Origin of the sequence: Treponema sp. OMZ 855 (assembly GCF_024181145.1) — a bacterium.
Lineage (GTDB): Bacteria > Spirochaetota > Spirochaetia > Treponematales > Treponemataceae > Treponema.
This window is the reverse complement of the sequence record NZ_CP051194.1, coordinates 2,588,015-2,645,685: the sequence shown is the minus strand read 5'-3', so window position 1 is coordinate 2,645,685 and position 57,671 is coordinate 2,588,015. Positions and strand designations below refer to the sequence as shown.

44 protein-coding genes (1 of these 44 cut by a window edge) are annotated in these 57,671 nt (G+C 44.3%); 23 read left to right on the top strand and 21 right to left on the bottom strand.

Going from position 1 to position 57,671, the window contains the following annotated elements:
- Window positions 1–422: 422 nt before the first annotated feature.
- Window positions 423–1,220, top strand: a complete 798-nt coding sequence (locus E4N65_RS11985; protein WP_052185480.1) for a toll/interleukin-1 receptor domain-containing protein — start codon at window positions 423–425, stop codon at window positions 1,218–1,220.
- A 22-nt stretch (window positions 1,221–1,242) separates the two neighbouring features.
- Complete coding sequence (locus tag E4N65_RS11980) at window positions 1,243–1,629, top strand: hypothetical protein (protein ID WP_052185481.1); 387 nt, start codon at window positions 1,243–1,245, stop codon at window positions 1,627–1,629.
- A gap of 168 nt (window positions 1,630–1,797) precedes the next feature.
- Here the strand turns inward: E4N65_RS11980 and E4N65_RS11975 are convergent, their stop codons facing one another.
- Both E4N65_RS11975 and E4N65_RS11970 read right to left on the bottom strand, forming a co-directional pair.
- Window positions 1,798–2,091, bottom strand: a complete 294-nt coding sequence (locus tag E4N65_RS11975; RefSeq protein WP_044014330.1) for a UPF0175 family protein — start codon at window positions 2,089–2,091, stop codon at window positions 1,798–1,800.
- A gap of 45 nt (window positions 2,092–2,136) precedes the next feature.
- Window positions 2,137–3,423 carry a type IIL restriction-modification enzyme MmeI gene (locus E4N65_RS11970; RefSeq protein WP_052185482.1) on the bottom strand — a complete coding sequence of 429 codons (1,287 nt, stop codon included), beginning with the start codon at window positions 3,421–3,423 and terminating at the stop codon, window positions 2,137–2,139.
- Window positions 3,424–3,564: 141 nt separating this feature from the next.
- Here E4N65_RS11970 and E4N65_RS11965 point away from each other — a divergent pair, with 141 nt between their 5' ends.
- Together E4N65_RS11965 and E4N65_RS11960 are read left to right on the top strand one after the other, a co-directional pair.
- Window positions 3,565–4,473, top strand: a complete 909-nt coding sequence (locus tag E4N65_RS11965; RefSeq protein WP_044014332.1) for a helix-turn-helix transcriptional regulator — start codon at window positions 3,565–3,567, stop codon at window positions 4,471–4,473.
- Between the two features lie 84 nt (window positions 4,474–4,557).
- Window positions 4,558–5,070, top strand: a complete 513-nt coding sequence (locus E4N65_RS11960; protein WP_044014334.1) for a ClbS/DfsB family four-helix bundle protein — start codon at window positions 4,558–4,560, stop codon at window positions 5,068–5,070.
- A gap of 260 nt (window positions 5,071–5,330) precedes the next feature.
- Here E4N65_RS11960 and E4N65_RS11955 read toward each other — a convergent pair whose 3' ends face one another.
- Complete coding sequence (locus E4N65_RS11955; RefSeq protein ID WP_044017051.1) at window positions 5,331–7,115, bottom strand: ABC transporter ATP-binding protein; 1,785 nt, start codon at window positions 7,113–7,115, stop codon at window positions 5,331–5,333.
- A gap of 131 nt (window positions 7,116–7,246) precedes the next feature.
- Between E4N65_RS11955 and murI the strand changes: the two genes are divergently transcribed.
- From murI to E4N65_RS11905, 10 genes are all read left to right on the top strand, one after another.
- Window positions 7,247–8,035 carry a glutamate racemase gene (gene murI, locus E4N65_RS11950; protein ID WP_044014336.1) on the top strand — a complete coding sequence of 263 codons (789 nt, stop codon included), beginning with the start codon at window positions 7,247–7,249 and terminating at the stop codon, window positions 8,033–8,035.
- Complete coding sequence (gene rsgA, locus E4N65_RS11945; RefSeq protein WP_044014338.1) at window positions 8,035–8,985, top strand: ribosome small subunit-dependent GTPase A; 951 nt, start codon at window positions 8,035–8,037, stop codon at window positions 8,983–8,985. The genes murI and rsgA overlap by 1 nt, the downstream gene beginning before the upstream one ends.
- Window positions 8,986–9,139: 154 nt before the next feature.
- Entirely contained in the window at window positions 9,140–9,709 is a 570-nt protein-coding gene (locus E4N65_RS11940; protein ID WP_044014340.1) for a TetR/AcrR family transcriptional regulator, read from the top strand.
- A gap of 383 nt (window positions 9,710–10,092) precedes the next feature.
- Window positions 10,093–11,811 carry an ABC transporter ATP-binding protein gene (locus tag E4N65_RS11935; protein WP_044014343.1) on the top strand — a complete coding sequence of 573 codons (1,719 nt, stop codon included), beginning with the start codon at window positions 10,093–10,095 and terminating at the stop codon, window positions 11,809–11,811.
- An 11-nt stretch (window positions 11,812–11,822) separates the two neighbouring features.
- Window positions 11,823–13,547, top strand: a complete 1,725-nt coding sequence (locus E4N65_RS11930; RefSeq protein WP_044014345.1) for an ABC transporter ATP-binding protein — start codon at window positions 11,823–11,825, stop codon at window positions 13,545–13,547.
- Window positions 13,535–15,010 (top strand): ABC transporter ATP-binding protein, encoded by a 1,476-nt coding sequence (locus tag E4N65_RS11925; protein ID WP_044017053.1) that lies wholly within the window; start codon window positions 13,535–13,537, stop codon window positions 15,008–15,010. The genes E4N65_RS11930 and E4N65_RS11925 overlap by 13 nt, the downstream gene beginning before the upstream one ends.
- A 1-nt stretch (window position 15,011) precedes the next feature.
- A complete protein-coding gene (locus E4N65_RS11920) occupies window positions 15,012–15,722 on the top strand; it encodes an energy-coupling factor transporter transmembrane component T family protein (protein WP_044014347.1) in 711 nt (236 codons plus the stop codon).
- A gap of 13 nt (window positions 15,723–15,735) precedes the next feature.
- Complete coding sequence (locus tag E4N65_RS11915; protein ID WP_253673387.1) at window positions 15,736–16,338, top strand: MptD family putative ECF transporter S component; 603 nt, start codon at window positions 15,736–15,738, stop codon at window positions 16,336–16,338.
- 67 nt (window positions 16,339–16,405) lie between these two features.
- Window positions 16,406–18,205 (top strand): ABC transporter ATP-binding protein, encoded by a 1,800-nt coding sequence (locus tag E4N65_RS11910; protein ID WP_253673386.1) that lies wholly within the window; start codon window positions 16,406–16,408, stop codon window positions 18,203–18,205.
- Window positions 18,206–18,340: 135 nt separating this feature from the next.
- Window positions 18,341–20,284, top strand: a complete 1,944-nt coding sequence (locus E4N65_RS11905; protein ID WP_253673385.1) for an ABC transporter ATP-binding protein — start codon at window positions 18,341–18,343, stop codon at window positions 20,282–20,284.
- 410 nt (window positions 20,285–20,694) lie between these two features.
- On the opposite strand, the gene E4N65_RS11900 is transcribed toward E4N65_RS11905, so the two are convergent.
- The 6 genes from E4N65_RS11900 to E4N65_RS11875 all read right to left on the bottom strand — a co-directional run bounded on the left by E4N65_RS11900 (window position 20,695) and on the right by E4N65_RS11875 (window position 30,431).
- A complete protein-coding gene (locus E4N65_RS11900) occupies window positions 20,695–22,314 on the bottom strand; it encodes an ATP-binding protein (protein WP_044014351.1) in 1,620 nt (539 codons plus the stop codon).
- Window positions 22,315–22,369: 55 nt separating this feature from the next.
- The gene (locus tag E4N65_RS11895) at window positions 22,370–23,224 is read right to left on the bottom strand and encodes a RipA family octameric membrane protein (RefSeq protein WP_044014353.1); all 855 of its coding nucleotides are present in this window, start codon (window positions 23,222–23,224) and stop codon (window positions 22,370–22,372) included.
- A gap of 12 nt (window positions 23,225–23,236) precedes the next feature.
- A complete protein-coding gene (locus tag E4N65_RS11890) occupies window positions 23,237–23,869 on the bottom strand; it encodes a hypothetical protein (protein ID WP_144389659.1) in 633 nt (210 codons plus the stop codon).
- Between the two features lie 200 nt (window positions 23,870–24,069).
- Window positions 24,070–26,670 (bottom strand): Lcl domain-containing protein, encoded by a 2,601-nt coding sequence (locus E4N65_RS11885; RefSeq protein WP_044014357.1) that lies wholly within the window; start codon window positions 26,668–26,670, stop codon window positions 24,070–24,072.
- Between the two features lie 818 nt (window positions 26,671–27,488).
- Window positions 27,489–29,798 (bottom strand): heavy metal translocating P-type ATPase, encoded by a 2,310-nt coding sequence (locus E4N65_RS11880; RefSeq protein ID WP_253673384.1) that lies wholly within the window; start codon window positions 29,796–29,798, stop codon window positions 27,489–27,491.
- Window positions 29,799–30,059: 261 nt separating this feature from the next.
- The gene (locus tag E4N65_RS11875) at window positions 30,060–30,431 is read right to left on the bottom strand and encodes an ArsR/SmtB family transcription factor (protein ID WP_253673382.1); all 372 of its coding nucleotides are present in this window, start codon (window positions 30,429–30,431) and stop codon (window positions 30,060–30,062) included.
- A 250-nt stretch (window positions 30,432–30,681) separates the two neighbouring features.
- Here E4N65_RS11875 and E4N65_RS11870 point away from each other — a divergent pair, with 250 nt between their 5' ends.
- The 3 genes from E4N65_RS11870 to E4N65_RS11860 all read left to right on the top strand — a co-directional run bounded on the left by E4N65_RS11870 (window position 30,682) and on the right by E4N65_RS11860 (window position 35,409).
- The gene (locus tag E4N65_RS11870) at window positions 30,682–31,824 is read left to right on the top strand and encodes a class I SAM-dependent RNA methyltransferase (RefSeq protein WP_253673381.1); all 1,143 of its coding nucleotides are present in this window, start codon (window positions 30,682–30,684) and stop codon (window positions 31,822–31,824) included.
- Entirely contained in the window at window positions 31,821–33,533 is a 1,713-nt protein-coding gene (locus E4N65_RS11865; protein WP_044014365.1) for an outer membrane protein assembly factor BamB family protein, read from the top strand. The genes E4N65_RS11870 and E4N65_RS11865 overlap by 4 nt, the downstream gene beginning before the upstream one ends.
- Before the next feature lie 97 nt (window positions 33,534–33,630).
- Entirely contained in the window at window positions 33,631–35,409 is a 1,779-nt protein-coding gene (locus tag E4N65_RS11860) for a P83/100 family protein (protein ID WP_044014367.1), read from the top strand.
- A 91-nt stretch (window positions 35,410–35,500) separates the two neighbouring features.
- Here the strand turns inward: E4N65_RS11860 and E4N65_RS11855 are convergent, their stop codons facing one another.
- Both E4N65_RS11855 and xdh read right to left on the bottom strand, forming a co-directional pair.
- A complete protein-coding gene (locus E4N65_RS11855) occupies window positions 35,501–36,865 on the bottom strand; it encodes a PGN_0703 family putative restriction endonuclease (protein WP_044014369.1) in 1,365 nt (454 codons plus the stop codon).
- 63 nt (window positions 36,866–36,928) lie between these two features.
- Window positions 36,929–39,544, bottom strand: coding sequence for a selenium-dependent xanthine dehydrogenase (gene xdh, locus E4N65_RS11850; protein WP_253673380.1), 2,616 nt, complete (start codon window positions 39,542–39,544; stop codon window positions 36,929–36,931).
- 316 nt (window positions 39,545–39,860) lie between these two features.
- Here xdh and htpG point away from each other — a divergent pair, with 316 nt between their 5' ends.
- From htpG to E4N65_RS11835, 3 genes are all read left to right on the top strand, one after another.
- Window positions 39,861–41,774, top strand: a complete 1,914-nt coding sequence (gene htpG, locus E4N65_RS11845; protein ID WP_044014373.1) for a molecular chaperone HtpG — start codon at window positions 39,861–39,863, stop codon at window positions 41,772–41,774.
- Between the two features lie 249 nt (window positions 41,775–42,023).
- Window positions 42,024–43,130: a redox-regulated ATPase YchF gene (gene ychF, locus E4N65_RS11840; RefSeq protein WP_044014374.1), complete on the top strand. Its 1,107-nt coding sequence runs from the start codon at window positions 42,024–42,026 to the stop codon at window positions 43,128–43,130.
- 200 nt (window positions 43,131–43,330) lie between these two features.
- Window positions 43,331–45,736, top strand: coding sequence for a helix-hairpin-helix domain-containing protein (locus tag E4N65_RS11835; protein ID WP_253673379.1), 2,406 nt, complete (start codon window positions 43,331–43,333; stop codon window positions 45,734–45,736).
- A gap of 54 nt (window positions 45,737–45,790) precedes the next feature.
- On the opposite strand, the gene E4N65_RS11830 is transcribed toward E4N65_RS11835, so the two are convergent.
- Together E4N65_RS11830 and E4N65_RS11825 are read right to left on the bottom strand one after the other, a co-directional pair.
- The gene (locus E4N65_RS11830; RefSeq protein WP_052185483.1) at window positions 45,791–46,132 is read right to left on the bottom strand and encodes a type II toxin-antitoxin system RelE family toxin; all 342 of its coding nucleotides are present in this window, start codon (window positions 46,130–46,132) and stop codon (window positions 45,791–45,793) included.
- Window positions 46,132–46,380 (bottom strand): type II toxin-antitoxin system Phd/YefM family antitoxin, encoded by a 249-nt coding sequence (locus E4N65_RS11825; RefSeq protein ID WP_235619786.1) that lies wholly within the window; start codon window positions 46,378–46,380, stop codon window positions 46,132–46,134. The genes E4N65_RS11830 and E4N65_RS11825 overlap by 1 nt, the downstream gene beginning before the upstream one ends.
- Window positions 46,381–46,559: 179 nt before the next feature.
- Between E4N65_RS11825 and gltX the strand changes: the two genes are divergently transcribed.
- The 3 genes from gltX to E4N65_RS11810 all read left to right on the top strand — a co-directional run bounded on the left by gltX (window position 46,560) and on the right by E4N65_RS11810 (window position 50,595).
- Window positions 46,560–48,083 (top strand): glutamate--tRNA ligase, encoded by a 1,524-nt coding sequence (gene gltX, locus E4N65_RS11820; RefSeq protein WP_044014380.1) that lies wholly within the window; start codon window positions 46,560–46,562, stop codon window positions 48,081–48,083.
- Window positions 48,084–48,125: 42 nt separating this feature from the next.
- The gene (locus E4N65_RS11815) at window positions 48,126–49,478 is read left to right on the top strand and encodes a glycine--tRNA ligase (protein ID WP_044014383.1); all 1,353 of its coding nucleotides are present in this window, start codon (window positions 48,126–48,128) and stop codon (window positions 49,476–49,478) included.
- Window positions 49,479–49,569: 91 nt separating this feature from the next.
- Window positions 49,570–50,595 carry a CDP-alcohol phosphatidyltransferase family protein gene (locus tag E4N65_RS11810; RefSeq protein ID WP_044014384.1) on the top strand — a complete coding sequence of 342 codons (1,026 nt, stop codon included), beginning with the start codon at window positions 49,570–49,572 and terminating at the stop codon, window positions 50,593–50,595.
- Here E4N65_RS11810 and E4N65_RS11805 read toward each other — a convergent pair.
- From E4N65_RS11805 to E4N65_RS11770, 8 genes are all read right to left on the bottom strand, one after another.
- Window positions 50,552–51,310 (bottom strand): glycerophosphodiester phosphodiesterase, encoded by a 759-nt coding sequence (locus E4N65_RS11805; protein ID WP_253673378.1) that lies wholly within the window; start codon window positions 51,308–51,310, stop codon window positions 50,552–50,554. The genes E4N65_RS11810 and E4N65_RS11805 overlap by 44 nt on opposite strands.
- 60 nt (window positions 51,311–51,370) lie before the next feature.
- The gene (locus E4N65_RS11800) at window positions 51,371–52,018 is read right to left on the bottom strand and encodes a SanA/YdcF family protein (RefSeq protein ID WP_253673377.1); all 648 of its coding nucleotides are present in this window, start codon (window positions 52,016–52,018) and stop codon (window positions 51,371–51,373) included.
- Between the two features lie 363 nt (window positions 52,019–52,381).
- A complete protein-coding gene (locus E4N65_RS11795) occupies window positions 52,382–52,645 on the bottom strand; it encodes a hypothetical protein (RefSeq protein ID WP_253673375.1) in 264 nt (87 codons plus the stop codon).
- A gap of 44 nt (window positions 52,646–52,689) precedes the next feature.
- Window positions 52,690–53,565 carry an SPL family radical SAM protein gene (locus E4N65_RS11790; RefSeq protein ID WP_253673373.1) on the bottom strand — a complete coding sequence of 292 codons (876 nt, stop codon included), beginning with the start codon at window positions 53,563–53,565 and terminating at the stop codon, window positions 52,690–52,692.
- Window positions 53,566–53,638: 73 nt separating this feature from the next.
- A complete protein-coding gene (locus tag E4N65_RS11785; protein ID WP_044014394.1) occupies window positions 53,639–53,953 on the bottom strand; it encodes a type II toxin-antitoxin system RelE/ParE family toxin in 315 nt (104 codons plus the stop codon).
- Window positions 53,943–54,203, bottom strand: a complete 261-nt coding sequence (locus E4N65_RS11780; RefSeq protein ID WP_044014397.1) for a type II toxin-antitoxin system Phd/YefM family antitoxin — start codon at window positions 54,201–54,203, stop codon at window positions 53,943–53,945. The genes E4N65_RS11785 and E4N65_RS11780 overlap by 11 nt, the downstream gene beginning before the upstream one ends.
- Window positions 54,204–54,284: 81 nt before the next feature.
- Window positions 54,285–55,796 carry an NAD(P)H-hydrate epimerase gene (locus E4N65_RS11775; RefSeq protein ID WP_253673371.1) on the bottom strand — a complete coding sequence of 504 codons (1,512 nt, stop codon included), beginning with the start codon at window positions 55,794–55,796 and terminating at the stop codon, window positions 54,285–54,287.
- 206 nt (window positions 55,797–56,002) lie between these two features.
- Window positions 56,003–57,671 carry the 3' end of a right-handed parallel beta-helix repeat-containing protein gene (locus tag E4N65_RS11770; RefSeq protein ID WP_253673369.1) on the bottom strand. 3,131 nt of this gene lie beyond the right edge of the window, so the window shows 1,669 of its 4,800 coding nt (coding positions 3,132–4,800); its start codon lies off the right edge, out of view; its stop codon occupies window positions 56,003–56,005.

Genomic DNA, 57,671 nt, shown 5'->3' with positions numbered 1-57,671 from the left:
AAAAGAACTGCAAATACATTTACCCGAATATAAAAAATCGATGCACTTATTATATTCTAAACTGAAAACATTGCATAAAACAGCTTTGGAGCATAGCAGTAAATTGGAAGAAAGAAAAAAGATGAAGCTTCCACCGCGTCGTTTTGTAATGTGCATAAACTTTTTGAAGAGATTGAAAAGCTGAAGAAATAATGGTGGTTGTGCGGTATGTAAATCAAATCCATATTCATTTTGCAGCTTCTGTTTTATCATTTGCAAAGCGTCTCTTATGGGCATCTATCAACCTCCCATGATTACATAGACAGTATAGCACAAAAAGAATGGCAATACCAAGTATCTGGAATATTTATAACTATACAGAGATTTTTGCTTGTCGATCTCCATATCCAATATTATATTAAACATCAGGAGAGTTAGAGACTATGTATAGAGCTTTTAATGTCCAAATAGCAGATAATGAAATGGATAGCTTATTAAGAAATAGTAATCAGCTTTATAATAATTTTCTTGATATTTATCTTTCTAATAAATTCAATATACAGCGATCATTGGAAAATTTTTTGCTACCTAATAATGCTATTGATGTACAAAGTCTTGAACAAGACTGGTTTCCAAGTGTTGATGCGCATGTTTTTATCTCACATTCGCATAAGAATATTGAATTGGTAGAAAAGTTTGAACAATGGTTATATCAGCAATTTGGTATAAAATGTTTTGTGGACTCAAAGGTATGGGGATATGCAAATGATTTATTAAAAAAATTAGACGATAAATATAGTTTATTTTGCACTGAAAATAATATCAATACTTATTATTATGAGAAAACAATTATATCATCTAGTCATGTTCATATGATGCTTGCAACTGCATTATTAAAAATGATTGATAAAATTGATTATATCTTCTTCTTGAATACACCGCAGTCATTGTCTTTAAATAATATTCATCAATTTACTTATTCACCTTGGATATATTATGAATTATCGCTATTACAATTTATTAGAAAAAAAATTAGTCGATCAAGAATAGCAGAAGGCGAAATGAGAAAGTCTTTTTCTATGGGAGCTGAGAATCTAGCAATGGCTTTTCCTGTTGATATTAAAAATTTATATAAATTATCAATGACTGAGTTGTCTAGGTGGGAAATGGGTGTGCCAAGTGACGAAAAATATCCGAATTCTGCATTAATGAAATTAGACCTATTATTTCCAGACAAGTAATTCATCAGAGAAAGGTGTAATTATGGAGAATAAATTAAAACATTTAGAATTTATCCAAAATGTTATTGTAAGAATGAATAATGAATCCATTCAATTAAAAACATGGACTATCTTACTTGTAGTTGGAGTATTAACATTGGCAGAAAAGCAAGGAAGCTGGTTTATTATATTATGTGCACTACTTCCTACCGATTTGTTTTGGGTACTAAATAGGAATGTCCTAAAAACAGAACGTTTATATCGTAAATTATATGATATTGTCCGAAAAAAAGATGAAAAAGATATAGATTTCTCAATGGATATAGCCCATATCACGATTGAATCAAAACCTTTTAATACGGTAAATGCATTCTATTTGCCGATTATGATTGCTTTACTTATTATTTCATGCTGGCTGTATTTTAGTTGAAATTTTTTTTCGTATATTCACTCCCATCCTACATTGCTTCTCTCGGCTTTGTTTTTAGCAGCCCCTCCGTCTTCTTCCCATACAGCTCGAACAAAAAAGCCACACGGGCGGCATCATCGGGGAAGGCTGTTTTACGATAGGCTTATCCACAGCTGTCTGAAATTACTATCATGTCTTTATCTTTTTAAGAGAATGAAATGTTTGAATATCTTTCATAACATCAGTTATATCCATATCAAAATAAGGGAAGCCCATATCATCATATAAATCAATCAAATCAAGTTTTTTTATTCCCAAAATTTCAGCTGCGCGACCATGAGAAATGACTTTTTTGTAGACATTGGAGTGATACAATAAAAGTGCATTTCGCTCAAGCTCTTCGTTTGATTCACCGCTATAATTGTCCGTAAAATACGTTTTCATATCTTTTGGGACTGTTATCTGAATCGTAGCATATTCCATAAAATCATTCTCCCTGTATAAATATAGTATATACCCTAAACACTTCTACCCCCTCCCCCGTTTCCGCTTCCCCGTAAGCAGCGCCTCTGTCTTCTTTCCATACAGCTCGAACAACAAAGCCACACGGGCGGCATCATCGGGGAAGGGGGCTTTCCGGTAGAGCTTATCCACAGCGGAATCCAGGGCGGCGTGCGCTTTGGTGAGTACCGGCGGCATAGTATTGGGATCGTATAAGTCGGCAAGGGAGCTATCGGGAAACTGCGCTCGCGCATCCAATACCGCCTGCGCCTTTTGCATAATCGCTGCCTTTTGCTCTTCCGAAATATCCGGCCACGGGAAGTTGTTATACACAATCTGCGCAGAATAGCGATACCGCATTTCCAGCCGCCCGCATACGGTACGCATCCACGCCATGTGCATTTGCGAAGTAAGCACCCCGAACTCGTATAGCGTTGCATTGGGAACGAGTAAGTTCGCATTGCTTGAAATATCAGAACTATTCATAAAACCAATCGGAATATATTTACGGCGTTCTGATGATGTACTCGGCACAAGGAGATAATGTCCCGACTCCGGCTGACGGATTTCTCCAAAGAGGGATGGGGTTTGCGCAAGTTTCCGTGTTGCCTCACGGTTGCTGCCTCCACGGTGTTCCCGCACCTTTTGTAATCGCGCTACAATGAGCGGACACTTTTTTAGATGCTGAGGTTCTGCATTCAAAAGCCAGAGACAATATCGTTTTTTATTATTGATAAACTCTTCCGCCCCCAAAAACGGACGTATATACCGTTCTGCTTCCGGTTCTTGTTGTAAAAAGGAGGCGTATTCATTTTCTTCTATAATGAGATTACCGCCGTCATTCGGCATACTGCCAAACACCATCGGATTAGTTTGTGTATCAAGTACCGAACTTCTACTATCAATAAACACATGTTGCGCATCGGCTAAATAAGCATTTATCCACTTGACTGTTTGAGCTTTCGGCTCTCCTTTTATATCATCATATAAAAAGAGTTGTTTTTCCGTTCGGTTGCGGAGAGAAAAGCCGACAATAATACAGTACACTGCCGCATTTCCCCGCGCTTCATTCGACCACTTGAAGGTCTGGTGAGCAAAATTGATATGCACCCCGCGCGCAAAAAGATTTGGCCACAAAATCGGTACTTGCTGTCCCTGACAAATAGAATTAGTAGAAACAAAGGCGCATTCAATCTGCGTTCCTTGAATATACTCCGCAGCCTTTTTATACCAGCCCGTAACGTAGTCAAGATTCCCCGCATTCTTTACCCCGCTAAAAAGCATTGCAAGCTCCGCAGACTGTTCTTTCTCCATTACCCACGCACCTAAAAACGGCGGATTGCCGAGAATATACGAAAGGGTATGTTTTGGTACGATGGTCTCCCCGCTGTAACTGCTATAATTAAATGCCCTTTATAGGAACCCGTCTACTTTTTATGCTATACTTTTATCGTTATGCGTTCCGAACGGCTTTTTGAAATCGTCTTTATTCTCCTCAATAAAAAACGAACGACGGCGCAGGAGCTTGCGAAAAAATTTGCTGTATCGATTCGTACCGTGTATCGTGATATTGATATTTTAAGCTGTGCCGGTATTCCGGTGTATACGGTGCAGGGAACAGGCGGCGGAATTTTTATTGACGAAACATACACCATCAATAAATCGATTGTAACACAAGAAGAGCAGGATAAGATTCTGCTCGCCCTGCAATGTTTAGCACCTGTTGACGAGATACATACCGAATCGATTTTAAACCGGTTGTCTGCTGTCTTTCAGCGTCATGCCGATTGGGTTAAGGTTGATTATTCCCGCTGGGACAACAAAAACGACACGTCCATTTTCGATACGGTTAAACAAGCCATCTTGGAATGCCGTGCGCTCCGCATTGAATATCTCAGTTCCTATGGAGAAAAAACTGAGCGTACTATTTATCCGCTTCGCCTTTTGTTTAAATCCAAGGCGTGGTACGTTGAAAGTTTGTGTACCGACAAAAATGCTTATCGGCTTTTCCGGTTAAACCGTATGCTTTCCGTTATGCAGACGGTAAAAATATTTAAGCGTATGGAATTGCTCAACAAGCTACCTGACTGTACAGACTATTCCGATGCTCTGACGCTTACGAACATAAAATTAAAATGCACCGCCGGAATCGCTTATCGGTTTTATGATGAATTTCCTCCCGATCTTATCACAAAAAATATGGACGGCTCGTATACGCTTTCAGTATATCTTCCGATCGATCATTGGCTGTACGGATTTATTTTGTCGCTCGGTACCGAGGTAGAAATTCTTGAACCGGAAACTCTAAAACAAGGAATAATCGATTTTGCTGAAAAAATAGCGGCGCACCATAAAAAAGTTTAAATGTTTTTTCAAACCTGACATACCGTGTCAGCTTTCTATGGTACAATAGGGCATCTTACTATCCTAAAGGAGTCACAATAACCTATGCCAAGACCTACCACCAAAGCCGATTTAATCCAAGCCGCAAATGAACAATTCGCAAAACTGTGGACGTTAATCGGCGAAATGTCTGACGAAGAAAAGAACGCGGATATTGTTCCGAACGAACGCGATAAAAACGTGCGGGATGTTTTGGTTCATCTATATGAGTGGCACTGTCTTCTGCTGAATTGGATACGGTCAAACACAAACGGGAATCCTGCCCCTTTTTTGCCGGCGCCCTATAATTGGAAAACCTATCCTCAGATGAATGTTGTTTTTTGGGAAAAACATCAAAACACATCATATACCGATGCGGAAACAATGCTCAAAAAAACACACAAAGAAGTGCTGGCGCTTATCGAAACATTTTCCAATGAAGCCTTTTTTTCCAAAGGTACTTTCGATTGGACGGGCACAACGACGCTCGGCAGCTATTGCGTATCTGCAACTTCGAGCCACTACGATTGGGCTATTAAGGATATTAAAAAAGCGTTGAAAAAATATAGAGCACGATAACAGCCATCTCTAACAACTAACTCGACCGCTTTGTACTAATCGAAAAAGATACTCGGGCTTATCTACATAGAGATAATGATCTTCCCGTAATACTTTAAAACTCTGTACCTCTGTACGCCGATCGGCAATTTCCGTGAAATGTTCATACTGTCACTATAATACGGTTACTGCTTTTCTGTAATTTAACAAACGGCACGGCAATCAATCACTCCGATGCAGAGCGCAGCTGAGAAGCGGTAGGTATTCAATTTTGCTATGAATCACCGATCTCGATTACTCTGAATATCATAAATACGCTTGTATAAGCCGTCTTTTTCGATGAGTTCGCGGTGTGTGCCCTGCTGGGTAATCTTTCCCTTTTCCAACACGATAATAATGTCTGCATCTTTGACCGTAGCAATGCGGTGCGAAATGATAATCACCGTTTTATGTTTGTTTTCATTTTTGAGGGCAGCTCTGATTGCCGCATCGGTTTCCATATCAACTGCGGAAAGTGAATCGTCAAAGATCAAAATAGGAGCATCCTTTATCAACGTTCGTGCAATCGCCAGCCGCTGTTTTTGTCCGCCGGAAAGAGACACGCCACGTTCCCCGACAACGGTCGAATATCCGTCTGCAAAATAATGAATCTCTCCGTCCAAGGCTGCGATGCGGGCGTATCGTTGTGCGGCGGCATCGTTCGTATCGGGGGCGGCAAGTTTAATATTTTCCATAATTGTTTTAGCGTAGAGAAACGGTTCCTGCAAAATCAGTCCTATCTGCGACCGTATCCAGCCCTTGTCTATCGAACGTAATTCGATGCCGTCAATGGTGATTGAACCGGAAGTATAGTCGTAGAGCCGGTCAAGCAGATGCACCAGCGAACTTTTTCCCGAACCGGTTGGACCTAAAATTGCCGCCGTTTGTCCCTGTTTGATACTGAATGAAACATTATCCAATACCGGTGTGTTCTTCGCTCCGGGATATGCAAACGACACGGAATCAAAAATGATATCACCCTTAATATCCGGTTTTTTCTGTGTGGGGAAAAGCGCCTCAGGTTCTTCGCGGAATATTTCTTCAATACGGCCGACTGATATACAGGCCTTGCCGATATTACCGAGAATCCGTCCAAGCTGCCGCACCGGCTGTATCAGCATAGTGATATACGAGATAAACGCTATCAACATTCCCGCTGAAATTTCGCCGCGGTATGCTAAAAAACTTCCGTAGAGGATAACGGTAAAAATCTGGGTGTACGATAAAAAATCAGCCCCAGACCAAAAAAATGCAAAGCAGCGTATCAATATCAAATTCCGCCGCATATACGCTTCGCTGACTGTTTTGAATTTTTCCATCTCGTATTGTTGACGAGTGAATGCCTTAATCACTCTGATACCGGTAAGACTTTCCTGAAGAACTGCCGTCATTGCCGCTTCCTGTTCGGTTGAGGCTTTAAACTGTTTTTCAATCACATAAAAGAAGAGAGCAGAAAAAGCTGCCGCAACCGGAACCGCTGCACATGAAATGAGCGCCAGCTTGATGTTCGACTGCATCATCAAAAAGACCGTGTATATAATTAAAAACACCGAGCCGACCGTTTCGGGAATTTGAGAATATAATGCGATACGAATGGTGTCCACATCGGATGTACAGCGCTGGATCAGATTACCTGTTTTTGCATTTGCGTGATAGGTGTATGGCAATAGCTGAATATGATTATACAACCGGTTCCGCACATTTTGAATAATCCGTTCGGTTGCCGCATTTGCCGTATTCATCTGCAAAAATGTAAATATACTGCGGCTTATTGCAAATGCAAGAATGAGAGCGGCCATAATGAGCAGTCCGTTTGTCCCCTTTACAGCCGTTCCGAACAGTGCAACGAGCCGTTCAAGGGCTGTATGCGTAAGCGGTACATCGCCGAGTACCGAATCGACGGTAATTTTGATTAGGCTCGGCTGTAGGGCTGCGGCAATCTGAGCAAGCAGTGCAAACATGAGCGCAAGCAGGTATAAGAGACGGAATCCTTTTAAGTACGAAAAGAGCCGAACAAAATTTTTCACAGGTGTCATTATAACAGGAGCATCCGTTGTATTCTATGCACCTTGCTCAAGAATAATGCATAATTTATAATCCTTAATTATCAAACCATGAATTTCGCATTATGAATTTATTTTACGAGGTGTTACATTAAATGCACAAAACGTATGTTTTTTTAGATTCGGGGATAGGCGGCTTGCCGTACTTCCGGTATTTTCATAAAAAAGCACCGCAAGCATCGGCTGCGTATGTGGCGGATTTGGAACATTTTCCCTACGGGGAAAAAACGCGTGAGGACGTGATTAAGTACGCAGTCGGTGTTACGGAAAAAATAATAAATCGATTGGATCCCGCAATGGTTATCGTGGTGTGTAATACGATGTCAACCGCCGCCCTCGATGCACTGCGCAAACATTTTTCCATTCCCTTTGTCGGTACCGTACCGGCGGTAAAGGTCGCGGCGGAAGTCAGTACGAATAAGCGTATTGGGATTATCGCCACGGCGCGAACAATCAACGACCCGTATCTTGATAAACTGATTGAATCATTTGCCGCCGATTGTACTATTGAAAGACGAGCGGATGCGGAACTGGTTGCAAAAATTGAAAACGGACTGATTACCGCCCCGGATGAAGAAAAACGAAAAGCAGTAGTGCCTGCAATCCGGCAGTTTAAAGACGCCGGTGTCGATACGATTGTACTGGCGTGCACTCACTTTTTACATCTTGCAGACACCTTTGCCGAATGCGCCGCTCCGGAAATAAAGGTTGTCGATTCCTTGCCCGGAGTTGTTTCCCATGCATTGGATGTGCTGCCTCCGCCGGCCGGTGGGAACGCATCCCGCAGCAGTTGCTATGTTACCGGCGAAATCACCGAGCGTATCGACCGGCTGTACCGCGGTTACTGTGAACTTTTCGACCTCGATTGGAAGGGAGCGCTGTAATGCAGGGGCTGGTATTAAGCGGCGCAAATAATTTTTTTGCAGTACGCACACCCGAAGGCAACGTAGTGCGTTGTTCCATTAAGGGGAAAAAACTGAAAGAAAGCCGCGGGTATTACAATCCCTTAGCACCCGGTGATACGGTCGATATTGAATACGACACCCTCCATCCCGATCAGGGGCAAATTACGGCGCTTGTACCGCGGCGCAACGGTTTTATCCGCTGGAATCAGAAAACGCGCAGTCCGCAACTTCTAGCGGCAAACATCGACTTGCTGCTCTGCGTTACCACCCCTGCCAATCCCCCCTTCCGTCCGCGCTTTACCGACCGCACATTGGTTCAAGCCGCCGCGGAAGGTATCCCCGCACTTATCATTGTGAACAAAATCGATTTGGGCATTTCGGAACCGGTGCGGGAACGCATACGGGATTGGCAGCGCATTGGCATACAGGTATGCGAGGTGTCTGCAAAGACGGGGGAAGGACTTGAACCGCTCGCACGCCTCCTTTCGGGTAAAACCTGTGCCGTTACCGGACAGTCGGGTGTCGGAAAGTCGAGCTTACTGAATAGCCTTGACCCCAGCCTTGCGCTTAAAACCGCCGATATTTCGTTTAAGTACGACCGCGGTATCCATACGACAACGCAGGGCGTTTTTTTACCGATGACCTTTACCGCTCACGACGGAATGCGGCTGCCGTTTAACATCATCGACACCCCCGGTATCAGACACTTTGCACTCTGGGGCATTAAACCGGAAGAAGTCATCTTCTACTTTCCCGAAATGGAGGCCGCAGCAATACAGTGTGCTTTCGGGCTTTCCTGCTCACACATTCACGAACGCGGCTGCCGTATCTTGGAAGAACTGGACGCAGGGCATATCCACCCCGACCGCTACGAAAGCTGGCGTTCCATGCGCGATGAGTTGACACTGCTTACCGCGGACGAATACTAGGGCAAATGTATTTGGCTAATTCTACGTTCCTACCCGCCATATATTTTCAAGAGTGTCAGCCTCACTTGACAAATATCGGACTTCCTTTTAATATTAAATTATAATTCAGTATTGGCAGAATAGAAAGGAGGACGTTTCGAGCGTACAGGCGGGTATGCAGGTATTAAAAGAAGAGGTCAAAACTAGGATTCTGACGGCTGCGGAAAAAATATTTTATGAACAAGATTATAGAAGCGCCAAGCTGACGGATATTGCAGAACAGGCTGATGTTCCCGTTGCGCTTATTTATACCTACTTCAAAAATAAAGAAGGTTTGTTTGATGAAGTAGTTGAAGGTGTCTTGGATAACATCATTACGATGATGGAAGATGAAGAAAAGATGGAAGCCGGAAGTCCTTATGAAAGATTTAATCGAGGCGGAGCATCTCAACTTCCCAAACTGTTAAAGAGTAGAATAAAACTCATCATCTTGATCGACAAGAGCTCGGGGACGAAACATGAAAATGCAAAAGATATGTGGGTTAAACGATTGGAACAGCATATAAAAGACGGTTTAAAGAGATATTCAAAAACCAAGCACGATCCAATGCTTGCTCATATTTTGGCAAATAATTATGTTGAGGGGCTTATGGAAATTGCACGGCACTATAAAAATGAAAAATGGGCAGAAGATATGCTCTTTATTCTTAATCAGTGCTATTTTAATGGAGTTGAATCATTGTAAGCTGTAATTAGTTAGAGTAGTATAGAAGGAAATTTATTTTAGGAGCGTTCAACCGCTCCTCATTTTATCTATCAATATTGAATAAATATTCAATATTATTTGGTTTTGAAGATATGACAATGGTTCAACGAAGAGGCGATATTTTGACCATGGGTGACATCGAGGGTGTAAACAAAAGTAATGTTTTTGATTTTCAACAGCGGCATGGGCGGAGGCGGATATCCTTCTCCCTGATTGGATTAAGCAGGAGAGAGGCTTTGGAGGGACACCCGGAAAAGCCTCTTTAGAATGAACAGCAGAAGGGAGAAGATTGGAGCCGAAGACCGTTTTTTGCGTAAGCAAAAAGCCGCCAAACAAAAGCATACATAGTGAAGGAGACTATAATGACTGAAAAGGAATTGAAAAAACAGGTAACGGGTAAAACCTTTTTGTCCAATGTGCTGCTTGCACTTAAAATAGTGTTTGACTTAATACCGCAGGTTTTATTGGTACTGGTGATAAGCAGCCTATTTTCGGGAAAAGCGGAAAGGGGATATTTTAAAATGATTGCCGGTGGTATTTTCATCTCGTTTATGCTCAAGGCGTGTTGTAATTATCTTGCCGTAAAGACAGCTCATGACAGGGCTTTTAGTACATTGACGGAATTACGGCTTACCATAATTGAACACCTGAAAAAATTGAATTTAGGATTTTTTAAAAAGCATACTACCGGCGAGCTTACAAGCATTGTTGAACACGATGTAGAGCAGATTGAAATATATCTGGCGCACGGTCTTCCGGAAATCATGGCGGCAACTCTTCTTCCTGTTCTGGTTTTTATTGCAATACTTTTTATAGATTACCGGCTCGCATTAATAATGATTGCAGGGGTACCGCTCATGTTCCTTGTACAACAATTATCTGCAAAGACCATGCAAAAAAGATTTCAAATATATTTTGAACGAGAAATGCAGATGAGGGAAGACATGATGGAGTACGTAAAAAATATTGCCGTCATAAAGGCATTTGCAAAAGAAGAGTGTTTTAGCAGCAGAACTTTGGATTCCGCACGCTCTTATGTGCAAGATGTAAAAAAGAGTATGGGTGCCGTTACGGGCCCAATGGTGCTTATCGATATTTTTATGGAAGCCGGAGCGGTATCGGTTATGATGTTAGGAAGTATACTGCTCTTACATAACAATATTTCTACCGCTCAGTTTATACTGTCCGTTATCTTATCTTCGGTGTTTGTGTCAGCAATAAGTAAAACCGCAACGCTCCATCATTTTTCCATCGTGTTTACTGAAAAGCTCAAAAGCATAGCGGTGATTCTCTGTGCGCCTCTTGCAAAAGAAAAGATCAGCGAAAAACTGAAAACGGGAGATATAGAATGCAAGAACGTACATTTTAAGTATGAAAAAGACGGCTTTGCGTTAAAAGATATTACGGTACAGTGTAAAAAAAACACTTTAAATGCGCTTGTCGGGCCGAGCGGCTGCGGTAAAAGCACGCTTGCGAATCTTATCATGGGTTTTTGGGATGTTGATTCAGGTGTGCTCACAATTTCGGGCAAAGATATTTCACACTATGATACGGACAGCATTTCCGCTCTTATCGGAAGTGTTCAACAGGAAGTGATCCTTTTTAATATGAGCATCTTTGAAAATATCGCGATCGGTAAGGCGGGCGCTTCGGAAGCGGAAGTTATAGAGGCCGCCCAAAAAGCACGATGTCATGATTTTATTTCCGCCCTGCCTCACGGCTACAACACACGGGTCGGAGAGATGGGCGTAAAACTTTCGGGAGGAGAAAAGCAAAGAATATCCATTGCCCGGATGATTCTTAAAAATGCCCCAATTCTTATTTTAGATGAAGCGATGGCTGCGGTTGACAGCGAAAACGAAAAACTCATAAACGAGGCGATCGAAGAATTAAGAAAAAATAAAACGGTTATCACGATTGCGCATCACCTGAACACCGTACAAAACGCGGACAAAATAATCATTATGGATAAAGGCCGCATACTGGATTCCGGCACACATGAAGAATTGATTTCGCGATGCACCTTTTATAAAGAAATGGTCGAAGCCCAAAACAAAGTAGACAACTGGCGAGTGGGGTAAAGGAGACATTTATGTATAAAAAATTATTTGCATTTTTGAGTAAGCGGGGAAAAATCGATGTATGTATTTCTTCTCTGTTTTTTACCTTGTACGGATTGAGCTCCGTGGGGATGTTGCTTACGGTGTTTGCGATTTTGTTTAAGATTGCTGCCGGGACTGATGTTCAGGGACTCTACGGGGCTTTTGCAACGCTGATAGGCTTGGTCGTTTTTAAGGGACTTTGCAATATGCTTGCCGACTTAAAAAAGCACGGAGCCGGCTTTGATGTGGTGCAGCAAATACGGGAGCGGATGATTGTAAAATTAAAGCTGTTTAGTTTGGGATTTTATACGAATGAACGGCTGGGGGAATTAAATACAATTCTTCATAAAGATGTGGACAATATGTCTATGGTGGTCGGTCATATGTGGCCGCGGATGTTCGGTGATTTTCTCATTGCGCTTGCGGTATTTATCGGTCTTTGCTTTATCAATCTTAGTGCAGCCCTTGTGATGGCCGCGTCGATTCCTCTTTCGCTTGCTTACCTTTTTTACACAATTAAGGGAGCACAAAAAACGGAGCATAACAATAATTCCGCACTTGCCGATATGGTGAGTTTATTTGTCGAATATGTACGCGGTATTCCGGTGCTCAAAAGTTTTTCGCATAATAAAAGTCTGGATACTGAACTTTTTGAAAAGACAAAAAAATTCGGAGAAACAAGTAAGGCTGCTTCCCGTTTTAAGGCAAGACAGCTTTCGGTCTTTTCGTTTTTAATCGATGCAGGGTATTTTGTTCTTTTCATTTATTCCGGTCTTGCCGCGTTACGAGGAAGCATCGATGTGCTCAGCTTTATGATTATCGCAGTCATTTCAAAAGAATTTTATAAACCTTTTGCAGCTCTGGAAACGCACTATATGTATTATGTGTCTGCCGTAGACAGCTATCACCGCTTGGGAAAAATTCTTCATGCCGAGGTAATAGCCGATAAAACGGACGGAGTTACTCGTGCACAAAACGATATTGTTTTTAAAGATGTAGCATTTTCTTATGAAGAAGATGAGTTCAAAATGAATGGAATAAATTTTTCCGTTCCGGAAAAAACGATGACTGCGCTTGTAGGAGAATCGGGAAGCGGTAAGACGACGGTTACGAATTTGCTTTTGCGGTTTTACGATGTGCAAAGCGGAACTATTACGCTCGGCGGTACCGATATTCGGGATATCCCCTACGATGAACTTTTAGATCGCATCAGCATTGTTATGCAAAATGTTCAGTTATTTGATAACACCATCGAAGAAAATATCCGAGTAGGAAAAAAAGGAGCAACAAAAGAAGAAATCATCGAAGCTGCAAAAAAGGCAAAGATTCACGATTTTATTATGAGCTTGCCGAAAGGCTATGAAACGGATATAGGCGAAAACGGAGGTCTCTTATCCGGCGGACAAAGACAGCGGATTTCCATTGCACGAGCATTTTTAAAAGACGCTCCGATTTTAATCCTCGACGAAATGACCAGCAATGTCGATCCTGTAAATGAGTCTTTAATACAGGATGCCATTACAGAACTTGCAAAAAACAGAACGGTCATAGTGATCGCTCATCATTTAAGGACTATTCAAAAGGCAGATCAAATCCTTGTGTTTCAAAAAGGCTGTCTTATCGAAAAAGGAAAGCATAGAGAACTTTTGGAAAAGGAGGCTTACTATGCGCGGCTTTGGAAGGCACAATACGGGAGCGGAATGTGCTCACGCTAAAAAATATTTCGTATAAAACAAGGTCGGGGCTTCTCATTCTCGACAATATAAACCTCGAAATAAAAAAAGGAGAATTTGTTGTCATTACCGGAAAAAGCGGAAGCGGGAAGAGCACACTCGGCTCTGTTATCAATGGCCTTATCTCGCATTACTATGACGGAGTATTAACGGGCGAAGCTTATCTAAACGGAAAAGATATATGCACTATGGAGCTTTCAAAAATAGGCTGCATAGTAGGCTGTGTATTCCAAGACCCGCGAAGTCAGTTTTTTATGACCGATCCTTTTAGTGAAGCGGCATTCGGTTGCAGCAATATGCTTTTGAACAGGGAAGAAATACTGAAAAGGGTAGACAACAGTTTGAAGCTGCTTGGAATAAATCATCTAAAAGAGAAGAGTATCTTTAAACTTTCAAGCGGTGAAAAACAAAAACTGGCTATCGCGTCATGCTATGCGATGTCGCCTGACATTTTTTTGTTCGATGAGCCTACAGCTAATCTGGATATTCATTCCATCTTTGATTTGGAAAACATATTACGGAGCTTAAAAGAAGAAGGAAAAACCATTATCGTTTTGGAGCATCGATTATTTTATCTTTCGGCCTTATGCAGCCGTATGCTCATTATGGATAAGGGAAGAATTACGGGCGAATACTCAAAAGATGAATTTTTTGAGCTGCAAAAAAACAATAAAAATATTCGCCCCATATATTTGGGAAATCTCGATACGGTTCATTCTAAAAGTATTATCGATAAAACCACCCCATTGCTTGAAATAAAAAATATTTCATATTCACATTCAAAACAGGAAAAACCCGATGTGCTTAAAGACATATCAATAAGAGCTTATGAAAAGGAAGTTATCGGCATTATAGGTGAAAACGGAGCGGGTAAAACAACTCTTGCTAAATTGTGTACAGGCTTATTAAAAGAAAAAAGCGGAAGCGTTTTAATTAAAGGAGAAAAGCGTAGCTATAAGAAAAGGGCGGGGAGTATTTATTTTGTCATGCAGGACTCCGACTATCAACTTTTCGGTAATACCGTAGAGGATGAATTGAATATAGGAAAAAAAGGCGGCGGTTTGAGCTATACGGAAAAAGAAACCGTTTTATCGGACTTTGAAATTCTTGATTTAAAAGAACGGCATCCGCTTGCCCTCTCAAGAGGTCAAAAGCAACGGCTTACCATTGCAGTAGCTTTTTGCAATAACTGTAAGATACTTTTTTTAGATGAACCGACAAGCGGCTTGGATAAACATTCTATGGATTTAGTTTCTAAAAGTATTCTCACTGAGGCAAAGGCAGGTAGGCTTATATTTGTAATATCGCATGATTATGAATTTTTACTGTCTGTCTGCAACAGAATTATTTATTTAAAAAGCGGAATGGTTCACGCTGATTTCAATTTAAATAATGATACCAAGAAAATGCTCTGGGAGCTTTTAAGTAAAAAAGAGGAAATGTGAAGTGAATACAAAAAGAAAAGCGGATCCGAGAACGGTACTCGGCATTGTATTTATTTTTATCTCGTTCGGTCTTGCCGTCAATAAGCCCCTCCCCTCACATGTTTTACTTATTATTTGTAATTTCTATTTATGGGATGTACGCGCTTATCGTGAATCCGTTTTATATAGCGGAATGTATAGTATCATTGCCGTGTCGATGTTTTATATTCATTATATTCCGAATTCGACAATTGCTCTCATGATTGTATCTTTAAGTTATTTTATTCAAAAATTCGTTATTGCGGTTATGATGATTATATTCTTGAAAAAGAAAACTTCCATGCCCTCTATTATATCGGCTATGCAGACGATGAAATTTCCAAACATAATAGCAATTCCCTTAATCGTTGTATTTAGGTATCTCCCGTCCTTAAAAGAAGATTACGGCTGTTTAAAAGACAGTTTAAAAATAAGAGGAATTTCTATTTCGGGCTTACGGTTTTTAATTCATCCCATTCGTTCTTTAGAACTTATAATTGTTCCGATTTTATTTAGAAGTCTTCGCATAGCTGAGGAACTTTCCACATCGGTTTTGCTGAGAGGAATTGAAAACTATAAAAACAGAACGAATGTCTATCCGCTCAAATTTACAAAAACGGATTTTGTATACGGATTATGTACGGCTATTGCTGTGGCTGTGGTATCGTACTTACAGGTTAGTAATATTTTTTAGGAGAATATAAACTATGGAAACAACGACAAACAAACTAAACGCCAAAGATTTTATTTTTATCGGAATTTTTGGTACAGTTGCACTGCTCATCTTCTTTGTTACAGGAGCAATTGCTGCATTAACGCTTTTCGGAACGGTAGCCAATATCCCGATTACGCTGTTTTTTGTATCGATAGCATTTATGCTGGCGGCATCAAAGGTAAGAAAAACGGGCGTCTTTTTTATTATGGGGATAATTATCGTTTTACCGGGATTTATGGCGGCAAACGGAATAGGCGTCGGCCTTTCAATTATCGGCTGGTTCATTGCGGAGACTCTTGCGTCAACGATGAAGTACAAGGATAAAAAAGCAATTATTCTGTCCTATATGCTGGGCTCCACATTGCAGACAGCCTTGTTCACCCTGCCCATGTATCTTTCGCATGGAGAATACTTTGTGCAAAGAAAGGAGATTTTACATTTAACGGATGAAGCTTTACAACAGTATTTGCAGGTTGTGGGTTCATGGCAGATGTACGGTTCTATGGTTGCATTGACAGTTATAACAAGTTTCGCGGGAGCGTGGATTTCTATGCGGATATTAAAAAAGTATTTTGAAAAAGCGGGAGTGATATAGCAGCATTTTAATTTATATTCCAACTCGCCGTATTCATTTTTTTTAGACTGTGCTACGATAAGTCATCATGCTGAAGACTTTATCAAAAAGCCTGCGGGAATATAAACGGACATCCGTTATCGCAGTGCTGCTGACTATTACGGAGGTGGTGTTTGAAATAATCATCCCCTCCTGTATGGCGTATCTCATTGATTTTGGAATTGAAGCCGGTGCAATGCAAACGGTGTTCAAGTACGGGGCGGCGCTTTTGGTCTTTGCGCTTATTCAATTATTGACGGGGGTGTTTTCGTCGGTTACTGCGGCAAAGGCATCGGCGGGTTTTGCGGCAAATCTGCGGCAGGATATGTACGACAACGTGCAGACTTTTTCTTTTTCCAACATCGACAAATTTTCACCTTCTTCCATTATAACGCGGCTTACCACCGATGTAACAAACGTACTCAACTCCTATCAGATGCTGGTAAAACTTGCCGTGCGCGCCCCCGGAATGATGATCTTTGCGATGATTGCATCGTTTAGAATCAGTACGAACATTTCCCTCATCTTTCTCGGTATGATTCCGCTTTTGGGACTCGGTATCTTTCTTATTATCCGGAAGGTGCATCCGATATTCAGAACTGTTTTTAAAACCTACGATACGCTCAACAATGTGGTGCAGGAAAACGTGCGCGGTGTCCGGGCGGTAAAATCCTTTAACCGGCAGCAGTACGAAATTACCAAGTTTGAAAATATTTCCGAATCGATTTACAAGGGCTTTTCAAAAGGGGAGCGGTATATTACGCTGATGATGCCGATGGCACAGCTGTGTATTTATACCTGTATGATTTTGATTTCGTGGTTCGGTGCAAAGGAGATTGTTGCGAGCGGGAACAATGCGACGCAGGGGCTCACCACCGGGTCGCTGATGGCGCTGTTTTCGTATGCCTCTCAAATTATGATGAGCTTGATGATGTTTTCGATGGTCTTTGTGATGATCACTATTTCCCGTTCTTCCGCAGACCGTATTGCAGAAATTTTAAATGAGCAGCCGGACATCACCAATCCTGAGCATCCCGTGATGGAGGTAAAAAACGGAGAGATATGCTTTACCAATGCCGATTTTATGTATACTGCGGATGCCGATAAAAAAGTAATCGATAATGCGAACCTTGTTATCCGGTCTGGAGAAACGGTGGGGATTATCGGCGGCACGGGTTCTTCCAAAACATCTTTTGTCCAGCTCATTCCCCGCTTATACGATGTTACCTCCGGTTCGGTGAGTGTCGGCGGTGTGAACGTAAAAGACTACGATGTAAAAACGCTGCGGGATGCGGTAGCAATGGTCTTGCAGAAAAATGAATTGTTTGCCGGTACGGTAAAGACTAATTTGCAGTGGGGGAATGAACATGCAAGCGATGCGGAAATTGCGGAAGCGTGCCGCCTCGCTTGCGCTGCCGAATTTGTCGAAGCAATGCCGGATGGGTATAACTCCCGTATCGAGCAGGGAGGTGCCAATGTTTCCGGTGGACAAAAACAGCGGCTTTGTATTGCGCGGGCGCTGCTCAAGAAACCTAAGATTTTAATCCTCGATGATTCAACCAGTGCGGTAGACACCAAAACGGACGCACTGATTCAAAAGTCATTTAAAGACTTCCTGCCGGATACAACAAAGATCATTATTGCGCAGCGGATTTCTTCCGTACAACATGCGGATAAAATTCTCGTATTCGACAACGGAGCAATTACTGCGGTCGGCACACATGATGAATTGCTGCATACAAGCGACATCTATAAAGAAGTCTTTGAAACGCAACAAAAAGGAACTGATGACATCGTTCAGAAATGTCCGTCCGTGGACATTTCTGAACTTCGAGTTTTTCATAAATGAAAAACTCGATACTGTTTAGAACCACTGACATCCTGTCAGAGAAGCGTTGTTTCGGCACACCGAAACTCGCCGATGAAAAATGTACAAGGAAGTACATTTTTCATCAAACTACCACAACAAAAATCGGAGGTTCCGATGCATAATATGAAACCTGCTCACGGTGCAAAACCGGCAACAAGCCCAACCGCAAAACCGGAAATGAAACTTTCCATGCCTGCCGTCAAACGGCTGCTTTCTTACCTTAACCCGTACAAGGCTGTCCTTGCGGTTGTTACAGTCTGTATTGTCGTAAGTGCAAGCGCAACCGCCGCCGCCTCTTTATTCCTGCAAGTATTGATTGACCGGTATATTCTGCCGCTGCTTGCGCAAAGTACTCCGGTATTTACCGGACTGCTACGGGCGCTCATCGTTATGGCGGCGGTGTACGGCACCGGTGTCCTCTGTTCATGGATTTACAGCCGTTTGATGATCAATGTGGCGCAGCGGACGCTCAAGCGGATCCGCGATGAGATGTTCGCAAAGATGCAGCGCCTGCCGATTCGGTATTTCGACACGCACACGCACGGTGATATTATGAGCCGCTACACCAACGACACCGACACACTCCGGCAGATGATTACACAGTCAATGCCGCAGTTTGTTTCTTCCGTGTGTACGATTATCGCCGTGTTCTTTGCAATGCTGTATCAGAGTGTGTACCTAACGGTCATCGTTGTTGCTTCCATTTTTTCTATTTTGAAAGTGATTAAGCTCATCGCAAAAAAGAGCGGCTTCTATTTTGTGCGGCAGCAAGACACACTCGGACAGCTCAACGGCTATGTTGAAGAGATGATAAATGGACAGAAAGTGATTAAAGTGTTCTGCCGGGAAGAAGCGGTAAAAGCTGAATTTAAAGAAAAGAATGCCGCATGGCAGGAGAGTGCTGCAAAAGCAAATGCGTATGCAAATATCATCATGCCCTTTATGAATGCGCTGGGATATTTTCAGTATGTGATTGTCGCGCTTGTCGGTGCGTGGTTTGCCATTGCAAAAATTCCCAATCCGACTATCGCCGGTATCAACACGCTGACACTCGGCACCATCGCTTCATTTTTAACGCTGTCGCGGAGCTTTACCAATCCCATTTCTCAGCTATCCAATCAGCTCAATTCGGTGATCAATGCCGTTGCAGGAGCCTCACGGATTTTTGCGCTGATGGACGGAGCGCCGGAGGAAGATGCCGGTACCGTTACGCTTGTCAACGCACGGGAAGAAGCAGGCACCTTGTCCGAAGCGGCGGAACACACGGGTGTATGGGCGTGGAAGGAAACACATGAGGACGGTGCAATTTCTTTAACACGGCTGACGGGCAAGGTGATTTTTGAACATGTCGATTTCGGTTATGGCCTTGAGAAAAACGTGCTGAAGGACATAAACCTCTTTGCGGAGCGCGGGCAAAAGGTGGCATTCGTCGGGGCGACCGGTGCAGGCAAAACAACGATCACCAATTTGATCAACCGCTTCTACGATATTAACAGCGGGACTATTACCTACGACGGCATACCGATTACCCGCATTAAGAAAGAAGACCTGCGGCGTTCGCTCGGTATCGTATTGCAAGAGGTGAATTTATTTACCGGCACTATTATGGAAAACATTCGATTCGGCAACTTGGATGCAACCGACGAACAGTGTATCGCAGCGGCAGAACTTGCCAATGCGCACAACTTTATTACGATGCTGCCCCACGGATATGACACGGTTATTGAAGGCAGCAAAAACTCCCTTTCGCAAGGACAGCGGCAGCTCTTATCCATTGCCCGCGCCGCAGTCTCCGATCCGCCCGTTATGATATTGGATGAAGCAACCTCTTCAATCGACACAAGAACCGAAGCGCTCATCCAAAAAGGTATGGATAGGCTGATGGAAGGCAGAACCGTTTTCGTCATCGCCCACCGCCTCTCCACCATTATGAACTCCGACGTTATCATGGTCTTGGATCACGGCGAAATTATCGAACGCGGCACACACGAAAGTCTTATTGCCAAAAAGGGTATGTATTATCAACTTTATACGGGAGCCTTAGACTTTGACAAATAGGCGGGCATCTGCGTTGTCGCTTAACAAAAAACACTCCTCGACGTACAACAAGTACGACTGCGGGTGTTTTTTGTACGCTCCTAGCATCTGCTCCACCTATTTGTCAAAGCGCTGGTTAGGGGCGGGGTATCTCCTTCATCGCTTCTGTTTAAATCAGTGGCATCCTTGCCGCTGCTGAAAATCCTCAACGTATCAGTACCGCCACGGATGGCGGTGTTTCTAAACAGCAGCAAGTTTTTCACTAGAAAAACTTGTCGTTGAAAAGCGTACACGGAAGTACGCTTTTCAACAGGCCTGCGGTTAATTTTCGCTCACGCCTCGTATCTGTACCGTCTCTTTGCAAAAGCGTTGGTTAGGGGCGGGGCATCTGCGTTGTCGCTTAACAAAAAACAGTCCGCGATAGTTGCAATTTACTTGTCTAAAACTTCGGTTTTCCAGTCTTTTATTGTGCGTGTCTGTTCATCAAATGAACTTCCAATGAGCACTATTTTTTTCCCACTCGCCATGTACTTTGCGGCATAGCCATTCGTTTTTATCTGGTTGAAGGCATCTTCAGCACTACCATTCCCGGAGAGCTTAAACTCAAAGATATACACAGCATCAGCAGTAATAACCACGGCATCCGCACGTCCGGTAGCGCAGTGTACTTCCGTCTGTACAAACTGTCCCATCAGTGCAAAGACAAGATACACTGCTGTCTGATAGTTCTGTTCCCGCAGTTTCAGCTTATTCTTCGGGAAATCATCATACGGAATACTTGCGATAATCGCTTGCATCCGCTCCATAAAGCTATTCACGTCACCCTTGCGGATGTCTTGTACAAACCGTCCAACCCATACCCCTGTTTGGCCGAAGGGGACGTCAGAATATGCCGGTAACAGATTATGCAAAAAGCCATACCGTACCTCATCATTCGGAAAGCCCAGTCGGTAAAGCCGTAAATCTTTTATATATTCCTTGATAGTGAGATAGCCTGCTTGAAACAGAATAGGCAACGCATCTTGAGCAACTGCCCGATAGGTTTGCAAGCCATCTTCATCAAGTTGCACATTGCCATCCAAGTCGGGGATATAATAATGCGCTTCTTTTAAGAAGTTGACCAAAAAAGTCGGCGTTCCCGTACCGAACCAGTAACCGCTAATCTCTTTTTTGACAAAGGCGCTCAAAAGGCTAAAGGGATTGTACATTCCTTCTCCTGCAGGATGGAACATATAGCCGTCGTACCACTGCTTTAAGGCTGCTAATGCCTGTTGATACGTAAGGTTTTGCTCATCGGCAAGCACTTGTATGTCAGGCTGGAAGTTCGTTTCAAGTTCTGTTTGTGTGATGCCGCAGAGGCTGGCATACTGTTTCTCAATCGATATATCGCGGAGGTTATTCAAATCACTGAAAATGCTGATCTTGCTAAACTTGGTAACCCCGGTTAAAAAGGCAAAGCGGATATATTCATCACAGGTTTTTATGACAGAGTAAAAAGCTTTAAGCGCATTGCGGTATTGTTCATTCAGCGCTTCATTTATTCCCATCGTTTGTAAAAGCGGCTTATCGTATTCGTCTACGAGAATGACTACCTGCTTGCCGGTCTTTTGATATGCCCGTTGGATTATCCCTTTAAATCGGCTCGAAAACGTTTGCTCTGAGGTATCTGATTCGTATTGCTTTTCCCACTGGACTAAATGAGTGTGCAGAATAGTGTGCATACTTTTTTCATCATTGTAATTTTCCGTATTAAAATCCAGATAGAGTACAGGATATTCTTGCCACGCCTCTCTGCCTTCTTGTGCCGCTTGCTCCTCTTCCGCTTTTTCAAGATATAGATCTTTGAATAGCTCTTTTTGCCCGCGGAAATATGCTGCCAAGGTTGAAAGGAAAAGACTCTTGCCAAACCTCCGCGGACGGCTTAAGAAATAGGGACTCGACACTTGAACGAGCCGCCAGAGAAATGGGGTCTTATCAATATACAGATAACCGTCTCGGCGCAGTTTTTCAAAACTCTGTATGCCGATCGGTAGTTTGCGGGGAGTATTCATAGCAATAGTATAGCAGGGTTCAATGCTTTCTGCAATTTAGCCACGTCAAAGACGGCTATTCGTTTGCCAAATAAGAGGAACCCAGTTGTTTTTTTAAGCAGGTAAAAAGTACGAAAAGAAAGAGAGCGGCGGCGAGGAAAATGAGGAACATCATAGGATGTAAAGAGGCGGAGAGACACATTTTACAAAGCCGGTAAAGATGAAAGAAAAAGGCGAGGATAAAAAACTGTAAGCTGATTATACCGATCATGATGTTGATTTTAGAAACGGAAAAAGGCCCCGCGACCGGAGAAAAGAGACGGGAGTTCATCGGATCGCCGTGACGGTTGTGCAGTTTCCCGAATAAGTATTCCGTATATCGTCCGGTTTTTTTATTGCAAAATATCTTATTAAGCTCGGAGTTTGCCGACTCATTGCAGCCTTCCCAAAACTTGTGATTAGTGCTCATCTGTGCAATATTGCTTTCATACAGCTCATACCATGCCTTTGATCCCTTGCCCATAAGAACCCACAACACAGAAAAGAGCATTCCCAAAAAGCAGATAACAAGGGGAACTATCCCCATAGTAAAAGGCTGGGCAAATGACTTTTCCGTACACGGGGATTCATTTTTTTCGGTAATGATGACCATAAACTCTTTACAAACTTTCACATCATCTTTAACAGCTTGAACCGTTGCAGTAAGGCGATTGCCGGCTAATTGGGGGATAAATATATCCTTCATATAAACAGCATAAGCGCCTGCAATAGCAATTAAAAAAGCAGCAAGAAAAACAGACCGAGACCAAAGACGTTCAAGCTCAAAATCTCTTCCGCGCCAAAGGTATTTGTAAATATCCTTTGCTGTAGGGGTGTGATTATTACTGTTCGCATTCGTATTGTCATTACGATTGTTATCTTGATTGCACATAAATCCCCCTTTTTATTTTGCCGTAATATTTTGACAGTAGGATTCAAAAGTTTTAGTGATTGTCCGCACCCCATATTCTATTTCTTCTTTTTTTGATTCGGTATTATCATTACGAGAAGTTGCAATTGTTTTTTTATCGTACCGTTCTCCTACTTTTTTAAGAGCTTCATCATAGGCGTATGTTAAAAGAGCGTATTTACGGCTTTCTTCTGAGAATACAAGGTTTATAAGAGCAAAGGCAACAATAAGAACTGTCATAATACCGACAAAAATTGAGGTGATGATAAATATATCTTGATTACCGTATTGACGTACATTCATCCATAAGAAAATTAATAAACCGATTGCAAATACACTGAACACTATAAATAATACGTAAGAACATATCGGCATTTGTATTTTTTCTATATACATATCGATTATTAGAGAATCATCCTGCTCTGGTATTTTGTCTTTATTTATTAAGTTCTTTGCATTTATACTTTCATTACTTTTACCGTCTGTAAACATAGATTTGTATATGTATTTATCAAACACTTTAATCTTCTCCTTTCCTCGCCCCCCATACGGAGCGTTTTTCTTCATTATCTCTCCACAAACTGCACTGCTGTTTGCGGCAAGTTCAAAAATTGACTTTCTTGCCAATTTTTGAACGCGACATCCTTGTTCGTTCTGAAAATACTGAGCGTAAAAAGCATAGCTACTCAGCTTTTCATTCAGAACCCGCTTGAGCACCAAGGCAGGTTCTTAAGGCAGAGCCCTAAGTCGCCGTTTTTCTTTAGATGGGGTCATAGGGGAAGACTTTTCTTTTTATCGAAAAAAAAGAAAAGTCTTCCCCTAACCGGTTAAAAGCCTGCGAGACAACATACCCGAAAATTATTGCCCTTGCTATTGAAGTCCACGGAGCCGTCACTGAAATCCACGTCCCAAGCGTAACTATTGTCGAAGGAAACCTGCGACGACGACCAATACAATGAAGTACCGAGACTTGCATCTGCATAACTGCTATCCAGACCGTGTATTTTTGCAAGACTATCATTGATTGCCACGCGGTTCTTATACACCTCGCACAGTTCCGCAAGACTTGGTATATACCAGTCAAACCTCTTTTCTCCAAGCTGTGTCCTATATATTTCGTTATAAGTATTTACCCAGTGGAACGCCGGATAGTTCGTTGCTGCATCCGCGGCTCCTGCAGTATCTTGCTGCTTAATATACTCCCAGTTATCGCTACCGTCAGTATCGCCGGTAAACGTTGCCCTTTGGGCAGCGCCACTTCCTGTTGCGCTCGGTGTGCAGATAATATCTGCAAACTTCATGTTGTAGCCGGCGCTGTCATTCTTTGCCCATCTAAGACCGCTACCGCTTGTATGCAGCGCAATCATACGCGGTACACCATAGCTATTAGAGCCGCAGATAATACCAACCGGTGGCTTGTTTGGGTCTATTGCAGTATAGCTATCTTTATCAACGACTGTTTTATCCGCAAGTACGATTTTACCGACAGTGTAGGCGCTATAGTCTTTGACGGCAAAAGTACCTGTTGTGCTTACACTTCCGGAGCTTATTGTAACCGTGTAGTCGTTCTCTGTTCCCGGTATGGTAAGGCTCACTTTCAGCGTAGCATCATCAATAATCGTAATCGCCGAGCTATTGGTAATTGAAGATGTTGCACAGCTTACCGAAAAATTCTCTTTGCTCACTCCCGGCGCTTTGAAGTTCACCCCCTTCACGGTCGCCGTTATAGGGGAGTCTTCCTTAGAAATGCCCGCATTGGGAATCGTAAACGAGGTAAATTTCGGACTGCCGTATACCTGAATGGTCGGATGGGTTACGGTCTTTTTATCATCGTAAGAAGATCCTTCATAATATGACGTTTGAACGGCATTGCCGAACAACACTTTCGCGGTAAACACGCCTTCTTCCGATGGGACAGGAATATCCGCCGTAAGCGTGGTAAGCTCGCGTCCCGTATGCGACGTATCAATCGGCGCCGCGCTTCCGTAAGCGGCTCCGTTGCTGTCATAGAGCTGTACGGTGATACCCCCCGCAACAATATCGAGATTGATGCCTTTGAGCATAATTTTCGTTGTACTCGAAGGCGGTACCGCACTTGAAGCTATCTGTGTTACGCTCAATTCGGGCTGGGCGGTAAGACGCGCTTCTTTGGAGATGACAAAGGTTTCGGTTACGCTTTGATATGTTCCGCACAGTTTTACCTTTACCGTATATACCGCACCTTCCACGGTTACATTACTCGCAGAAAGGGTTGGCGCAGTAAGCGTTACCGTGTAGTCTGAACCGGCTGCGACTGCGTTTTGAAGGCTGCCTACCAGAGTGCTGTTTTTAAAGATACCGACTTTTACCGCCGGGTCGCTTTGACTTGCGATAAGGTCAAAATTACTTCCTTTAAGCGTTGCCGTTATCGTGAGGTCGGTGTCGTTATAGACAAGGTGCGCACGGCTCAATTCGATGCCGTTCAGGGAAGGGGTCAGCGAAGCGGTAACGGATACCGAAGCCGGGTCGCTTTTGTTTCCGACGTCATCCTTTGCACTCACTGAAACCGTATACACATCGCCGACGACAGGAGTTACCGGAAGTTCATAGCCGGTTTTGTCTTTTGTAAGCGGCATATCCGTTGCATCTTCGCCTCCTTTTTTCCAGCTCAAGGTAAGTCCCGCAAAATCACTGTCTGTAGGATTTGTCCACGTTACGATAATCTTTTGGTTTCCTGAATCGTATACTGCAGAAAGGTTTTTTACCTTTGCAGGCGGTGTTTTGTCGATGTTTGTAATGGTAATCGTTTCTACTTCACGTCTGCCGTCATTATCTAACACTGCTACCGAGTAGATGCTGTTCGCAGTAACCGTAAAGCTATTGCCGGTTATCTCGGTTCCATTTTCCAACACATCCTTTGCACTGAGCCCGCTTCCTTTCTTCCATTTTGCTTCTTTTAGTGAAGTGTCTGAACTAACCGTTATCGTTACAGAATCTTTTGTCCACTCAGTTTTTACAGGGACTTGCGTCAGAGTAATAGTCATCACACTGCTAGCAGCGTTGGTGGTAACCGTTTTACTCACACCGTCTTTACTCTTGTTCAGCGCCTTGTCGATGGTTTTAACGGTAAATGTATACGCAGTACCGCTGGTAAGCCCTTCCGCGGTAAAGCTCATCGCTTTACCTTTTTCCGCAGAAAGGTAAACGGCGTTTGTAAGGGTTCCCGCCGCAGGGCTTGCAGTAATTTCTACCTGATACAGGTCTGCATCCGCAGGGTTCGTCCAGCTTAAACTTACTTTACCATTTCCGGCAGCTGCTGTAAGTTCCGTAACTTCCGCAGGTGGCGTTGTGTCTTGTGCGGCGCTAACATTTGGATTACAGCCGATTATCATCGCTGCTACAGCCATATATGCAGCGGCGATAGTTATATAGCGTATGTTCTTTTTCATACGGTGTTCTCCTTATTATGTAAATTATCTCATGTTGTTCGTATGTGATTCCTGCGAGGATTATCCGGTATCAAACCAGACTGCATACCGAGCATTGCGGTACAAGGCGGACAATAATAAGAGGTTTATATAATAAGTTCTTTTCAGTATCGCCACGAATGGCGGTGGTTCCATATAGTAGCGAGTTTGCTGGGCAAACTTGTCGTTGGACAGCGTTTTTAGTGATGAGGAAACATTGTTATGTGTGTGAAATACGGATAAAAAATTATCTAAATAACATTCATGCTGTGAGCTGTGAGCTGTGAGCTGTGAGCTGTGAGCTGTGAGCTGTGAGCTGTGAGCTGTGAGCTGTGAGCTGTGAGCTGTGAGCTGTGAGCTGTGAGCTGTGAGCTGTGAGCTGTGAGCTGTGAGCTGTGAGAATTGTACAGCCGACTATGCGCGTGTCAAGCCCCTTTTGCAAATATGCGGTATAGATGCTAGGAGCGTACAAAAAACACCCGCAGGCGTACTTGTTGTACGTCGAGGACTGTTTTTTGTGAAGCGACAACGCAGATATGCTGCATATTTGCAAAAGGCTTACGGGAGGCGGTTTTGACTGCGGATATGCGGTATGTCGGCTCGGCATGGGTAGTATTATAGGCTAAGAAGGAGTAAAAAGCAACTCCGGAGATATTAGGTTTAGAACCCTCTAAAAACTTCCGTTTTTAGAGGGTTCCCTTAGATTTCTTTTGCGATGTTTTAATGCCAAAGGTACGGAGGACGCAAAAGCGGCTATAGCGTTTCGGCTTCTGCACTGGCTGAGAGCAAACCGTAACAACCTATCTCCGTGCGCGCAACGAATTGCACACGGCAAGAAGTGCAACACCGACATCGGCGAACACCGCTGCCCATAATCCGATAATGCCCAAAGCGCCGCCTGCCAAAAAGGCGATTTTAACGACAAATGACATAACGATATTCTGCTTAACGATTTGCCGTGTAAAGCGTGCCGACTTGATTGCCTGCGGAATAAGCTGCGGATTATCGGTCATAAGCACGACATCGGCGGCTTCGATTGCGGCGTCGCTGCCGATTCCGCCCATCGCGATACCTACATCCGCGCGGGCAAGAACAGGCGCATCGTTAATCCCGTCTCCGACAAACACGCAGACAGCGTGGGCGTTGCTCTTTTTCCGATCGTCGCTGATTGCTTCAAAGCGAGCGACCTTTTCATGCGGCAAAAGTTCGCTGCTGCAGCGGTCAAGCTGCAATTCGGCGGCTATTTTTTCGCCCGTGCGTTTCGTATCGCCGGTCAGCATCTCAAGGTATCCGACGCCGGCGCTGCGCAGTTCCCGTATTGCCTGTGCGGATTGCGGTTTAATGCTGTCACTGCAAATAATACAGCCGGTATAGCGCCCGCCGTAGGAAAGGAATACCTTTGTTCCTTCGATTTGGGCGATGGAAGCAGGCTGCTTTTCCGCATCGCCGAAGATGAACAGCGCGGAACCAGCTGCAAGCTCCTGTCCGTTCCGCAGCATTTTAACACCGGAACCGGCTTTTTCCGTGTATTGCCGGAGTTCGGCTGCTTCTGTTTCAAACACAGCTGTTTTCTCTTTACCGAGCTGCCCTTGAATAGCGCCTTTTATCGCAACGGCAATCGGATGGCCGGAATGATACTCGGCGATATAGGCAAGTTCAAGCAATTCCTCCGTGCTGAATTGTTCTGCAGGAAGAATATGCTGTACCGTTAAAACACCGGCGGTCAATGTGCCGGTTTTGTCGAATACGACGCTGTCCGTTTTGGCAAGCGAGTCGATAAAATCTGCGCCTTTTATCAATATACCTTTTTTTGCTGCGCCGCCGAGTCCGCCGAAGTAGCCGAGCGGAACGGAGATAACAAAGGCGCATGGGCAGGATATAACAAGGAATACCAGTCCGCGCGAAATCCACGGAACAAAGGCGTTCCACGAAAGCGGGCTGCCGTGTACAGCCGAAAGTACAAGCGGCGGAAGGAGCGCCAGCACGACTGCACCGATCGTTACAATCGGCGTGTATACCCGCGCAAAGCTCGAAATAAGCCGCTCCGTTTTTGCCTTGCGGTCTTGCGCATGTTCCACCAACTGCAGCATTTTAGCCGCAGCAGTATTTTCCGCCGCTACGGTAGTTTTAATCACCGCAAGCCCGTCCGTATTGACGAATCCTGCAAGTACCGTACCGCCTGCTTCAATAAAACGCGGAACACTCTCTCCCGTCATCGAAGAGGTGTCAAAAGAACACGCTCCTTCGACCAGTATCCCGTCCAGAGGAACCTTTTCTCCCGGTTTTACGAGGATCAGCGTACCGACAGGAACATCTTCCGGAGCTACAATGTCAGGGTCATCGCCTTCATGATGATGCCCGCAGCAGCACTCTTCGGCATGATTATGCGTATGTTCGTGTTCATGCTCGCAATCGCATTCTTCATGTTTGTGATGATGTTCATGGCTGTGTTCGTGTCCACACTCGCAGTTTTCCGAATGGGTATGGTGATGTTCACCGTGTTCGTGCCCGCATTCGCACATCTCGGCGTGAATGTGCTCATGACTGTGATGGTGGTCATCATCTTCATGTTCATGACCGCAACAACTATGTGCATCGCCGTGCTCCGATTCGGAGTCGGCAGGATTACGGTAGAGCCGGACAAATTCAGGACGCAAATCCATCAAGTTGGTAATGGAACGGCGGGACTGCTGAACGGCAGCGGCTTGCAGCAGCTCACCTAAGTTATAAAACAGCATAACCGCAGCGCCTTCCGACCACTCTCCGAGTATGAATGCACCGAGTGTCGCAAAAGTCATCAAAAAGTTTTCGTCAAAAATAGTCCCCTTACCGATGGTCTTGAGCAAGGTTTGGATAACTTCCAGCCCCGCAGCAAGCCACGAACCGACAAAAAGCAGTGATGAAAGTGCAATGGAGTAAGAAGCGCCGCTGAACTGAACGGTCATTTTGAAAGGTTCGGAAGCAATTTTCAATACAATTCCGGCGATAAAAAACACTGCCGCTACGCTAAACCGGATAATATCGTGTTTATCCCACAAACTGTCATGATGATGTTCATCATGATTATGCGTTTCGTGTATATGATTACATGCCATACAACTACAAGCCATCTTCTCTCCTCCTTAGATCATGGCAACCGCATTAAAAATATTTTTAGCGGTTGCCTTCCTTCTGTGCGAAATTTTGCTTAAAATTTCGCACATTTTTCCGGTAAATGGGTAAACGCATCAGGTAGAGTAGATAAAATCGCGGAAAAATTGAGACTGTGAGACCATTTGAACCGCGAAGAGGTTCAACTCTGGTCGAATAGTATCAATTTTTCCGCGGGGTTATTAAAAAACGACCTGATGCGTTTACCCCGCCCCTTCGGCTCAGCGCCCTTCCAGAATATGCTCCATGCCGACGCTGTATAAGATGCCGACATGATTGTCTTCTATAGAATAGTAGATTTGTTTTCCCACCCGCCGCGAACGCACTATTTTTGCTTGTCTGAGGATACGCAGTTGATGAGAAATTGCCGAAGCGGATATTTCGAGCACCTCTGCAATGTCGGCAACACACAGCTCACCCGCCATTAACGCGGATACAATCTTGATACGGGTTGAATCACCGAAGTTCTTAAAAAAATCACTCAATGCGGTCATCGTGTCCTCGTCGGGGATCTTTGAGCGTGCATGAGCCACGGCATCGGGGTTAAAATACTCCGCCGTTTCGTCAGTCATCGGTTCTTCTTGATTTTCCATTACGCTGCCTCCTTATGTATTCCGATTATCACGCCTGCCGGCCTTGGTCATTCGCTTTCTCAAAACAGCAAGGTGATTTTTTTTATCTACAAATATATGAACAGATGTTCAGATGTTTATTTGATTATAGGGACAATAACATATACTGTCAAGAGAAAAAATACAAGGAAATCTGAGTTGATACATCGCCAATGCACACAATCTTTCCCGCGCCTTTATAAAACGTCCGGTTTCCTGTATACTGCATCTCATGCGAGTTACTACGGAAAAAATCGTATTCGGCGGGAAAGCGCTGGCACGGATAGATGGGAAAACGATATTTATCCCTTTTGCACTCCCCGATGAAGAACTCGATATTACCGTTACGGCAAATAAGCGTGATTACAGCGAAGCGGTTATAAAAAAAATCATCACACCTTCTCCGCACCGGATTGAACCGGCCTGTCCTTATTTCGGGCACTGCGGCGGATGTAATCTGCAAATGGCTGATAACGACTTTCAACAAGTACTTCGGCAGGCAATGGTTGCAGAGCTTTTCGACAGAGCACATATTACTCCGGAACGTCCGCCGGTTTTTATTACGGGACCCGCATGGGAATATCGAAATCGGTTTCAATTCCATACAGATAAAAACGGAACAATCGGGATGCACGGGTTTGCGAGCAACACGGTTGTTCCCGTACACGACTGTCCCATTGCAACACCGGCTTTGCGTACTATTCTACAACAAGGTGGGTTGCAAAAACTTTTTCCTCGCAGTACAAAAATCGCTCAAGACCGTTACCATATTTTTGCACAAGATGACGTATACAGTCCCGTTCATCCCGACGCTTCGGCACGAGTAAAAGACACTGTTTTGAACTTTAGCGTATTCGGCTTTTTTCAGTCGAATATCACAATGCTGGAAAAACTGATTGAACCGGTATCGGATATCCCCCCATGTACGCGGATACTCGATTTTTATGCCGGTGTCGGCACCTTTTCCGCTTTTTTAACGGACAAAGCTTCCGAGCTTCATTTGGTGGAACACAATGAGCGGGCGCTGCGGACAGCACAGCAAAACCTCAACCGGATTATTGCAGAAAAGAACAGCCCCTGCCGCGGCTTTTTCCATGCCGTTTCCGACGCCGATTGGCCGGACATCCCCGCCGCACAGCTTACATATAATGCTGCTATCATCGATCCGCCGCGGCAGGGCATCCACGAACGGGCGCTTACTTATCTGGGGCAAGCAAAAATACCGCGCATTCACTATGTTTCATGCAATCCCGCAACCTTTGTCCGCGATGCAAAAAAACTAACCGCATTGGGGTATCGATTTATCGAATACCATTTGTTCGACTTTTATCCGCAAACACACCACTGTGAACTTTTAGGAATTTTTATACGATGACAAAACCGAAACGCTTTTTAACATCCTTACTTACAGCAGCCTTTTCATGTATGTTTTTGCTGATTCCGACACGGTTGCTTACTGCACAAACCGCACAAACAGAACAAGCACAGTGGTCTGCGGTTATGGCGGGTGAAACACTCTGCGATCCGGTCTTACATGGAGAATATCTTTATACATTAAGCTCGGATCAAGCGCTTAACTGTATCGATTATACCGGTTCCTTTGTATGGCGGCGGAATATTGAGCGGACAATAAAACCGTTTTTAAGCGTATCAAATTCGGGAATATTGATTATTGCAGATGCGTCGAGGATGCTGCAAGCAGTTTCCGGACAGGGGATTTATCTGTGGTCGGTGCAGCTGCCGGAGCCGGCATTATATGCTCCTTACAGCACTACAGACGGCAGAATATGCGTGCTGACGAAATCCAATCTTTACTGTTTTTCCATAAAAGGGAAGCTCAAATGGCAGGTTACATTATCTTCTCCGCCGGCACGGCAATTATGCGAAACGGGAGCGGCATCATTACTGCTGACGCTTACGAACAAAGACTTTGTAACCGTTTCGCTTACCGGACAGGTGTTAAATACAAAAACACTAAAAAAAGATATTGCAGTACTCTCGGCCGCTCCCGGCGGGTATGTGATGAGCACCGGTGACGGCATCCTTACCTATTACCGCAGTACCATTTCCCAAGAAAAAAACACATCCTCACTTGTGCCGCAGGGAGAAACCGATGGGTTTGCAGTTTGGCAAACACAAGAAACAGCTCCGCTGTTTATGCAAAATTCCGGCGATGAACTGGTATGCATATATGCTGACGGCACCGTTTCGGCACGGAATATTACCTCTAACAAAATCGCTTGGACGTCAAAATTGAACAGCTGCCTCACACTTCCGTTATATTACAGCAAAACGGACGGCGAATATTACATCGCCTGCAAAAGTATAGCGGCAATTATCAGCGGAACGGGAAGCGTAAAGCGGGAACAAAAGATACTCACCTCGGCTTTTCTGCCTGTTATCACACCAAGCGGGATCCTTATTGCCGTCAATGATTGGGTGATCAACAGCTGGCGGCTGGACACAAAGATTATGCAAAGTTCTCCCCAGCGGGACGTACCGCCGCAGTATCACATTTTGAAAACACAAGAAAAAACGCAAACCTTGCCTTTCTTTGTCCCCTATGGAGATACGGGAACACTGTTATCAAGCATTGACGAAGCTGTTACCAAAGGAACAATCGGTACAAATGAAGCAGCCTACGCACTTACTCTGCAAACAATTTTAACAAACAATCAGCGGGCAGCATATTTTCCATACGATTTTACGGTATACGAACGGGCACGGGCAGCGGAATTGCTTGGACTATTGGAATCATTGGAATACCGAACCATTTTACTCGGCGAAGCATCAAAAACCTACGACCCAACTTTAGCCGTTGCAATCATCCGGGCATTAGGATTTATTGCCGCCGACCCTGACGGACATTCGATCGAATCGATACAACTGTTACTGCAACGCTGCGGAGTCCGTATTTATGAACCTGCGTATGCAGCCTGTGATGCTTTAACCGAAATTGCAAAATATGGCGATAAACAGACCGCAGGTTCAGCTGTAAAAGCATTGTTTACCATCGCGGCGGGCGCCTTTCCCGAAAATATTAAGCAGTACGCAAGACAAAAAATAAAAACTATAGTAGAATAGGATTGAACTTTGTTTTACTGAGAAGCTCTCTTCCTTCAGGATACGTCCTAATGGGTTGGAATTTCTTCGTATCATCTTCATAGAAAGGGGTTGTTCAATGAAAAGAATAGCGCTTGTATGCCTCTGTACATTTGCCTTTATGAGTATGGCTTTTGCAATAGAGGTCGATCAAAGTGAACTGAAGCAGGCCGAAAATACGCCGATTGAATTTATCAACTACACAGGGCCTCATGCCGAAATCGATACGCTGCGGGCAATCGCTGAAATCGGAGAGTCGCTTGCCGGAGCTGCTCAGCGCGGACGTGCCGGCGATACGAACCGCTACGCCGTTATCCATGCAGTTGATCCGTCGGTGAAAACCGGTCTCGATGCCGATATCATGATTATCGGAAGCGGAGCAAGAGTAGACCATATCAACAACTTACGAGTTATTATCGCCGGTTATTTACGGCGTGCTTACGGATACTCCGAAAAAGATGCAAATACGATTGCACATTTTGTAACAATTTATAACGCCGTATACCGCGGTGACATGAATATGTTCAAAAGTAAGTATAAAGCGGTTGTTGTCAAGAATTTGACTGCCGATAAAGCCGGTCTTGCCCTGCGCTATGATGAATGGCCGGGAAAGACACAGATTGTTATCCCGCTTTCCGATCAAAAATATAGCGGTACGTTAAGCGCGATCGATACGAAATCGATCTCCGATAAAAACGTCGTTAGCAAGATGCGCGAACAGGATGATAAAGATATCGCAACACGCAAAGACATGATCAACCTGAAAGAGCGCGAAAGCAGTGCTGCCCGCGACCGTGCAGATGTTGCACAGAAGGATGCCGCTGCGGCTCGGAAAGATGCCGAAACAAAACGGAATGAAGCTGCAGCCGCACAAAAAGAAGCTGACAAATCAAAAACAGCGGCGACTCAGTCAAAGCAAGATGCGGAAAAAGCCCGAAAAGATGCAGAAGCAGCAAAGAAGAAAGCGGCTCAATCCGAAAAAGATGCGGTAGCAGCGCAGAAGCAGGCTCAGAAAAACCCGAAAGATCGTAAAGCTGCTGAAGAGGCTGCAAAGAAACAACAGGAAGCAGCAAAAAATAAGCAAGAAGCAAGCAATAAAGATAAAGCTGCTGCCGAAAAAGCAAATGCAGCGAAAAAAGGCGATCAGGAAGCAGCGGCAAAACAGAAAGAAGCCGATACAAAGCAGAAAGCCGCCAATGAAGCTGCAAAAAAAGCTCAAGACAAAGAACAGGAAGCTTCTTCCGAAAAACAATTTGCCGATACAAAAGAACAAGAAGCTCAAAGCGACCGGAAGGATGTTGCTGCAGATACTCGGAAAATCATTGAAGAAAAACGAGCTGAGCGGAAAGCTCAAGATGAGGCGGCTTTTGCATCTGCATTACCCAGTGCTGTGCTGAAAGTAGTTGACTCCGGCTCCATGCTTTCCGAAGTGGTACTGCTCGACCTTAAAACAGAAAAAACACTGAAAACCTCGTCGTTGAATACCGTGCGCGGACGTGTCCTTATCGAAGGAACGGATTCGCTTATCGCGATTGCCGGTTCAAAATCCGGTAACCAGATGATTACACTTGTTGGCATTAACCCCCGCACGCTCGAAATGACTAAACAGGCAACAGTACCGGTTGCTGCACAGAGTCTTTTAATACAGGTTGATGACAGCTACTATGCGGTAATTGAACAATCAGGCAAAAATTACCTTGCACGATTCAACAATAACCTCGAAATGCAAGCAAAATCTACGGTAACCGTTCTTCCGTACACGGCGATAACCGTTACGGAAAAAGGTTTGCTCGTACAAGATACGGCAAACAAGATCCGCCTTTTGAATACGGATAACCTTGCGGAAGCGATAAAGTAAAAAGCTTTCAACCGTCAAAATAGCAAAAAGCCGATTGAACACGCCATGTGTTTAATCGGCTTTTTTAGTAATGTAGTATTTAGAATATTTGTTAAATATTTTTTAAGTATTTATTATAAAACTCGGAATAGTGATTATAAAAAGGCAAGTTCTTATTTTCAAGACATCTGCTAATGAAATCTTCAATATAGATAATGTTTATTTTTGCAGCATATTCAGGTTTACATTTTTTCATTGCACTATCGATTTCATTTTTCAAATTAATTCGTGATTTTAAAAATACAAAAGTAATTGTACCGATATCCACATGGCAGATATTACGCCAAAGCTGATATTTTTTATAAAATTCATCCTCGAAGTTATCGTTTAAATATTTTTCATTACAGATTTTTTTCAGTTGTGATAAATAATTATTTTTATATTTAGTTTGATACGCCTCTATCGGATTACCGGTATCAATTGATCCAAAATTTGATTCTGTATATTTTATTTCAAAAAAATATTTTGTATTTGAATCATTAATAAAAAAATCAAAATTTGTATATTCGCCTGAAACTTCAAATGAAGCTTCTTCTGTATGTTCAAATTCTCCTATAGCGGACAAAGAAATATTATTGTTTACGAACTGCAAACTATGGTCTTTCATTAACGGATAAAATAAATTCAAACAAAGAGCCTGTGACGAATTTAAATGCGAAAAATCTCTATGTAATTTTATCTTACTTTCAGTAATATATTTTTCTAAAGAATCTTTATATCCTGAATCAATGAGATTCAGCATTCTTTTTTCTTCTGGTAGAATATGGCGATATTTTTTCCCTCTGTAATTCATTTGTTCTGGAGTATTCAATACGGAGGCTTTGTAGTTAGATAAGTGCAAAATCAACGTACAATAATTATATTTTTTTAGTTCTTTTATAACATTCTCTTTTTTTATTTTTATATTGCAATGAATTAAATTATATTGTTTTCTGGTTAATAAAATTAAATTTTCAGGCGTATTATTGTAGCCATCGTCATTTATATGATGAATATCATAGTCATCATTCGTTCTTTTCCCTAAGAAAGCTCTTCCGATGAGTTCATAAACGTTTATGTTGTGATCAACTTCTTTATTGCTTTTAGATAACTTAAGGTAGCCATCTAACTCGTTGTCATCTTGGAGAACGATACTACCTTTATATTTTATACGACCGTAATTACTTATTTCGTAGTCATTCCACCCAAAAGTTGAACCATTTACCCATTTTTCATCATTTGCATACGTGTCTTCAGAAAAATTATATCGGTTTAAACTTATTCTTTTACTCTCAGCAAGCTGTTCTTTTGTTGGCCAATTAATTCCTCTATGAGGAGTTTTATCCCATAATTGCTCATAATACTCAACAAATTCTTCATCTGTAAGCTTATTCTTTCCCGTAAAATTAATTTTAGTTTCTAATCCTGTCTGGTTCATTTATTTTCAAGCATCTTCCGGTTTTTCAATCCTTTCCCATTCAATCGGGTTTTTCGTTTTCGTTTACTTTTTCCGGCTATACGGCGTATTTTCCAGCGGCAGCTTTGTTCTAAAAATACCGTCGCGGTTATAATACGCAAGCGCTACCGCCGGCGCTGTCGGAATACTGGCAATTTCTCCGACTCCTTTTGCGCCGCATGCAAGCTCATTATCATTATGTTCGATAATATCAACCTTTATCGGCGGTACCTGAGGCGCTTTAAACAGGCCGAGCGTACCGAACTTGGCAGTCGGAACACTCTTTTGCAGCGGATAATCCTCCGTCAGCGCATACCCAAGGCTCATCACGACACCGCCTTCGATCTGCCCCTCCAGCGAAATCGGATTAAGCGCACGACCGACATCGTGTGCGGCTTCCACATACGCGAGTTTTCCTTCTTCATCCAAATCGATGAGGTGCGTTGCATAACCGTACGCAACATGACTTACCGGATGAGGCTTGTCGGAACCCAGTTTGTCCGTCGGATAGGTATATTCCGCAAAAAACTCTTTGGCGCTCAAGGCGGTAAACAGCTCGGGCAGTATATCTATGTGTTCGGAAAGGCAACCGGTTTTGCCGCGCTTTTGCAGTTCTTCTTCAAGCGCTCTTTTGACATCGGTAGCAGCCATACGAGCACTTTCACCGGTAAATACGGTCTGACGCGAGGCGGTTGTTTCTCCCGCATCGGGAGCAAACTTGGTGTCGGGTGTTTCGTAGTGTAAAAGACTGCGCGGCAGATTAAGCACCTCGCTGACAATCTGCAAGAGGATTGTTCCAACCCCCTGCCCGATACAGGCTGCGCTCGAATAAATATGTACGCCGTCTGCTTGAAGCCGCAGGGTTGTCCGGCCAAAGTCCGGGATACCGACCCCAAGTCCGGAGTTTTTAATAGCACAGGCAATACCGGCTTTCGGATGCGCATCGTAATACGGCTTTACCGCTTCGAGGGTTTGTACAAGAGCGGTTGAATCGTCGGCATACTGACCGTTTGGCAGTACTTGCCCGGGACGAATTGCGTTCCGGTAGCGGATTTCCCACGGACTGATGCCGACCTTTTCCGCTAATAGGTTTATGCACGATTCAACGGCAAAGCAGCTTTGTGTTACGCCGAATCCTCTGAATGCACCGGCCGGCGGGTTATTGGTATACCATGCACAGCCGAGTATGTCGATATCTTGATAATTATACGGCCCTGCCGCATGGGTACAGGCACGCTGTAGTACCGGCCCGCCGAGGGAGGCATAGGCGCCCGTGTCCGAATGGAGCACGGCTTTTAAACCGGTTAGGTAGCCGTTCTCATCGCAGCCGAGTGTAAAATCCATCTCCATCGCGTGCCGCTTCGGATGGATAATCATACTCTCTTTTCTGCTTAAACTCACCTTGACGGGGCGTCCGGTCTTTAACGCAAGGATAGCCGCATGGTGTTGCACGCTCATATCTTCTTTGCCGCCGAAGCCGCCGCCGACCATCTTGGCGATAACCCGTACCTTATCAATCGGTAAGCCGGTCGCTTCCGAACATTCCCGTTTTGTTTGATATATACCTTGATCCCCCGAATAAATAATGACACCGCCTTCTCCGTCCGGCTTTGCCACCGCCGTTTCAGGCTCCAAAAAGGCATGTTCGGTCGGAGGTACGGAATAGTGGTGAGAAACGACATATTTTGAATTTTTCAGCTTTTCATCGGCATTGCCGCGTACGAGGTGTTCTTTTGAAAGAAGGTTCCCGCTTTCATGAACATGAGGCGCATCTTCCGCCATTGCTTCCGCTATAGAGCATACCGGCGCTAATTCTTCATATTCGATTTTTACCGCTTTTTTTGCAGCTGCCAAAATCTCGCGGCTTTCGGCAGCAATCAGAACGATGGCATCCCCTAAATAATGCGTCTCTTTGCCGAGGGGAATAAGCACATCCCAATCTTTTTTTAAGTGCCCGATTTTTTGCATACCGGGAAGATCTTTTGCCGTCATTACAAGATGAACGCCGGGCATCTTTTCCACATCTTCGGTATCGATAGACAATACCTTTGCCCGCGGGTATGCAGTACGTACCGCGCTTCCGTACAACATACCATCCAAATACATATCATCGGCATATTCGGCTGTACCTGCGGCTTTCGCGTATGAATCAACACGGAGCGCGCTGCTTCCTACAGCCGTTTCGGTTTTTCCTTCCGGCACAGGCGTGTTTTCTCGCAGTATCTTGGCAGCCAACAAAATAGCTTCTTCAATTTTTACATAGCCGGTACAGCGGCAAATATTATTGCGGATAGCCTGCTTTACATCCGCGGATGAAGGATTAGGATTTTCGTCTATCAACGCTTTTGCACAAATAATCATTCCTGGAATACAGAAACCGCATTGCACCGCGCCACAATGAGCGAACGCATATTGATATACGGCAAGCTCGCGTTCGGGGAACCCTTCAAGCGTTGTAATTGTCTTTCCCGCTAATTTACCGGCCACTTGAACACAGGCCTTCATCGGCTTTCCGTCTATTAAAACAGTACACGTTCCGCATGCACCTTCCATACAACCGTTTTTAACGGAAGTTAAACGTAGTGAATCGCGTAAAAAATAAATAAGTTTTTGGTTTTCTTCGGCTTCAACAATCCGGCCGTTCACGGTTAATGATACCATAGCATACTCCATCCGGAAAGATATTATGTAATTGTGGATACCCAAAACGGATACGCACAAAAGATACCTAAGGGAAGTCCCTAAAAAATTGAGATTTTTAAAGACTGTTCATCAATGAACTGACTCTACCGTATCAGTATAAGGGATAAAAATGGAAAAATCAACAATAAAAAAAGAAAATTAGGATGCCAAAAAAATAGTTTGATTTATGTGGAAAGGTGAATATTCGTACTCTGCATTGGAATACGCTAATTTGCCGTTTTTTACTATTTTGAGTACATTAAAAAAAATTACTTACATATATTGAGGTTATAGCATGGCAAAGTATGAGTTTCAAACGGAAGTTAATCAGCTGCTCCACCTGATTATCCATTCTCTGTATTCAAATAAGGAAATATTCCTGCGGGAGCTGGTGTCGAATGCCTCCGATGCGCTCGATAAGCTGAAATATCTGACCGTATCGGATGCCGCATTAAAAAATCTGCAATTCAATCCCCGTATCGATATTACGTTTAACGAAGATGCCGCAACGCCGACGCTGACTATCCGCGACACGGGTATCGGTATGAACGATGAGGACATCAAAAACAACCTCGGTACGATCGCCCGCTCCGGCACCAAGGCGTTTTTGGAGCAGCTTGCCGCGGAAGATAAAAAAGACTCCAACCTGATCGGACAATTCGGGGTCGGGTTTTATTCAGCCTTTATGGTTGCATCAAAAATCGAAGTAGTTTCGAAAAAAGCAGGCGAAAATACCGTATGGAAGTGGATTTCCGACGGCAAGGGCGAATATGAACTGGAGCAAACCGATGATTCAGCGTTCCCGCTCATCGATGATGTTCCCGAAGGGGCTAACGGAACCTGCATCACCCTGTATCTGAACAATGAAGATTCCGAATTTGCAAGCCGCTGGAAGATCGAAGACATTATCAAACGCTATTCGGATCATATCGCGTTCCCGATTTATCTCCACTATATCCACAAAGAATATGATGATAAGGGGAACGAAAAATCGCAGGCAGCAAAGAGCGAGCAGATCAACGATGCAAGCGCTCTGTGGCAAAAACCGAAGTCTGAGCTGAAAGACGAGGACTATAAGAATTTTTATAAGTCGCTTTCGCACGATTCTACAGATCCACTCCTGTACATCCACACCAAGGCGGAGGGTACGCAGGAATACACCACGCTCTTTTATGTTCCGGCAAAGGCGCCTTTTGATATGTACCATGCCGACTACAAGCCCGGCGTAAAGCTCTTTGTAAAGCGGGTATTTATCACGGAGGACGAAAAAGAATTGCTGCCGGTGTATCTGCGGTTTGTGCGCGGTATTATCGACAGTGAAGACCTGCCGCTCAATGTCAGCCGCGAAATCTTGCAGCAGAACCGCATTTTGAACAATATCCGCTCAGCATCGGTAAAAAAGCTCTTAGGCGAATTTAAAAAGCTCTCTGAAAATGATAAGGAAAAATACGAAACCTTTATCGCCGAATACAACCGTCCGTTAAAAGAAGGTTTGTACAGCGACTATGAACACCGCGACGAGCTTTTGGAACTGATCCGCTTTAGAACAACGAATGAGGAAAATACCTGGACGAGCCTTGCCGACTATGTACAGCGGATGAAGGAAGGGCAAAAGGCGATTTACTATATCACCGGCGGCGATGAAAAGGCGCTCAGACAGTCTCCGCACTTGGAAGCATACAAGGCGAAAGGCTTTGAAGTGCTGATTATGCCGGATGAAATTGACGATATCGTAATTCCCTCTGTCGGCAAGTATAAGGATTGGGAACTCAAAGCTGCAAACCGCGCCGGATCCGACGAAGAGCTGAGCACTGACGAAGAAAAGAAAGAAGCAAAGCAGAAGGAAAAGGATTTTAAGCCGATTGTTGAAAAGATTAAAAACGCGCTCGGCGATGCGGTAAAAGAGGTACGCCTTTCAAAGCGGCTTGCCGACTCTCCTTCGTGTATCGTGGTGGATGAAAACGATCCGAGCTTGCAAATGGAGCGCATGATGCGGGCAATGGGACAGCAGCTCCGCGGTGAGGTAAAGCCCATTTTGGAAATCAATGCGGAACACCCTATCCTGCAGCGGCTCAAGGATACCGATGATGAAGCGCTCATTGCCGACACCGCATTTGTGCTATTGGATCAGGCGCTGCTGCTGGAAGGCAGTACGCTCAAAGACACCGCCGACTTTATAAAACGCTTGAATAAGCTGCTTGCACGGTAAGGTAAAAAAAATCCCGATAGAAAGGCTCTCTTTCTATCGGGATTACATCGTATCTTCAATTTTTGTGTAATAAACCCCTTTTATTCATCGGTTTTTCGTGATATATTGCAGTAAAAGTCGTCGGCATTCCGTGATAGATTACACTAATAATCATTGGGATTTCGTGATTCTTAGAATATCCGTATGTATAGAAAAATAAAGATTTTAGCTGTCTTTCTATGTAATATAATCGATTAAAGAGGTTCCCTTATGGCTATAAACTGCGGTATTGTCGGACTGCCGAATGTCGGCAAGTCAACCATCTTTTCTGCATTAACCCGTGCCCCTGCGGAGGCGGCAAACTATCCGTTCTGTACTATTAACCCCAATGTCGGTATCGTCGATCTGCCTGACGAACGGCTTGCAAAGCTCTCTCAATTTTTTGAACCGAAAAAGACCATCCCCGCTGCCGTCGAGTTTGTCGATATTGCAGGACTCGTAAAGGGAGCTTCAAAGGGTGAAGGGCTCGGCAATCAGTTTCTTTCTCATATCCGTGAGGTAGGTGTTATTGCGCATGTCGTGCGCTGCTTTGATAATCCCGACATCGTTCACGTAAATAACAAAGTTGATCCCGCCTCGGATATCGAAACTATCAATATTGAACTCGCACTTGCCGACCTTGCTTCGCTGGAAAAGCGGGCGGAACGGGCGGACAAGGCAACCCGTATGGGTAAAGATATGCAGAAAGAGGCGGCGATTGCGATGAGCGCAATTGCAAAAATCAAGCCCTTGCTGCAAGACGGAAAGGGCGCCCGCAATGCCAATTTAACCGATGAAGAGCGAGCCGTGATGTACGACACGCACCTGATTACCATGAAGCCACAGCTGTATGTTTGTAATGTCGATGAAGACGGAATCAAAAACGGGAATGCGTATATCGAAACGGTTAAAAAAATCGCCGCACAGGAGGGAGCCGAAACCGTCGTTATCTGCGGAAAGTTTGAAGCGGAGCTTGCCGATATCGACGATGCGGAAGAACGTGCTGCCTTTTTGGAAGAGATCGGGCTCAAAGTTTCGGGCTTATCGGTTCTTGCCCATGCAGCGTATCATTTGATTGGACTCCGAACCTTCTTTACCGCCGGAAAAGACGAATGCCGTGCATGGACAATCCATGCCGGAGATACCGCACCCAAGGCGGCCGGCGTTATCCACACCGACTTTGAGCGAGGCTTCATTAAAGCGGAAGTCTACAGTTTTGACGACTTCCTTAAATACGGCTCTGAACAAAAAATCAAAGAAGCCGGCCGCTATCGTCAAGAAGGCAAGGAATACATCGTGCAGGATGGGGATATTATATTCTTCAAATTCAACGTCTAGCACACCTTTTGAAAATATGTGGGCATCTGCGTTGTCGCTTAACAAAAAAACAGTCCTCGACGTACAATAAGTACGCCTGCGGGTGTTTTTTGTACGCTCCTAGCATCTACCCACATCTTTTCAAAAGGCTTACGGAAAGACACCTGTAGCATTTTTTTATCCCCTTTAAAAAAAAGCGAAAATTCGGTATACTCGCCCGCATGGAATTAACTCAAGAGTTTATTGACGGCCTTACGGTAAATGAGGTCGAAATTATGAAACGAATTGCGGAAGAGCTGAACATTAGAATGCAGCAGGTTTCCGCAGTTATCACATTGGTCAACGAAGGATGCACAATTCCTTTTATTTCACGGTATCGTAAAGAAATGCACGGCTCGCTGGACGAGGTTCAGGTGCGGGATTCCGATAAATTGTTTAAATCCTATGTCAACTTGGAAACGCGGCGGCTTGAGATTGTGCGGGGTGTGTTTGCAGCGGGAAAGCTGACTGAGCTGCTCTATGACAACATTATGAAGGCATCAACGCTGGCAGAGCTTGAAGATATTTGGGCACCCTTCAAAAAGAAGAAAAAGACTCGCGGTATGCTGGCTGTTGAACGCGGCTTGCAGGGCTTAGCGGATTTAATGAAAGAATTGGAAGAAGCGGAGCTTGTAAAACGGGCACAGGACTTTGTTAAAACCGATTGCGAAGACGAAACGTTGAATGTGCCGACGGTAGAGGATGCGCTTGCGGGAGCTTCCGATATTATTGCCGAAGAAACAGCGCAGGATACTGAAAACCGGAAAGCGGTACATGACTTCTTTATGGCGACCGGTCTTTTTGAGGTGAAGGGTATCGGTGATGAAGAAGCGCAGAAAACCTCCGTGTATCAGATGTACTGGGATTATTCCGAAGCGCTGAATCAGATTAAACCGCATCGGGTGCTTGCTATCAACCGCGGAGAGCGTGAAGGTATTTTGGAAGTAAAAATCAATGTTGATGTAGACGAAGCGGTTGCGCGGGTACAGAGCCGTTCGGTACAGCACAACAAATACCACAGTGAAGCGATTGCAGACGGCATTGTCCGGCTGCTCAGTCCTGCGGTACTGCGCGAAATCCGCAGCAACTTAGGCGAAGACGCCGACACCCACGGCATTACTATTTTTAGCGAAAACTTAAAACATCTTTTGATGACGCAGCCGATTAAGGGAACCCGCGTACTCGGCGTAGACCCCGGTATTAGAACCGGCACCAAATGCGCTGCCTTAGACGAAACGGGCAAGTACCTCGGCTCTTTTGTTATTTATCAGCATAAGGCAGAGGAAGCAAAAGCCGCGCTGCTCAAGGCGGTAAAAGACTATAAGGTACAGCTCATCGCAGTGGGCAACGGGACAGGCTCTCACGAGGTACAAGAAATTGTGTCCGATGTGATTAAAACGCATTGCCCCGAAGTACTGTTTACGGTAGTTGATGAGGACGGCGCCTCTGTGTATTCCGCAGGAGATGTGGCGCGCGAAGAGTTCCCCGACTTGGATTTGACCATCCGCGGTGCTATCTCCATCGGGCGGCGCTTGCAGGATCCCCTTGCCGAACTCGTCAAAATCGATCCCAAGTCTATCGGTGTTGGGCTCTATCAGCATGACTTAAACCAGAAAAAGCTTTCAGAAGAGCTGGATGCGGTTGTCGGTTCGGTAGTAAACAATGTCGGTGTTAATTTGAATACCGCAAGTGCCTCGCTGCTCAAATACGTGTCCGGTATTACGAGCGGATTGGCGAAAAAAATTGTCAGCCACCGCGAAAAAACCGGCATCTTTACCGACCGGGAGCAACTTCATAACGTGAGCGGTTTAGGGCCTAAGACCTTTGAACAATGCGCCGGTTTTTTAAAGATACCGGAGAGCGCCAATCCGCTGGATAACTCGTGGGTACACCCCGAAAACTATCCTGCAGCGGAGGTTATCTATCAGATTGTACGCAAAAACGAACCGGTAACCAAAGAGGTGCGCACGGAGCTGCAGGAAAAATATCAGCTCGGCGAGCAAACAGTCAGCGACATTATCGAAGAGCTGAAAAAACCGAACCGTGACCCTCGTGAGGACTGCCCCAAGCCGATTATGCAGCAGGGCGTTCTCTTGTTTGAAGACCTGAAACTCGGCATGACCGTTAAGGGCAAGATCAAAAACGTTGTGGACTTCGGCGCCTTTGTTGACCTCGGTATTAAGGAAACCGCCCTGCTGCACATCTCCGAGATGAGCGACAGCTTTGTTTCCGACCCGCTTGAGGCGGTAAAAGTCGGCGATATTGTCGAATGCCGGATTATTGCACTCGACGAAGCGCGCCGCCGCATCTCACTCAGCCGGAAAAGCGAAAGCGGGGTACAGGGGAAGCTGACCGCAAAGCAAAAGGCGGAAGTAAAAAAGATTACCGTAAAAACCAAGGACGGAAAAACCGTTGCGGTTAAGACTAGCAGCGGCGCCCCTGCCGTACAGGGTGAAAAACACCTGAGCCACCGCGGAGAGCGGCAGCCCGCAGTCCGGTCAGAACGGCGTGTTGCAGAAGCCCGCCCGCGGAAGGACGATGACGGCACAAAGTACAATCCTTTTGCAGCGTTCTTTAATAAGAAGTAAGGCAGCCCATTCCAATCAACACCTCCAGTACAGAGCATCGGGGGTGTTGATTCTTTAGGAGCCGTTTTTCCGGTCTTCTACATCTTTATATACTTCCATATTTTCCCTTTCCCCGATGCCCCAAACTTCTATAATTTCTACTTTTTCGGGGGTCAGAAGTCGATAAACGATCCGAACACTTTTTCCACAGGCATAAAGTTTATAAAAACCTGTCAAATCCATATTAGCTTTATTACCTAACGGAAAACCAAGAAAGGGGTTTTTATCAAGTTTTATAAATTTCTTATCTACCTCAATTTTGATACTGCCATCCAAATTGTTATATTCTTCAGCAGCCTCCGGAATTAATTGGATTTTTTCGAATTTGTCTTTTTTTTCTTCCCATTTTTCTGCCATTATTTATTCCGCAAAGATGATAAGCTGACTGTCTTTGAAGCGTCATAATGACTTAGCCTGTCTTGAACCATCGAAAAAATTTCTTTATGTTCTTCAAGTTCCTCCAGTTCGGAAAGTTTTTCATAACGGTCGAACGGAATCATAACCGCTTCCATAATGTTGTTTTTCATGATGAAAACCGGCTGTTTGTCCTCAGAAATCTTTCTGACAGTCTGCGTAAGAGTTTTCTGCAACTGGGTTATAGGCATAATTTGAGTAGTTTCCACTAACATTTCATCACCTCTTAAATATATAATAATATATATTTTTCTATATAGTCAAGTTATCCATGACAACAACCAATTAAAAAAACCGTACTTGCTTAAAAGGATAAAAGTTTCTATAATTATAAACTGTCATTTTTTTACAAAATGGTTAGGAGTAAAATATGGAAACTCGAAGCCGTTATGCTCCGTCTCCGACAGGATTACAGCACATTGGCGGAGTACGTACTGCATTATTTAATTATCTTTTTTCCCGCGCTACCGGCGGAAAATTCATCTTGCGTATAGAAGACACCGATCAAACCCGCTATGCTGCCGAATACGAAACAAATCTTTACGATACCCTTGACTGGCTTGGAATGGACTGGGATGAAGGCGGCCCGCGCGGAGGCCCTTATGCCCCCTATATTCAATCGCAACGTTCCGAATTATACCGCGAGTACGCCGATAAGCTGGTAAAAAGCGGCCATGCTTATTATTGCTTTTGCGATGAAGAACGGCTCGAACGCATAAGAAAAATCCAGACCATGAATAAGATGCCTCCGGGCTATGACCGGCACTGCCGCAATTTAACGCAGGAAGAAATCGATGCGAATATCGCAGCGGGAAAACCCTATGTTATCCGCCTTAAGGTGCCGCTTGAAGGAACAACAGTGTTCCACGATGTGCTCCTCGGTACAATCGAGTGGAAAAACGAAGACATCAACCCTGACCCTATCTTGCTGAAAAGCGACGGCTTCCCCACCTATCACTTGGCAAACGTTGTCGATGATCACTTAATGAAGATTACACATGTCATGCGTGCCCAAGAATGGATTCCCTCTACCCCGATGCATGTCATTATGTATAAGGCATTCGGGTGGGATCATCCTGATTTTTGCCATTTGCCGATGGTAATGGGAAATGACGGACACAAACTTTCCAAGCGGCACGGCGCGACCAGCTGTAATGAATTCCGCAACAACGGCTATTTAAAAGAAGCGATTATCAACTATGTTGCGATGCTCGGTTGTTCTTACGAAGAAGGCCGAGATATGTTCTCACTCCAGGAATTGGGAGAACGCTTTAATCCCGAACACATCAATAAAGCCCCTGCAATCTTCGACTATAAAAAACTGGAATGGTTTAACGGACAGTATATGCGGCTTAAAACCGATGAAGAACTCTTTGAGTTGACATGGCCGTTCATTGCGAACTCCGGAATCTTCGGTGAGCAAGATCAAGCAGCGCGTGAAGCAGCCGGATTACGTTTTGCCGACCAGACTCTGCTTAAACCTACCGATGAACAAAAGGCAATGCTGATGAAGGTGATGCCGCTCATTAAAGAACGCCTCCACTTTTTGACGGAAGCCCCGCAAATGGTGCGGTTCCTCTTTGAAGAACCGACTGTGCCGCCTGCAGAAGAGATTATCCCCAAGAAACTGGATGCGGAGAAAACGAAGGCGGTACTCGAAAAAGCAAAGATCGTTCTGCCTTCGATTGCAAACCTTGACGAGCACGCGGCAAGCGAGGTGTTCCGTGCGGAGGCAGAGGCAATGGGCGTTAAATTGGGCGACTTTATGATGCCGATGCGTATGGCCGTTACGGGCAGCCGCGTAAGTCCGCCGCTGGTCGGTTCGATACAGATCTTAGGTATAGACCGCTCTATTGCCCGTATCGAAAAAACAATCAAGGAACGCTTTGCATAGCAGTCAGCGACACTTTGCATAACTAAAAAAGGAGCTTACAGTATGGAAGATCACGCAATTTCAATGGAAAAAATTGTCAGCCTGTGCAAGAGGCGCGGTTTTGTGTTTCAGTCTTCTGAAATTTACGGAGGGCAAAACGGGGCATGGGATTACGGCCCGCTCGGGATTGAATTAAAAAACAACATCGCCCGCGCATGGTGGAAGGAAATGACCCAGCTGCACAACTCAATTGTCGGTATCGATGCAGCTATTTTGATGCACCCACGTGTGTGGGAGGCTTCCGGGCATGTGGAGAACTTTACCGATCCGTTGGTTGACTGCAAAAAATGTAAAGCACGCTTCCGTGCCGATCAGATTGATCAGGACAAGTTAGCTAAAAAAGAATGCCCCGACTGCGGCGGTGAACTCACCGATGTACGGAAGTTCAACCTGATGTTTAAAACCCATATCGGACCGACGGACGATAACAGCAATCTCATCTACTTACGCCCCGAAACCGCACAGGGTATCTATGTGAACTATAAAAACGTTGCGCAGTCCAACCGGATGAAAATTCCCTTCGGTATTGCGCAAATCGGAAAGGCATTCCGGAACGAGATTGTAACGAAAAACTTTATCTTCCGTACCTGCGAATTTGAGCAGATGGAAATGCAGTTTTTTGTAAAGCCGGGTACCGACGACGAGTGGTTCAACTACTGGCGTGAACAGCGGTGGGCGTTCTACAAAAAGCACGGTGTCCGCATGGATAAACTACGCTGGCATCAGCATGGCCCGGATGAGCTTGCTCACTATGCAAAAGACGCCTACGATATCGAATACGAATTCCCGATGGGCTTTAAAGAGCTTGAAGGTGTGCACAACCGGACAAATTTTGACCTGACCCGCCATACCGAATATTCCGGTAAGGATATGCAGTATATCGATCAGGATAACGGCAACGAGCGGTATATTCCGTACATCATCGAAACCTCAGCCGGTTTAACCCGCAACCTTTTGATGTTCCTCTGCGATGCGTACGAAGAGCAAAAAGTTGCCGACAAAGGCAACGATGATGATTGGCGAACCGTGTTACATTTTCATCCGGTTATTGCGCCGATTACCGTAGCGGTGCTGCCTTTGATGAAAAAAGACGGACTTGCGGAATTGGCACAGGATATTCAAGCGGAATTGCGCGAAGACTTCCGCACAGACTACGACCAATCCGGCGCAATCGGTAAACGATACCGCCGCCAAGATGAAGCGGGAACTCCGTTCTGTGTTACCGTCGATTATGACAGCAAAGAAGACGGAACCGTAACCTTACGCTTCCGCGATTCTATGGAGCAGGTTCGCATTCCCCGCACAGAACTTGCAAACCGCATCAGAACCGAAATAAAAAATTACACAAGGGCGTAGGCGATATTTTCCCGTATAATACAGATAGCACAACATAAACAGCGACACGAGTGTTATACGGGACGCAATACTCTCTTACGCGGAGTTTTCTATGGCTAAAAAATATTTATATAGTGCAGAAGATCAATCTATTCTATCGCCGATATTATATAAGTTTTTCGTTAATCCTTTGGTAGAAATTTTACCTTATCGTGTACCGGCAAATTTTATTACATTTTCATCCTTTCTTTGTATTATTACTGCTTTTTGTGTCGCAGTACATGGGTACTATGTCGGAAGGTACGACCACTGGTGGCTTATTCCATTACTTGCACTGATGTATTTGACCGGCGATTGTGCCGATGGAAAACAAGCTCGAAAAACAGGAACCGGTTCACCGCTTGGTGAATATTTTGACCATTTTTTAGACTGTTTTGTGACCGGTCTTTTAATGAGTATTCTGATGATATCTTTCAAGATAACAAAACCGGCTCTTATTACAATAGGCTTCTTTAATTTATATGCAGGGCAGATTGGAAGTTTCTGGGAACGCTATAAGCGGCGGGTAATGTTTTTTGGAAAAATCGGATCCAATGAAGGAATTGTTGCTATCGGGTTGACATCGTGGCTTATGTCAATACCGTCGATTCACGCAGCAGCAGATACAGTTCTTATTTTGAATATAACAGGCGGAGAAGCTCTGCTGATCACTATTATGTCGGGAACAGCCATCTCCGCAATTCATTCAATCATCCGATCTCATGCAATTTCTATCCGTCTCATTGCGCATTTAATACTATCGTTTGCCGTTACCTATACCGCTGCCTGTCTCTTTGGGAAGAACAATATGGTGTATATCACAGGTGTGGTAAGTTTCTATAATGTATTTTTCCTTTCTTCACTTTTAGCAGCAACAAACCTTGACAGCCGTGAGTGCTTACCGGACATTATCATCCCTCTTTCATTCATATTATTCTTTTTGATCCCGAATTATACTTCACTTATTCAACATGTACAAATTGTATATTTGGTAGTGCGGGTTGCGATAAAGTTTATCTCGTTTGTCAGAATAAACCGGCAGTATTGGTATTGGATTAATCCGCCGCCGCCGGATGAAGGTCTTTCATCAACGCGGTAATCCGATCGGGGTAGTCGGTAATAAGACTGTCTACCCCCATTTCAATCAGCTGCCGGTAATCGCACTGAATACTGCCGAACCACGGATTGATGCGGATACCAGCCCGATGTAACGCCCCAACCAGTTCGGGCGTTACACAATAAGCTGATGGGTGATAACATTCGATACCGAGGTTTTGCACATACTGCTCAGGATGAATTTGCCAGCTATCTACCAATAATCCGCACGTTACCGCCGAATCGAGCTTCTTCATCCGCAGCACGCTTTCGTGATTAAACGACGACACAATACAGCGGCTGATCAGTTTGTATTCCTTCAGCAGTTGATATACAACTTCTTCAATTCCTTCATAAACAAAAACGCCGGTTTTTAATTCAATATTCGAAATGATATTCGGCTGTGTTGCAATATATTCAAAGTATTCCCGTAATGAAGGAATGGGCGCAAAATCTATCGTTTCAGGATGCGGCTTTGCGGCATTCAGCGCTTTTAACTCATGATATGTTTTCTGTCCGACCAACCCCGTACCGTCAGTCGTGCGGTCAACCGTTTCATCGTGAATAATAACAGCCTCGCCATCTTTTGAAAGATGTACATCAAACTCTATTCCATCACAGCCGGCTTCCACCGCTTTGTGAAAGGCAAGCATGGTGTTTTCAGGATACCGGCTGCGGAATCCCCTGTGTGCAATATTAAGCATTGTTTTTTCCATCATGACGGGATTATAGCACAGAGGAGGCAATGATGTACACGTAAGATTTTTCCAATCACAGACTTAACCATCCGTTGCACTTCCCTGTGAAGTTTGTATAGGAATTTGTTCACCTAAATAACGGGGAGCGGCTTTAATCAGAATTGCACCGACTGCTTTTATCCGTGCAAAAAATTCCCGTATCTGACGGCGTTTTTCTCCGTAGATAAACCGCCGGTCACTTGCAACCCCGTATGCCTCAAGACCCAAACAGCGTGCAATATAGAGAGCCCGATATAAATGATACTGCTGTGTTACAATCACAACCTTTTTTGCACAAAAAATATCACGCGCTCGGTAACAGCTATCGTACGTAGAAAAACCGGCATGATCCGTAAACACACAATCAGCCGGAACACTTCTTTCTACTGCATACTGTTTCATTGCTTTTACTTCATCATAGCTTTTTGTACCATGATCACCACTCATCAGAATCGCCGGAGAAATACCGGCACGGTACAAATCGATACCGGTTATAATTCTATCTTCTAGGATATGGCTCGGCTGTCCGTTGCGCCAAACACGCGCACCTAACACTAAAATGCAATCAGATTTCGAGAGGCACTCATCATCAGCATTTTTGACATATTGTTTTGCAAAGCGAACCATATCGTAATTGATCCAAAGCGCGACAAAAATAAACGCACCACATACGATAAATATTTTTTTCATAAAACTTCTGCGTTTTGATATCTTCATAGTATCTTCCCATCAATTTTAACGATAATAATGACAGATAGTTGCGTTATACCATTCTTCGTAACATTCCATACAGACGGCGAAAGTGTAGAACGATAAAAAAACCGATAAGGCTAACAATCAATGCGCCGAATATTACTTTGAGTGAACTGATCATTTGAGCAATAAAGTATAAAACCACGAAAAAATACGGCTTTTGTTCGAAAATTGGATACGCGGTATACCCATCGAAAGACACCGCTACAGCCAACACGATAACAATACAGCCGAGTATTGAAAGGATAAGCGAAATCCCAAAATACAATCTAAGATATTTTAACAGCCGGTTCATGTAGTTTAAGCCTTTCCCAGTAACTTTGCAAATACTTGGCCTGTTCCCCAGAATACCAATCCGAGCGTTACATCTGATACGACTTTTAAAAGATATGTTAATTGATTTAATGTTGCATGCCCTTGCGTTAAAATATCAATAACTAAATTAAGTGCTGCAGCAAGAATAGAGAGCGTAATAAAAATAACACTGGCAATTTGGATATATTTCGGTATGTCAATGTCTTGCAGTGTCTGCTTTTTCTTTTCTACAGTTTCATTTTCATTCATAATATGCTCCTAATTAATTTGTTTACGTATTGGCTTCCATTATATCAAAACAATTCCAGTTGTGCATTCGGCTTTCCGGGGATTTTATCAAAAGCGCTTAAATACGCAAATATGATATCAGGGTTTGTTTCTATGCCGTTTTCTTTGCACCGCGTGCGGAAAATATTCATCAGACGTGTATTGTGCGGACTCATAACGGAATAGCAGGTACCGTAGCGTTGGATATATTGTTCTTTTAAGCCCGGAAACGTTGCATCAAGGTTTTTATAAAAATATTCTCGGTTGCCGTCTCTGAGCGTTAAGCCCATGCCGAAACAGATGATGCCGCGTACTTTTGCTTCGATGCAATACTGTAAAACACCTTCGAGATTTTCCACCGTATCATTGATGAAGGGAAGAATAGGCGTAAGCCACACAACGGTTGGAATACCTGCGTCGCGTAGCGTTTTAAGCGCGGCAAACCGTTCACCGGTAACGGCAACATTCGGCTCAAGTATTTTACACAAGCTATCGTTATAGGTGGTCAGCGTCATTTGTACAACGCATTTTGCTTTGGCGTTTACCGCCTGTAAAAGTTCGAGGTCGCGCAATATCAGCGGCGATTTTGTTATCACAGTAAAACCGAAACCGTAGCGGTGGACGGTCTCTATCGCTTTCCGCGTCATACCGAGTTTTTCTTCCAGCGGCATATACGGGTCGGTCATAGAACCGGTACCGATCATGCACTTATTGCGTTTTCGCTGCAAGGCATCTGTGAGCAGCTCTATTGCATTTTCTTTTATTTCGATATCTTCAAAGTCGTGGTTTATATGATAACACTCACTGCGCGAGTCGCAATAGATACACCCATGCGTGCAACCGCGGTATAAGTTCATTCCGTTCTTAGCTGATAAAATTCCTTTTGCTTGTACAAAGTGCATCTGTTATTCCTGAAAATCCGGCAGTTTTTAGAGATGGCTGTTATCGTGCCCTATATTTTTTCAATGCTTTGTTTTATACCGATTTTGCATAATCTCTTTTTGCATAAAATATATGCAATATATGTACAATCTTTTCTTTATCATCAATCGAATACAAAGCTAGATAGTTTTTATAAAAAAGGAATCTATGATATCCCTTCTTCTGCAATTTTATATCATTACAAAGGGGATACATATATGGCGAATCCTGTAAATTATTTTTCTGTTTTACAAAGTCCGCAAGCAAATTGGCGGCAGCTGTTACATTTGAAAGCTTTTCCGCAATATACCTGATAATTTCATCAAGATCAGTCTTTGCTTTATCGGTTACTCTGACTTTATAAACCATACTTGGATTTTAGTTCTGCAACTGCATCATCAGCATCGATAACACGCCCTTCTTTCACATCCAGCTCCGCCGCATTCAGATTATCATACAGACGATAAAAAAAGGAGTTTCTTTCAAACGTTTCCATACTCATAATTACCATATCGCCGTAACCGTTTTTTGTTATAAAAATAGGTTCATTACTTTCATGACACAAGGCGGAAATATTTGCAGTATTCTTTAAATCACGTATCGGAACTATTTGCGGCATAACTATCCCTCTATGGCATGATAATACCACAATAAAGCCGTATTGTCTATCTAGGTCTTGGCATAGTTTATTGTTACTCCTTTAGCCTCCCAGCCTACCGGCGGCCTCCGCAAGTGCGCTCGCCGTTAAACCGTAGTCGGCAGTATGCAGTAGTTTTGCAGCTTCGGCATGGGCAAGGCTTGCGGTATACGCAGCCTCTAAGGGCGGATATCCTTGAGCCGCTAATGCGGTAATCATCCCGCTCAGTACATCGCCCGAACCCGCTTTGGCGAGCGCATTGGTTCCGAGCGGATTCACAAATACTTGGTTTCCGCAGCTGATAAGCGGATAAGCGCCTTTCAATACTATGACTGCCTGCGGGAAAGCGCTGCAAAACAGTCTCAAATATTCAAACCGGCGCTCCTGTATTTCGGCGACACTTACCTGCGCGAGCCCGCTATTTGCAAGCAGACTTTGGAACTCCTTTGGATGCGGCGTTAGAATAGGCGCTTTGAAAAGCGGCAGCAGTTCAGGCAGTCTTGTGTTATGCAGTATATCGGCATCAAGAATGAGAGGCTGTTCCCGAACGTGCTCTTGTGAAAGGAAGTCGAGCGCCCGAGCCTGTGCATCGGAACTTCGCCCTAATCCGGAGCCGACCATTGCTGCGGAAAAGTTTTCGGGTAGCTGTAACGTATACATAAAATCGAACGGAGCAGCAGGCACAGGTTCTCCGAATACTGTCACCAAACCGATTCCGAAGTGGAGCGCAGCTGTGGCCGCCAGTATGCAGGCGCCGGTCTTTTCGCCGCAGAAAAAAAGCCCATGCCCGTAGCTCATCTTGTGGGTATTTTGCACGCGGCGGTGAGGCAGCTTCATATCCTCCACAGACAGGAGAAAGGTATCGGTTTCACCTTCGTAGCATCGCCGCGGCAGACCGAGATTACAAACATGAATAGTGCCGGTATAATCCTTTGCGGCGTCGGCATAGAGAGCAGTTTTAAGGGCTCCCATCGTACAGGTTTCATCGGCACGAAACGCAACAGGCGATGGTATACCGAACTCATTTAAACCGCTTGGAATATCGCAGGCAATCTTATAGCTTTGTATTGCATTCATCCGCTCAATCAAAGCGCATATTTCGCTATCAAGGCTGCCGCGGATCCCCGTACCGAACACCGCATCAACCAGTACATCGCAACGCTCTTGCAATTCGGCAGCTATCGAAATGTCGAGCAGCTCAAGCCGTTCCCGTTGCAGTTTACACAAAGGTGATTTCGGTGCTTTTACCGAAACAACCTGAACAGTACAAAAATCGACAAGCAGCCGCGCAAGAGCATACCCGTCTCCGCCGTTATCACCCGAACCGCAGACAATCTGCACAAGCAGCGGTTCCATCTGCAGCGATTTTATGTGCGAAGACGATAAATCCAAAGCATTGTTCTGCCTCGAACGTCCCTGCATATTTTGTGGATACAATAAACGTGATAAAAGAAGATTCCGAATACGTTCGGCCATACCGCGGGCAGCATGTTCCATCAGTACACGGTTTTTTAGATTAAAGGCATCTTCTGCCCGCTTATCCAGCTCCCGTACCGAGTCAAATATCTTTTCCATAAAAAACCTCTCAGAAAGGCACTATTGGGTATCTCTAAAAAACGAAGTTTGTCGACATCCCCGCACTTGCGTTAATTACCGATTTTCCATCGCTTTGTCCCCGTTTAATTAAGGTGTATAGCGGAAACAATACACTCATATACACATAAAAATTAGGAATGGGTAATAGTATCCATTCTCAATTTTTTATGTTCCACTGTTTACGATTACTTTCGTATCAGTTTGCCGTCATTGCCTACCTTCCACTCCTGAGAGGGAACCGTTTGCGGCGTTACGGTAAACTTATCCGTATAAGCTCCTACCGCAGTGGTGTCCGACATCCTTAGTACAATGTCTTCAAAGTTATATGCGTGCGGAGTAATACAGGCAACCTTCGATTTCGTTATGGGCTTCTCACTGTCAATGACTATGCTCACAAGCTCGTCGCTATCTCTGTTTTGTCCTAAATAAACATCATTTCCGTCTTTTAGGGTACCATCGTCTTTCCATTCTCCGACACAGGCTTCACCACCCATAATAAACCTGCCATTTTGGTTGTACATACCACCGGAAGAAGCTGCTACATAAACGCCTTTTCCCGCACCACTTATATTATTCTTAATTGTACCGCCAGACATCTTAAATGTACTGTTTATATCCACATATACACCGCCACCGTTTACTGCCGTGTTGGCGATAACCTGTACGCCGTCTATAAGTGTGACTGTGCAGTCTCCCCCGATATAAATGCCACCGCCGTTACCGTCTGTTCCAGTCCCGGTCGCTTTATTTGCGTTAGACGCATTTATGTCGCCGATTGCACCGCCTGTGATTGTTACGGCAGCCGGTATACTCGGCCCAGTGTTCTTTTCCGCATAGATGGCGCCACCGTTCTTTGCCTTGTTGCCCGTAAGGGTGCAGTTCGTCATGGTAACGTTACCGCCTTTTGTGTAAATAGCGCCACCTTTGGACGTTGCCTCGCACTTTTTAATTACTGTATTTGTAAGTTTTGCCTCACCCCTGCCTCCTATTGCACCGCCGTCTGACGCTTTGCAGCTTTCGATAGTACAGTTTGTAAGCTCTACTTTGCCGGTAACCAAAATACCGCCGCCAGTTATACCTACTTTGTTTCCGTTTTTAAGTGTCAAATTTTCAAGCTTGAGTGTCTTGCCGCTTTGTACATCAAAGATACGGTACTGCGTTGTAGGAGCACCATAAGGAGGAGTGCCACTATGATTGCAGTTTGCGTCCAAAACGGCAGATATTGCGCCGTCCGCTTTTTTTATCGTAAGGTTTTTATTGACAGTAATTTCGCCTTTGTTATCACTAGCGTTTGTCGCTTTAATCTCACCGTTTATGATGATGGTGTCACCGTCCGCGGCGGCGGCAACCGCGTCTCTGAGATTTTGCCACGCAAGACCTGTGTTGTTTATAACTACGGGTGCCTTTTGTAAAAATCCGCTACTGTTTATTTCCCATTGCTGCGTACTTCCCCCGCCTAAAGTTTTCGGCGTTACGGTAAACTTGGTATAGTTTTGCGGTGTACCTTCTGTTATATCGCCGTCAAGCACTTGCGTACTCGGCAGGTATTTGTTGTTCGATACGGTAATGCGTGCCACAGGAGCGACACCGCTTAATACACCGTCAAGTTTGATTTTTGTATTGGTGGAAAACCCTGACAAATATACATCGTTGTTTGTATCGATTTTTGCACTGCCGGACATACACATATTTGGAGGGGAAGACATTGAATAAGATACATACACGCCTTGCCCTTCTTTTGCATCGTTGCCGGTAATATTTCCGGATTTAATATCCAACGTTACGCCGAAGCCGACAAATATGCCGCCTCCGGAAGCGTTTGCACTCGTACTGACTGCTTCGTTGCCGGATATT

Bases quoted from the DNA above. Each gene is read 5' to 3' on its own strand.
- E4N65_RS11985 (WP_052185480.1), top strand. From the start codon at position 423: ATGTATAGAGCTTTTAATGTCCAAATAGCAGATAATGAAATGGATAGC.
- E4N65_RS11980 (WP_052185481.1), top strand. From the start codon at position 1,243: ATGGAGAATAAATTAAAACATTTAGAATTTATCCAAAATGTTATTGTA.
- E4N65_RS11975 (WP_044014330.1), bottom strand. From the start codon at position 2,091: ATGGAATATGCTACGATTCAGATAACAGTCCCAAAAGATATGAAAACG.
- E4N65_RS11970 (WP_052185482.1), bottom strand. From the start codon at position 3,423: ATGGAGAAAGAACAGTCTGCGGAGCTTGCAATGCTTTTTAGCGGGGTA.
- E4N65_RS11965 (WP_044014332.1), top strand. From the start codon at position 3,565: ATGCGTTCCGAACGGCTTTTTGAAATCGTCTTTATTCTCCTCAATAAA.
- E4N65_RS11960 (WP_044014334.1), top strand. From the start codon at position 4,558: ATGCCAAGACCTACCACCAAAGCCGATTTAATCCAAGCCGCAAATGAA.
- murI (WP_044014336.1), top strand. From the start codon at position 7,247: ATGCACAAAACGTATGTTTTTTTAGATTCGGGGATAGGCGGCTTGCCG.
- rsgA (WP_044014338.1), top strand. From the start codon at position 8,035: ATGCAGGGGCTGGTATTAAGCGGCGCAAATAATTTTTTTGCAGTACGC.
- E4N65_RS11940 (WP_044014340.1), top strand. From the start codon at position 9,140: ATGCAGGTATTAAAAGAAGAGGTCAAAACTAGGATTCTGACGGCTGCG.
- E4N65_RS11935 (WP_044014343.1), top strand. From the start codon at position 10,093: ATGACTGAAAAGGAATTGAAAAAACAGGTAACGGGTAAAACCTTTTTG.
- E4N65_RS11930 (WP_044014345.1), top strand. From the start codon at position 11,823: ATGTATAAAAAATTATTTGCATTTTTGAGTAAGCGGGGAAAAATCGAT.
- E4N65_RS11915 (WP_253673387.1), top strand. From the start codon at position 15,736: ATGGAAACAACGACAAACAAACTAAACGCCAAAGATTTTATTTTTATC.
- E4N65_RS11910 (WP_253673386.1), top strand. From the start codon at position 16,406: ATGCTGAAGACTTTATCAAAAAGCCTGCGGGAATATAAACGGACATCC.
- E4N65_RS11905 (WP_253673385.1), top strand. From the start codon at position 18,341: ATGCATAATATGAAACCTGCTCACGGTGCAAAACCGGCAACAAGCCCA.
- E4N65_RS11900 (WP_044014351.1), bottom strand. From the start codon at position 22,314: ATGAATACTCCCCGCAAACTACCGATCGGCATACAGAGTTTTGAAAAA.
- E4N65_RS11895 (WP_044014353.1), bottom strand. From the start codon at position 23,224: ATGTGCAATCAAGATAACAATCGTAATGACAATACGAATGCGAACAGT.
- E4N65_RS11885 (WP_044014357.1), bottom strand. From the start codon at position 26,670: ATGAAAAAGAACATACGCTATATAACTATCGCCGCTGCATATATGGCT.
- E4N65_RS11880 (WP_253673384.1), bottom strand. From the start codon at position 29,798: ATGGCTTGTAGTTGTATGGCATGTAATCATATACACGAAACGCATAAT.
- E4N65_RS11875 (WP_253673382.1), bottom strand. From the start codon at position 30,431: ATGGAAAATCAAGAAGAACCGATGACTGACGAAACGGCGGAGTATTTT.
- E4N65_RS11870 (WP_253673381.1), top strand. From the start codon at position 30,682: ATGCGAGTTACTACGGAAAAAATCGTATTCGGCGGGAAAGCGCTGGCA.
- E4N65_RS11865 (WP_044014365.1), top strand. From the start codon at position 31,821: ATGACAAAACCGAAACGCTTTTTAACATCCTTACTTACAGCAGCCTTT.
- E4N65_RS11860 (WP_044014367.1), top strand. From the start codon at position 33,631: ATGAAAAGAATAGCGCTTGTATGCCTCTGTACATTTGCCTTTATGAGT.
- E4N65_RS11855 (WP_044014369.1), bottom strand. From the start codon at position 36,865: ATGAACCAGACAGGATTAGAAACTAAAATTAATTTTACGGGAAAGAAT.
- xdh (WP_253673380.1), bottom strand. From the start codon at position 39,544: ATGGTATCATTAACCGTGAACGGCCGGATTGTTGAAGCCGAAGAAAAC.
- htpG (WP_044014373.1), top strand. From the start codon at position 39,861: ATGGCAAAGTATGAGTTTCAAACGGAAGTTAATCAGCTGCTCCACCTG.
- ychF (WP_044014374.1), top strand. From the start codon at position 42,024: ATGGCTATAAACTGCGGTATTGTCGGACTGCCGAATGTCGGCAAGTCA.
- E4N65_RS11835 (WP_253673379.1), top strand. From the start codon at position 43,331: ATGGAATTAACTCAAGAGTTTATTGACGGCCTTACGGTAAATGAGGTC.
- E4N65_RS11830 (WP_052185483.1), bottom strand. From the start codon at position 46,132: ATGGCAGAAAAATGGGAAGAAAAAAAAGACAAATTCGAAAAAATCCAA.
- E4N65_RS11825 (WP_235619786.1), bottom strand. From the start codon at position 46,380: ATGCCTATAACCCAGTTGCAGAAAACTCTTACGCAGACTGTCAGAAAG.
- gltX (WP_044014380.1), top strand. From the start codon at position 46,560: ATGGAAACTCGAAGCCGTTATGCTCCGTCTCCGACAGGATTACAGCAC.
- E4N65_RS11815 (WP_044014383.1), top strand. From the start codon at position 48,126: ATGGAAGATCACGCAATTTCAATGGAAAAAATTGTCAGCCTGTGCAAG.
- E4N65_RS11810 (WP_044014384.1), top strand. From the start codon at position 49,570: ATGGCTAAAAAATATTTATATAGTGCAGAAGATCAATCTATTCTATCG.
- E4N65_RS11805 (WP_253673378.1), bottom strand. From the start codon at position 51,310: ATGATGGAAAAAACAATGCTTAATATTGCACACAGGGGATTCCGCAGC.
- E4N65_RS11800 (WP_253673377.1), bottom strand. From the start codon at position 52,018: ATGAAAAAAATATTTATCGTATGTGGTGCGTTTATTTTTGTCGCGCTT.
- E4N65_RS11795 (WP_253673375.1), bottom strand. From the start codon at position 52,645: ATGAATGAAAATGAAACTGTAGAAAAGAAAAAGCAGACACTGCAAGAC.
- E4N65_RS11790 (WP_253673373.1), bottom strand. From the start codon at position 53,565: ATGCACTTTGTACAAGCAAAAGGAATTTTATCAGCTAAGAACGGAATG.
- E4N65_RS11785 (WP_044014394.1), bottom strand. From the start codon at position 53,953: ATGGTTTATAAAGTCAGAGTAACCGATAAAGCAAAGACTGATCTTGAT.
- E4N65_RS11780 (WP_044014397.1), bottom strand. From the start codon at position 54,203: ATGCCGCAAATAGTTCCGATACGTGATTTAAAGAATACTGCAAATATT.
- E4N65_RS11775 (WP_253673371.1), bottom strand. From the start codon at position 55,796: ATGGAAAAGATATTTGACTCGGTACGGGAGCTGGATAAGCGGGCAGAA.